This is a genomic window from Streptomyces sp. NPDC003035 (assembly GCF_042888285.1).
Classification (GTDB): Bacteria; Actinomycetota; Actinomycetes; order Streptomycetales; family Streptomycetaceae; genus Streptomyces.
Genome location: NZ_JBIAPJ010000001.1, coordinates 1 through 56,332 on the forward strand (window position 1 = coordinate 1; position 56,332 = coordinate 56,332).

Below are 56,332 nucleotides of genomic sequence, written 5' to 3' on the forward strand. Positions count from 1 at the left end.
AGGCTCCCAGTAGACGACTGGGTTGATAGGCCGGATGTGGAAGCCCAGTAATGGGTGGAGCTGACCGGTACTAATAGGCCGAGGGCTTGTCCTCAGTTGCTCGCGTCCACTGTGTTAGTTCTGAAGTAACGAACTGTGCCAATATCCGGTTCGATATCTTCATAGTGTTTCGGTGGTCATAGCGTTAGGGAAACGCCCGGTTACATTCCGAACCCGGAAGCTAAGCCTTTCAGCGCCGATGGTACTGCAGGGGGGACCCTGTGGGAGAGTAGGACGCCGCCGAACAACCCGCCCTTTTAGCTCAGTCGGTAGAGCGTCTCCATGGTAAGGAGAAGGTCAACGGTTCGATTCCGTTAAAGGGCTCAGAGAAAAGGCCCCCGCCTTATGGCGGGGGCCTTTTTGCGTTGTCGTTCGTAGGAGAAGCGAGGGTGCCTCGTCGGGCCCGGTGTCGCGGGCCCGACGAGGCGATGTCAGTCGCCGTGCCGGGGCTCGGGGATCCGCATGGCCAGGATGGCCATGTCGTCGGAGGCGGGCTCCTGGGCGAAGCGTTCGACCGCGCGCAGGATGCGGGCGGCGACCGCGCCGGCCGTGAGGCCCGTACACGTCTTGAGGACCTCGATCAGGCCGTCGTCGCCGAGCATCCGCGTGCCCTCCCGGCGTTCCGTGACGCCGTCGGTGACACAGAGCAGGACGTCGCCCGGGTCGAGCGTGATGGTCTGCTCGTACAGCTCCAGATCGTCGAGGACGCCCAGGAGCGGCTGGGGATCGGCGGCGGGCACTACCGTGCCGTCCTGGCGCAGGCGGAGCGGCAGCGGGTGGCCGGCGCAGACGACCTTGAGGATGGCCGAGCCGTCCTCCTGCGGCCACATCTCGCCGTACAACAGGGTCAGGAAGCGGCTGCGGGCGCCCTCGTCGAGGATCGCCGCGTTGAGGCGCTCCAGGACCGCCGGGCCGCCGAAGCCCTCACGGGCCAGCAGACGCAGGGCATGGCGGGCCAGGCCTGTCACGGCCGCGGCCTCCGGTCCCGTACCGCAGACGTCGCCGATGGCGAAGCCGTAGGCGTTGTCGCGGATCGGGAAGAGGTCGTAGAAGTCGCCGCCGACCTCGTTGCCCTCGCCGGCCGCGCGGTAGATGACGTCCACCTCGACGCCCGGGATGTCGGGCAGTCCGGGCGGCAGCAGGCTCCGCTGGAGGGACTGGCTGATGGCCACGCGCTCGGAGTAGAGGCGGGCGTTGTCGAGGGCGAGGGCCGCTCGGCGGGAGAGGTCCTCCGCGAGCTCCAGGATCTCCTGGCGGAAGTGGTCGTCGGACGGCTTGCCCAGGGTGAGCATGCCGATGACGCGGTTGCGGGCGACGAGCGGAAGGACGACCGTCTCTCCGCCGACGACTGCCGCGGTCGCGAGCGTGGCGTCGATCCCGGAGGACAACGGGCCGCTGGTGCCGCCCAGTTCACGCATCGAGGTGGAGAGTGCGGCCCGGTGCGCGGCCTCGGCAGGGGCCGACCAGACGCGGGCGCCCGGGGTGGGTACCGGGTCGGGCGGGGCGATGGACGAGAGCAGGGCCTTCAGTCCGTCGATGCGGTCCTCGTCCTCGTGCAGGACGTACGAGAGGTACGGGTCGGAGACCTGGTCGGCGATCGTGTAGACGGCGCACCAGGTGGCAAGGGTGGGGACCGTCATCTGGGCCATCAGGGCCAGTGTCTGGTCGCGGTCGAGGGTGCCGGCCAGGAGGTCGGAGGCCTCGACGAGGAAGCTGAGGGAGCCGCGGCGAAGGCGTTCCAGCTCGCCGAGGCGGGCCGATTCTACGGCGAGAGCGATGCGGTCGGCGGCGAACTGCAGGCGCAGGGCCTCTTCGTTCGAATAGCGGTTCGCGCTCTCGGCCGCCACACCGAGGGAGCCGGTGAGGCGGCCCTCGACCTTGAGGGGGACCGTGACCACCGAGCGCATCCCGGTGCCCTCGAGGAGGGGTACGGCGCCGGGGACGGCGGCCAGGTCCTCGTGGACGGCCGGCATCCGGGCGGAGCCGTAACGGCTGGCGCCGGTCTCGACGGGGACGCGGGCGAACCGCTGGCGGGCGGAGGGGAGGCCGGTGGTGGCTCGTACTTCGAGCTCGGTCTCGTCGTCCGTGGCGAGCAGCAGGAAGGCGGAGTCGCCGTCGAGCATGTCGCGGGCGCGTTCCACCGTGCGCTGGAGGAGGCCGTCGAGGTCTTCGGGGGCGGGGGAGCCGATGAAGACCTCGAAGGGGTCGGTGGTGCGGCTCTCGGTGCCCGCGTCGGAGACCGGTTGCCGCTGCGGGGTCTGGAGGACCGCGCGCTCGTACTCCCGTACCAGGAGGCAGACTGTGGAGGGCTCGCCCTCGGCGTCGCGGACGCGCAGGTGGGAGGCGTACACGGGGATGACGCGGCCGTCGGCGCAGCGGATGCCGTAGCTGCCTTCCCAGCGGGAGAGGCGGAGGGCCTCGACGAGGCCGGTGCCGATGCCGGGGGTGTGCGGCCAGGCAGCGAGGTCGCCGAGCGGCTTGCCGGTGACCTGCTCGGAGCCGTAACCGAAGAGTTCCTCGGCGTCCTCGTTCCAGGCGGTGATGGCGCCGCCGCGGTCGATCTGGGCGACGGCGACGCGGACGCGGCTGTCCGTGACCGGGAGGAGGGCGTCGGGGACGACCGGACCCGCGGAGCGGGTGCCGATCGTGCGCTCGGGCAGATCGAGCTGGAACCAGACACGTTTGTGGGTGGGTGTGTAGTCGACTCCCCAGCGTGTGGCGAGGGCGGCGCACAGGAGCAGACCCCGGCCGTTCTCCCGGTCGGGGTGGGCGACCGTGCGGCCGCCCTGGAGAGGGATCTCGCGTTCGGGGTAGCGGTCGGCGACCTCGACGCGGACCCCGTCCTCGCTTCGTAGGCACAGGACGTCGGCGGCCGTGCCGGCGTGGACGACCGCGTTGGTGACGAGTTCGCTGGTGAGGACCACGGCGTCGTCGACGACCTCGGCGTACCCCCACCCCTGGAGAGTGTCCCGGACGAAGGCGCGGGCGGTCGCGACGGACCGCCCGACAGGGTCGAAAGTGGCAGCCGCCCGCGCGGTGATCACAGAACTCCTCGTACGCGTATCGACGCCCGGCTCCGCCATGGTCGGTCTGCCCCTCCCGCTGTCCGGTGGTCGTCTTCGCGCCACCCCACCCCCGCCGGGCGGACCGGGGCGGTTGGACAGCCGGATGCCAGGTTACTTACCTTCGCTGTCCGGGCGGATGCCGGTCACCACTGTTTCCGTCCCCCGTCGGCGGGGACGCTATGCGAAGCTGCCGAACTGTTATCGCCATGTTCGGCAGCGGTGAAACACTGGGCAGGCTCGTGGTGACGGCCCGGGCAGTACGGTCAACCCCTTCGGGAGGGACACGGTGGAGTCTGGCACGGCGGCGCCTCGTCGCAGCGGCAGCGGCACGCGCGCGAAGGGCGGACGGTCCCGGAGTGGTGGGACGGTGCAGGTGGACGCGGCGGCCATGGAGCGGCTGCTCGCTGCCCTGGTCTCGATGAGGGACGGGAACTTCCGCAAGCGGCTGACCGTGTCGGGCGACGGCGTGATGGCGGAGATCTCCGCCGTCTTCAACGAGGTCGCCGACCGGCAGATGCATCTGACCGGCGAATTGTCGCGGGTACGGCGCATGGTGGGGCGTGAGGGCAAGCTGTCCGAGCGCCTTGAGGCGGGGGCCAGCGAGGGCGCCTGGGCGGCGGCGATCGAGGCCGCGAACGCGCTGGTCGACGACATGACGCGGCCGGTCTCCGAGGTGGGGCGGGTCCTTTCGGCGGTGGCCGAGGGCGATCTGGACCAGCGGATGGACTTGCGTTCGGACGGGCCGGACGGGGCGGCGCGGCCGCTGCGCGGGGAGTTCCTGAAGGTCGCGCGGACCGTGAACAACCTGGTCGACCAGTTGTCGGCGTTCACCGACGAAGTGACGCGGGTCGCACTGGAGGTCGGTACCGAGGGGAAGCTGGGCGGTCAGGCCCAGGTACGCGGTATGTCCGGTTCGTGGAAGGATCTGACGGATTCGGTCAACACGATGGCGTACCGGCTGACGGCGCAGGTGCGTGACATCGCTCTCGTCACGACGGCGGTCGCCAAGGGCGATCTGTCGCGGAAGGTCACGGCGCATGTGGCCGGCGAGATGCTGGAGCTGAAGAACACCGTCAACACGATGGTGGACCAGCTGTCCTCGTTCTCCTCCGAGGTGACCCGTGTCGCGCGCGAGGTGGGTACCGAGGGCGAGCTGGGAGGCCAGGCCGAGGTGGCGGGGGTCGCCGGCGTCTGGAAGGACCTCACGGATTCCGTCAACACGATGGCGGGAAATCTCACCAATCAGGTGAGGGGTATCGCCGAGGTGACCACGGCGGTCGCCAACGGCGACCTGTCGCAGAAGGTCACGGTGAGCGCGCGGGGCGAGGTCGCCCAACTCGCGGACACCATCAACCAGATGACCGAGACGCTGCGTACGTTCGCCGACGAGGTGACGCGCGTGTCGGGCGAGGTCGGCGCGCAGGGTCTGCTCGGCGGGCAGGCGCAGGTGCCGGGTGCGGCGGGTACGTGGAAGGACCTGACCGACTCGGTCAACACCGTCTTCCGCAACATCACCACGCAGGTGCGGGACATCGCGCAGGTGACGACGGCGGTCGCCAACGGTGATCTGTCGCAGAAGGTCACCGTCGATGTCGCGGGCGAGATGCTGGAGCTGAAGAACACCGTCAACACGATGGTCGACCAGCTCTCCGCGTTCGGTTCCGAGGTGACCCGGGTCGCCCGGGAGGTCGGCGTCGAGGGTCTGCTCGGCGGGCAGGCGCAGGTGCCGGGTGCGGCGGGTACGTGGAAGGACCTGACCGACTCGGTGAACACGGCGTTCCGCAACCTGACCGGTCAGGTGCGGGACATCGCGCAGGTGACGACGGCGGTCGCCAACGGTGATCTGTCGCAGAAGGTCACCGTCGATGTCGCGGGCGAGATGCTGGAGCTGAAGAACACCGTCAACACGATGGTGTCGCAGCTCTCGTCCTTCGCCGATCAGGTGACGCGGATGGCCAGGGACGTGGGTACCGAGGGCCGTCTGGGCGGTCAGGCGCGTGTCGACGGCGTCTCCGGTACGTGGAAGGAGCTCACGGACTCCGTCAACTTCATGGCCGGCAACCTGACGTCCCAGGTGCGCCAGATCGCCCAGGTGACGACGGCCGTGGCGCGCGGTGACCTGTCGCAGAAGATCGACGTGGACGCGCGCGGCGAGATCCTGGAGCTGAAGAACACCATCAACACGATGGTCGACCAGCTGTCCGCGTTCGCGGAGCAGGTGACGCGGGTGGCCCGTGAGGTGGGTACGGACGGCCGGCTCGGCGGTCAGGCGCAGGTGCCGGGCGTCGCCGGTGTGTGGCGCGATCTGACCGACTCGGTGAACGGCATGGCCGGCAACCTCACCGCCCAGGTCCGTAACATCGCGCAGGTCGCCACCGCGGTGGCGCGTGGTGACCTGTCGCAGAAGATCGACGTGGACGCGCGCGGCGAGATCCTGGAGCTGAAGAACACCCTCAACACCATGGTCGACCAGCTCTCCAGCTTCGCGGAGCAGGTGACGCGGGTGGCCCGTGAGGTGGGTACGGAGGGCATCCTCGGCGGTCAGGCCGAGGTGCAGGGTGTCTCCGGCACCTGGAAGGACCTCACCCAGTCCGTGAACTTCATGGCGAACAACCTGACCAGTCAGGTGCGCAACATCGCCGAGGTCACGACGGCGGTCGCCAAGGGTGACCTGTCGAAGAAGATCACCGTCGACGCCAAGGGCGAGATCCTGGAGCTGGTGACGACCGTCAACACGATGGTCGACCAGCTGTCCAACTTCGCGGACGAGGTGACGCGAGTCGCCCGCGAGGTGGGTACGGAGGGCATCCTGGGCGGTCAGGCGCGGGTGCGCGGGGTCACCGGCATCTGGAAGGACCTGAGCGACAACGTCAACCTGATGGCCAACAACCTGACGAGTCAGGTGCGGAACATCTCCCGGGTCTCCTCGGCGGTCGCCAACGGCGACCTGACGAAGAAGGTCACGGTCGAAGCGCGCGGCGAGGTCGCCGAGCTGGCCGATACCGTCAACACGATGGTGACGACCCTGTCGTCGTTCGCCGACGAGGTGACGCGAGTCGCCCGTGAGGTGGGTACGGAAGGCGAACTGGGCGGCCAGGCAAGGGTTCCGGGCGTCTCCGGCACCTGGAAGGACCTGACCGAGTCGGTGAACTCGATGGCGTCGAACCTCACCGGTCAGGTGCGCCAGATCGCCGCCGTCACGACCGCCATCGCCAAGGGCGATCTCACCAAGAAGATCGACATCGACGCGCGCGGTGAGATCCAGGAGCTGAAGAACACCATCAACACGATGGTCGACCAGCTGTCCTCGTTCGCCGAGGAGGTCACGCGCGTGGCCCGCGAGGTGGGTACGGAGGGCATCCTCGGCGGCCAGGCGCGGGTCCGGGACGTCGACGGCACCTGGCGGGACCTGACCGAGTCCGTGAACGAGATGGCCGGGAACCTGACGCGGCAGGTGCGCGCCATCGCGGCCGTGGCCACCGCGGTGACGCGCGGCGACCTGAATCTGAAGATCGACGGTGTGGACGCGGCGGGCGAGATCCAGGCCCTCCAGGACAACATCAACACCATGATCGCCAACCTGCGCGACACCACCCTCGCCAACGAGGAGCAGGACTGGCTCAAGGGCAACCTGGCCCGTATCTCCGGTCTGATGCAGGGCCGGCGCGATCTGGACGACGTCGCCTCGCTCATCATGAGCGAGCTGACCCCGGTCGTCTCGGCCCAGCACGGTGCCTTCTTCGTGGCGATGCCGACCGGCTCCTCGACCGGCAGCGCCGAACTGCGCGGACAGGGGGAGGGTGCGTACGAGCTGCGGATGCGCGGCAGTTACGGATACTCCGCCGGTTCCATGCCGACCTCCTTCCGCCCCGGCGAGACACTCATCGGGACGGCGGCCGAGGAGAAGCGGACGATCCAGGTCAACGTGCCGCCGGGCTATCTGAAGATCTCCTCGGGGCTCGGCGAGGCGGCCCCGGCGCATGTGATCGTGCTGCCGGTCCTCTTCGAGGGGAAGGTCCTCGGCGTGATCGAGCTGGCCTCCTTCCAGCCGTTCACCCAGATCCAGCGGGACTTCCTCAACCAGCTTGCCGAGCTGATCGCGACCACGGTCAACACCATCAGCGTCAACACCAAGACCGAGGTGCTGCTCAAGCAGTCGCAGGAGCTGACCGAGCAGCTGCGCGAGCGCTCGGCCGAGCTGGAGCACCGGCAGAAGGAGCTCCAGGGCTCCAACGCCGAGCTGGAGGAGAAGGCGGAGCTGCTGGCCCGTCAGAACCGGGACATCGAGGTGAAGAACACCGAGATCGAGGAGGCCCGGCAGGTCCTGGAGGAGCGGGCCGAACAGCTCGCGGTCTCCATGCGCTACAAGTCCGAGTTCCTGGCCAACATGTCGCACGAGCTGCGCACGCCGCTCAACTCGCTGCTGATCCTGGCCAAGCTGCTCGCCGACAACGCGGACGCCAACCTCTCGCCGAAGCAGGTCGAGTTCGCCGAGACCATCCACGGCGCCGGTTCCGACCTGCTCCAGCTGATCAACGACATCCTCGACCTGTCCAAGGTGGAGGCGGGCAAGATGGACGTCTCCCCGACCCGTATCGCGCTGGTCCAGCTCGTCGACTACGTGGAGGCGACCTTCCGGCCGCTGACCGCGGAGAAGGGGCTCGACTTCTCGGTCCGGGTCTCGCCGGAGCTGCCCGCGACGCTGCACACCGACGAGCAGCGGCTGCTCCAGGTGCTGCGCAACCTGCTGTCGAACGCGGTGAAGTTCACCGACACGGGCGCGGTGGAGCTGGTCATCCGGCCGGCCGGGACGGATGTGCCGCAGTCGATCCGCGAGCAGCTTCTGGAGGCCGGTTCGCTGTGCGATCCGGAGGCCGATCTGATCGCGTTCTCGGTGACGGACACCGGCATCGGGATCGCGGCGGGCAAGATGCGGGTGATCTTCGAGGCGTTCAAGCAGGCCGACGGGACGACCAGCCGCAAGTACGGCGGTACGGGTCTGGGGCTCTCCATCAGCCGCGAGATCGCGCGCCTGCTCGGCGGCGAGATCTACGCGGCGAGCGAGCCGGGCCGCGGCTCGACGTTCACCCTCTACCTCCCGCTGAGCCCCAGCGAGCTGCCGCCGAACGGTTACGGGCCGGGGGAGCCGGGCTCGATGGACGCGGGTCCGGAGGACGGTCAGGTCGGGGACGGTGGGCACTACGCTCCCAGCCCCATGGCGGCCGACCTGCGCTCCGGCGCGGGCGCGCTGTTCCGGCACCGGCGCAAGACGGCGCAGATGGACGCGCGGCCGGCGCTGCCGGGCCAGCCCGGCCGGGCCGGTCAGGCAGAGCAGACGGCGGCCGACGACCGGGCGGACGCCGAGCCGCGCCGTACGTTCTCCTTCAGCGGCGAGAAGGTGCTGATCGTCGACGACGACATCCGGAACGTCTTCGCGCTCACCAGCGTCCTGGAGCAGCACGGTCTGGCGGTGCTGTACGCCGAGAACGGCCGCGAGGGCATCGAGGTACTGGAGCAGCACGACGACGTGACGGTCGTTCTGATGGACATCATGATGCCCGAGATGGACGGATACGCGACGACGACCGCGATCCGGCGGATGCCGCAGTTCGCCGGGCTGCCGATCATCGCGCTCACGGCGAAGGCGATGAAGGGCGACCGGGAGAAGGCGATCGAGTCCGGAGCCTCCGACTACGTCACCAAGCCCGTCGATCCCGATCACCTGCTCTCCGTGATGGAGGAGTGGATGCGCGGAAACGAAACGGAGGGTTGTTGACGGACTGTCGCCGAAGGCGTGTGAGAGGGCGATATCCGGGGAACCTTCTGGGCTCTCACCGCGTTTTTGCTACGTGCACAGTGACATCGCGGTGACAGGGTGTGGCGACAGGCGGGGTGCGGCTACGATGACCGGCACAAGGACGGACGGCGCATGGGAGTCGTCTTCTGGGGCGGCGCCCGGTGCTTCCCCCGACTCGGCGAGTCGGGGAGAGCCGATGCCGGGGCGAGGAGGACGGGGCATGGTGCAGAAGGCCAAGATCCTCCTGGTCGATGACCGGCCGGAGAATCTGCTGGCGCTGGAGGCCATTCTCTCCGCGCTCGATCAGACGCTGGTGCGGGCATCGTCCGGGGAGGAAGCGCTCAAGGCGCTGCTGACCGACGACTTCGCGGTCATCCTGCTGGATGTCCAGATGCCCGGAATGGATGGATTCGAGACCGCGGCGCATATCAAGCGGCGGGAGCGGACCCGGGACATCCCGATCATCTTCCTCACCGCGATCAACCACGGACCGCACCACACCTTCCGTGGTTACGCGGCGGGCGCGGTCGACTACATCTCCAAGCCGTTCGACCCGTGGGTGCTGCGCGCCAAGGTCTCGGTGTTCGTCGAGCTGTACATGAAGAACTGTCAGCTGCGCGAGCAGGCCGCGCTGCTCCGGCTCCAGCTGGAGGGCGGCAGTGGGCAGGGCGGTCATGCCAGGGAGTCGGCCGGACTGCTCGCCGAGCTCTCCGCCCGCCTCGCCGCGGTCGAGGAGCAGGCCGAGGCGCTGTCCAAGCAGCTCGACGACGACTCGGCCGACGCCGCGGCCGTCGCCACCGCCGCTCATCTGGAGCGCAAGCTCACCGGGCTGCGGCGGGCCCTCGACGCCCTGGAGCCGGGCACCGGCGGCCCGTCCGTCCTCCCCTCGCAGAGCTGACGTACCGTCACTGCTCCGGTGCCGACGGTGAACGGGCGTCAGTTTCCCGCCGGGGCAGGGGCGACACGAACGGGTGAGGCCGGACGCGCACGTGTCCGACGCCGCTCACACCGGTAACCTCAGCATCATGGCCTCACGTACGTCCGGCAAGGGTTCCCAGGGCACGGCGGGCACCGCGAAGCCGCGCGCCGGCCGTACGACGGGCGCCGCGAAGAAGGCGGCGCCCGCCAAGTCGCCCGCCAAGCCCCCCGCGAAGAAGACCGCGGCCAAGAAGGCCGTGCCCGCGAAGCGCGCGCCCGCCAAGAAGACCGCGGCGAAGAAGGCCGCGGCGCCCAGGCCCGCGCCGTCCCCGACCGGCGGTGTCTACCGGCTGGCCCGCGGCCTCTGGCTCGGCCTCGCGCACGGCGTGGGAGCGATGTTCCGGGGGATAGGGCGGGGAGCGAAGGGCCTTGACCCGGCGCACCGCAAGGACGGCCTGGCGCTGCTGCTGCTCGGCGTCGCGCTGATCGTCGCCGTCGGCACCTGGTCCCATCTGCGCGGGCCCGTCGGCGACCTCGTGGAGATGCTCGTCACCGGCGCCTTCGGCCGCCTCGACCTGCTCGTGCCGCTGCTCGTCGGCGCCATCGGCATCCGGCTGATCCTCTACCCGGAGAAGCCTGAGGCCAACGGCCGGATCGTGATCGGCCTCTCCGCCCTCGTCATCGGTGTGCTCGGGCAGGTCCACATCGCCTGCGGTTCCCCGGGACGCGACGAGGGCACCGAGGCCATGCAGGACGCCGGCGGGCTCATCGGCTGGGCCGCGTCCAAGCCGCTCGTCCTCGCGATGGGCGAGGTCCTCGCCGTCCCCCTGCTGGTGCTGCTCACCGTCTTCGGGCTCCTCGTCGTCACCGCCACCCCCGTCAACGCCATCCCGCAGCGGCTGCGCGCCCTCGGCGTCAAGCTCGGCCTCGTCGAGCCCGCGTACGACCCCGAGGCCGCCGAGGAGCTGTACGAGGAGGACTGGCGCGAGGTCGTCCCACGGCCCGCCGCCCGCCCCAGGCGCGGCGCCCCCGCCGCCGGCGGCCCCGGCGACGTGTACGACGTCGACCGGGCCGAGGAAGAGGCGCTCACCCGGCGCAGCCGCCCGCGGCGCCCCTCGGGGCAGCCCGCCTTCGACCGGCCGATGGACGCGGTGGACGTCGCCGCGGCGGCCGCCGCCGCTCTGGACGGCGCCGTGCTCAACGGGATGCCGCCCTCCCCGCTGGTCGCCGACCTGACCCGGGACGTCACCGCCGAGCGGGCCGCCGCCCTGGCCGCGGCCGCCGCGGAGGCCCCCGAGGTTCCGGAGGCCCCCGCGGCCGCCCCGGTACCGACGGCCCGTGGCGAGAAGCCCGGAAGCGGCGAGAAGCCCGGACGCGTTCCCGGAGCCGTACCGGATCTGACCAAGCCCGCGCCCGAGCACACCGAGCTGCCGCCGCGCGCGGAGCAGCTGCAGCTGTCCGGGGACATCACGTACGCCCTGCCCTCGCTCGACCTGCTGGAACGTGGTGGTCCGGGCAAGACGCGCAGCGCGGCGAACGACGCCGTGGTGGAGTCGCTCACCACCGTCTTCAGTGAGTTCAAGGTCGACGCGGCCGTCACCGGCTTCACCCGCGGGCCGACGGTCACGCGGTACGAGGTCGAGCTCGGCCCGGCCGTGAAGGTCGAGAAGATCACGGCCCTGACGAAGAACATCGCGTACGCCGTGGCCTCCCCGGACGTGCGGATCATCTCGCCGATCCCCGGGAAGTCCGCGGTCGGCATCGAGATCCCGAACTCCGACCGGGAGATGGTCAACCTCGGCGACGTGCTGCGCCTGGCCGCCGCGGCCGAGGACGACCATCCGATGCTGGTCGCGCTCGGCAAGAACGTCGAGGGCGGCTACGAGATGGCCAACCTGGCGAAGATGCCGCACGTCCTGGTCGCCGGCGCCACGGGCTCCGGAAAGTCCTCGTGCATCAACTGCCTGATCACGTCGATCATGATAAGAGCGACCCCCGAGGACGTCCGGATGGTGCTCGTCGACCCCAAGCGGGTCGAGCTCACCGCGTACGAGGGCATCCCCCACCTGATCACGCCGATCATCACCAACCCGAAGCGGGCCGCCGAGGCCCTGCAGTGGGTCGTGCGCGAGATGGACCTGCGCTACGACGACCTGGCCGCCTTCGGCTTCCGACACATCGACGACTTCAACGAGGCCATCCGCAACGGCAAGGTCAAGCTCCCCGAGGGCAGCGAGCGCGAGCTCAAGACCTATCCGTACCTGCTGGTGATCGTGGACGAGCTGGCCGACCTGATGATGGTCGCGCCCCGGGACGTCGAGGACGCCATCGTCCGTATCACCCAGTTGGCCCGCGCCGCCGGCATCCATCTGGTGCTCGCCACCCAGCGGCCGTCGGTGGACGTCGTCACCGGTCTGATCAAGGCGAACGTGCCCTCACGGCTCGCCTTCGCGACCTCCTCGCTCGCCGACAGCCGCGTCATCCTCGACCAGCCCGGTGCCGAGAAGCTCATCGGAAAGGGTGACGGGCTGTTCCTTCCGATGGGGGCGAACAAGCCCGTCCGCATGCAGGGCGCCTTCGTGACGGAGGCTGAGGTCGCGGCCGTCGTCCAGCACTGCAAGGACCAGATGGCGCCGGTCTTCCGGGACGACGTCACCGTCGGCACGAAGCAGAAGAAGGAGATCGACGAGGAGATCGGCGACGACCTCGACCTGCTGTGCCAGGCCGCGGAGCTGGTCGTCTCGACCCAGTTCGGCTCCACCTCGATGCTCCAGCGCAAGCTGCGCGTCGGGTTCGCCAAGGCCGGGCGGCTGATGGACCTGATGGAGTCGCGGAACATCGTCGGGCCCAGCGAGGGGTCCAAGGCACGCGACGTGCTCGTCAAGCCGGATGAGCTGGACGGGGTACTGGCCGTCATCCGAGGGGAGTCCGCGGAGTGAACCACGGGGGAGCTTGGGCCGTCGTCCCCGGGGAAGCCGGGAGAGAACGAGACCGGGTCGAGACTCACTCGTAAGGGAACGTGGGTAACCGTTTCCCTTCGACGTACGTCAAGTTGGAGGGAGGGACGGAATGATGTCCCAGCCTCATGGCGTACAAACTGCGTCCGCCCGGTTGCCCCACCCTTTCGTACCACCCATAGACTGAACGTCCAGCAGGTGGTTACACGCTCGAAAGGCGCTCTCGTGTCCATCGGCAACTCCCCCGAATCCCCCGAAGACGACCGGAACTTCCCGGCAGACGACCGGGATTCGATCGGTCGTGCCCTCCAGCAGGCCCGGATCGCCGCCGGTCTCACCGTTGACGACGTCAGTGCCTCCACGCGAGTCCGCATCCCGATCGTTCACGCGATCGAGGAGGACGACTTCTCGCGCTGCGGCGGCGACGTCTACGCCCGCGGCCACATCCGTACGCTCGCACGCGCCGTGGGACTCGATCCCGCGTCGCTGGTCGAGCAGTACGACGCCGAGCACGGCGGACGGCCCGCGCCCACGCCCGCCGCACCCCTCTTCGAGGCGGAACGCATCCGCCCCGAGCCCCGCCGGCCCAACTGGACCGCCGCCATGGTGGCCGCGATCGTCGCCGTCGTCGGCTTCGTCGGCTTCACGATGTTCAACGGGACCGACGTGAGGACCAGCAACGGCGCCGTGGCCGAGGGCCCGGCCCCCGAGAAGAAGACCACCACTCCCACCACCAAGCCGACCAGGACCACCAAGCCGGCGCCCACCGGAAGCGCCATCGCGGCGGTTCCGAAGGACAAGGTCACGGTCAAGGTGACCGCGGTCGACGACAAGAGCTGGATCTCCGCCAAGGCGAGCGACGGCAAGCTGCTCTTCGACGGGCTCCTCCTCAAGGGCGAGTCCAAGACCTTCCAGGACGACGAGCGCGTCGATCTGATCCTCGGCAACGCCGGCCCGATCGAGCTCTACGTCAACGGCAAGAAGATCGAGGACAAGTTCGAGTCCGGTGCCGTGGAGCGGCTCTCCTACGCCAAGGGAGACCCCCAGGTCGGCTGATGTTCCCGGCGGCCGTCGCGCAGGTGAACCCTGCGCGGCGGGGGTACGGCCAGGACGAAGTAGTCTTGAGTCCATGCCCGAACGCCGTACCGTCGCCCTTGTCACTCTTGGCTGCGCCCGTAACGAGGTGGACTCGGAGGAGCTCGCAGGCCGCTTGGCAGCGGACGGCTGGGAGCTCGTCGAGAACGCCGAGGACGCGGATGTCGCCGTCGTCAACACCTGTGGATTCGTCGAGGCCGCCAAGAAGGACTCCGTCGACGCCCTCCTCGAAGCCAATGATCTGAAGGATCACGGCAAGACCCAGGCCGTCGTCGCGGTCGGCTGCATGGCCGAGCGGTACGGCAAGGAGCTCGCCGACGCCCTGCCCGAAGCCGACGGCGTCCTGGGCTTCGATGACTACTCCGACATCTCCAACCGGCTGCAGACCATCCTCAGCGGTGGCAGCGTGGAGGCCCACACCCCGCGCGACCGGCGCAAGCTGCTCCCGCTGTCGCCGGTGGAGCGGCAGCAGGCCGCCGCGGCGGTCGCCCTGCCGGGCCACGGCACCGTGGACGCCCCCGAGAACGTGCCCGCCGACCTCCCTGAGGGGCTTGCCCCGGCCTCCGGCCCGCGCGCCCCGCTGCGCCGCCGACTGGACCGCAGCCCCGTCGCCTCGGTGAAGCTCGCCTCCGGCTGCGACCGCCGCTGCTCCTTCTGCGCCATCCCGTCCTTCCGGGGCTCCTTCGTCTCGCGGCGTCCCTCCGACGTCCTGAACGAGACGCGCTGGCTCGCCGAGCAGGGTGTGAAGGAGGTCATGCTCGTCTCCGAGAACAACACCTCCTACGGCAAGGACCTGGGCGACATCCGCCTGCTGGAGAGCCTGCTGCCCGACCTCGCGGCCGTCGACGGCATCGAGCGGGTCCGGGTCAGCTACCTCCAGCCCGCCGAGATGCGGCCCGGCCTCATCGACGTCCTGACGTCGACCGAGAAGGTCGCCCCGTACTTCGACCTGTCCTTCCAGCACAGCGCCCCGGACGTCCTGCGGGCCATGCGCCGCTTCGGCGACACCGACCGCTTCCTGGAGCTCCTGGACACGATCCGGGGGAAGGCCCCGACGGCCGGCGCCCGGTCCAACTTCATCGTCGGCTTCCCCGGCGAGACCGAGGCGGACTTCGCCGAGCTGGAACGCTTCATCACCCACGCGCGGCTCGACGCCATCGGCGTCTTCGGCTACTCCGACGAGGACGGCACGGAAGCCGCCACGTACGAGCACAAGCTCGACCAGGAGGTTGTCGACGAGCGGCTCGCCCACCTCTCGCGGCTCGCCGAGGAGCTCACCGCCCAGCGTGCGGAGGAGCGGATCGGCGAGACCCTGGAAGTACTCGTCGAATCCGTCGACGAGGAGGACGGCGTGATCGGCCGTGCGGCCCACCAGGCACCCGAGACGGACGGCCAGGTCCTCATCACCACGGACCCGGCCACGATCCGTGATCTCGCGCCCGGCCGTATGGTCGTGGCGAAGGTCGTGGGAACGGAAGGCGTCGACCTGGTGGCCGAGTGTCTTTTCGAGGAGGCGGGCAGATGACCGGAGTGCCGGCATCCGCGACGGGCGGGACCGGTAGGCCCACGCCCGGCGGCAAGCTGGGCACTGCGGCCGTCAACCAGGCCGGCCTCTGGAACATCGCGAACATCCTCACCATGATCCGCCTGGTGCTCGTGCCCGGCTTCGTGGTGCTGCTGCTCCAGGACGGCGGGCACGACCCGGCCTGGCGCGCGTGGGCCTGGGCCGCGTTCGCGGTCGCCATGATCACGGACGTCTTCGACGGCCACCTGGCGCGGGCGTACAACCTGGTCACGGACTTCGGGAAGATCGCCGACCCGATCGCCGACAAGGCGATCATGGCCGCCGGGCTGATCTGTCTGTCGGCGCTCGGGGATCTGCCCTGGTGGGTGACGGCGGTGATCCTCGCGCGCGAGCTGGGCATCACGCTGATGCGGTTCTGGGTGATCCGGCACGGGGTCATTCCGGCCAGCCGCGGCGGCAAGATGAAGACGCTGGCGCAGGGGACCGCGGTCGGCATGTACGTGCTGATGCTCACCGGTCCACTCGCGACGCTGCGCTTCTGGGTGATGACGGTGGCCGTCGTGCTGACGGTCGTCACCGCTCTGGACTATGTGCGGGAGGCCATCGTCCTGCGGCGCAGGGGGCTGGCGGCGGAACGGACCGCGAAGACGGACGGCGGGCCGGGGGCCGACGGCGGGCAGGCGGCCGATGGCGGATCCGCGGGTGAGTCCGGTGGTGCGTCCGGTGGCGGCGAGGCGGGCGAGTCCGTTCCGAAGCCCGGAGGACCCGGGGCATCCGGGGCGTCCGCGAAGGGCCCGGCCGCGGGGTCGGCGCGATGAACGAAGCCGCCCGTGTACTGGAACTGCTTGCGGAGCGTGGTCACACCGTGGCCGCCGCGGAGTCCCTCACAGGCGGTCTGGTGGCCGTGGAACTCACCGCGGCACCCGGAGCATCGAAAAGCTTCCGCGGGTCCGTCACGGCGTACGCCACGGCCCTCAAGCACGAACTCCTCGACGTCGACGAGACCCTTCTGGCGGAGCGCGGCGCGGTCGATCCGGAGGTCGCGCTGCAGATGGCGGCGGGTGTGCGGCTGCGACTGGGCGCCGACTGGGGAGTCGCGACGACCGGCGTCGCCGGCCCCGAACCACAGGACGGACAGCCCGTCGGGACGGTGTACGTGGCCGTGGCGGGACCGGTCGGAGCCGGGAAAGTGGCCGCATTGCGGTTGAACGGCGGCCGTGCGGAAATCCGTAGAGAGAGTGTACGGAGCGTGCTGGAACTGCTCGTCGACGAACTCTCGGGAAATGCGCGGGCACAGGATACGGAACAGAACGGGGGGAATTGATGTTTGCAGCCCTGAGTGAACACGACATCGCTCCCCGCACGGCCGCAGCGCGAGGCGGTACGGTGGGGCGTGAAGGATGCGGCTACGCGGTCCGAGGAGGGAGCCACCGATGATTCTGCTCCGTCGCCTGCTGGGTGACGTGCTGCGTCGGCAGCGCCAGCGCCAGGGCCGTACTCTGCGCGAAGTCTCCTCGTCCGCCCGAGTTTCGCTCGGCTATCTCTCCGAGGTGGAGCGGGGGCAGAAGGAGGCTTCCTCCGAGCTGCTCTCCGCGATCTGCGACGCGCTTGACGTACGGATGTCCGAGCTCATGCGTGAAGTGAGCGACGAGCTGTCACTGGCCGAACTGGCCGAGTCGGCAGCGGCGAGCGAACCGGTGCCGACGCCGGTACGCCGTCCGATGCTCAATTCGGTGTCGGTGACGTCGGTGGCCGGTGTGCCCACCGAGCGGGTGACCATCAAGGCGCCCGCGGAAGCGGTCGACGTCGTCGCTGCCTGAACCGAAGTGGGCGAACGCCCCGGTTGGTGTCCTGTACGGGCACCGGCCGGGGCGTTCGTCGTTTTCGAGGGCTCTGGGGCGCGTCCGGCGGGGGTGTTTGAGATGTCCGATTCGGGTGATGCGTGCCATGGTGGGGAAACGTTCGACTGGTTGGAGAGCACGCATGTCCGTCGTGAAGAGTTCGCTGTCCGAAGCCGACCTGAAGACGGTCGGCAACGCACTGCAGGGCGCGTTGGTCGACCTCGTCGACCTGGCCCTTGTCGCGAAGCAGGTGCACTGGAACGTCGTGGGGCCACGCTTCCGCTCCGTCCACCTCCAGCTCGACGACGTCGTGGCCACCGCGCGTCAGCACTCGGACGTCGTGGCCGAGCGCGCCTCGGCCGTGGGCGTCAACCCGGACGGCCGAGCCGCCTCGGTGGCCTCGGGCAGCGCGATCGGTGACGTGCCGACGGGCTGGATCAAGGACGTGGACGCCGTGAAGATCATGGTGGACGCCCTCGTGGCGGTCATCGCGAGGATGCGGGAGCGGATCGAGGCCACGGACGAGCCGGATCCGGTCACCCAGGACATCATCATCGGCCTGACGGCCGACCTCGAGAAGCACGCCTGGATGTTCCAGGCCGAGAGCGCCTAGGCATGGCGCGGGTACTGCCGATACCGCAGGCACGACCGGTGCCGCCGATGCCGCGGGCGCCGCGCCCGTCGTGTGCGGTGTGCGCCGGGTCTGCCTCCGGTGCGCCCTCCCGCCGCGTCATACGCCCGGTCTAGCGTCGACCGGAGGAGGCGGCCATGGCACGGCGACGGGTTCCGCTGGTGACGCTCGCGTGGGTCGCGGGCGCGCTGGTGGTCGGCGGGCTGTGGTGGTGGGCGGTGCTGCGACTGGTGCTGGTCCCCGAGCAGTCGGGGCTGGTGGAGGGGGCGGTCGCGGCCGGTGGCTGGGGGTTGAGCCTGCTGCCGGTGCATGTGACGGCGTCCGCCTCCGCAGGTCGCCGGGCGGTCGGGGGCGTCTCGGGCGCGCGCTTCACCACGGCATCGCGACCCCGCCGTTGGGGCGGAGGATCTGACCCGTCGTGAACGACGCGGCGTCGGAGGCGAGGTGGAGGACCGCGTGCGCGATGTCCTCCGGCTCACCCACCCGGCCCAGGGGAGAGTGGCGGACCATGGCCGCTTCCGCCTGCTGCTGAGCCGCCGGATCATGACGGTCGGTCATAGGGGTGCGGATCCAGCCGGGGGCGATCGCGTTGACCCGGATGCCGTACGGTCCGACCTCGGTGGCCAGGGTTTTCGTCAGCTGTACGACGGCGGCCTTGGCGACGCTGTAGCAGAGCAGGCCCGGGCTCGCGGTGTCCATCGCGCCCGAGGCCATCGTGACGATGGAGCCGCGGGTCCCGTTCGCGATCATCGAGCGGGCCGCCTCCTGGCAGGCGTGGAGAACCCCCTTGAAGTTGACCGCGAGCACGCGGTCCAGGTCCTCGTCCCGCGTCTCCAGCACGCTGCTGGTGTGCATGATTCCGGCGACGGCCGCCATCGTGTGCAGCTCGCCGGCGCTCGCGACGGCGGCGGCGAGGGCGGCGCGGTCGGTGACATCGAGGATGTGGGTGTGCGCGGTGCCGCCCCGTTCCTCGACGAGGGCGGCGGTCCCGCGCAGGCCGGGTCCGTCGAGATCCGCGCAGTGGACGGTGGCGCCCGCCTCCGCGAGGAGCGCGGCGGTCGCGCGGCCGATCCCGCTCGCGGCGCCGGTGACGAACGCGGTGCGGCCGGTGAGGTCGTACGCCGTGAGGGCCATGAGCGGACCGTACGACCGTATCTGACGACCCGTCAATTGGGCGGGACGGGTTCTCCTGAAGGATTGTCGGAGGGGCCCTTCTGGCAGCTTGGGCACCAGTAGGAGATGCGGTCGCCGAGTTCGGCCTTGCGGATGGGAGCGCCACAGCGCAGGCAGGGGCGGTGTTCGCGGCCGTAGACGTAGAGAGAGTGCCCGGGCTGCCGGGGCGTGGTCGTGCGGCGGTCGGAGCGGTCCTTGTTCGCCTCGAGGAGGCGGTGGGCGGTGGCGACGAGCCGCTCGGGGACACCGGGCGGCAGCTGGCCGACGGGGAGCCAGGGGGTGACCGCGGCGAGGAAGGCCAGCTCCGACTTGAAGACATTGCCGATGCCCGCGAGATTCCGCTGATCCAGGAGGGCCTCGCCGAGAGGGCGGGCGGGGTCGGCGGTGAGTCTGCGGACTGCTTCCGCCGGATCCCAGTCCGGGCCGAGCAGATCCGGGCCGAGGTGGCCCACGACGCCCTGCTCGTCGGCGGTGCGGATCAGTTCGAGGACCGGGAGGCGGTAGCCCACGGCGGTCTGCTCGGCGTTGGCGAGAATCGCCCGGATCTGGTGGGTGGGGCCGCCGCGCCAGCGCTCACCGGTGGCGTACACCTGCCACGAGCCGTCCATCCGCAGATGTGAGTGGAGCGTCAGTCCGCCGTCGAACCGGGTGAGCAGGTGCTTGCCGCGCGACGTCACGTCCAGAACAGCTCGGCCGGTCAGATCGGCGGTGGCGAAGCGGGGCACCCGCAGATCCGACCGGGTCAGCACACGCCCGGCGAGCGCGGAGTGCAGGCGGCGGGCGGCCCGCCAGATGGTGTCTCCTTCGGGCATGCCTCCATGATGCGGGACCGGGTGGGGCCGCCCCCCTCACGGGCGGAGGCGGAGCCCGCGGGGAGTGGCGTGGAAGCCGGCTGCCTCCAGGGAGCGGGCGAGGGGAGAGGTGAGCGCGGCGGCACCGTTGACCCGCTCCACCGTGACCGTGCCCAGGGAGCCGGCGAGAGCGGCGGCCGCCAGCGACTCGGCCGCGGCTCTCAGCGCCGGGTCGTCCGGGTCGGAGGGCCAGGACAGCAGGGTCTTCCCGCCGCGCTCCATGTAGAGCGTCAGCTCCCCGTCGACCAGGACGACCAGCGAGCCGGCCTTGCGGCCGGGCTTGTGCCCGGCGCCGGTCGGCGGCTCGGGCCAGGGCAGCGCCGCCCCGTACGCGTTGGCGGGGTCGGCCGCCGCCAGGACCACGGCGCGCGGGCCCGCGCTCGCCTCCGCCCCACGGTCACGGGCGGTGGCCGCCGCGCGCAGCCGGTCGACGGCGCCGTCCATGGCGAACTGGGCCGCGCCCAGCCCCTCCACCACATAGCCGCGGCGCGCCTGCCCGCTGTCCTCGAAGGCCGACAGGATGCGGTACGTGGCCGAGAAGCCGCCCTCGACGCCCTCGGCGGCCACCGCGCCCCGGGTGACCACGCCGTGCCGGTCCAGGAGCGTGCGGGCGAGGGCGTGGGCGCGGTGGGTCGGCTCCGGCTCGGCGGGCGGCAGCAGCGACCAGCGGCCGCTGACGGTGGGCGGTCCGGTCCGGGAGGCGGGCCGGGCGGCCGCGGTGAGCGTGCCGTATCGGCCGCGCGGGACCGTCCGCTTGGCGCGGTGGGCCGTCGATCCGGCCGTCCGGCCCGAACCGAGGAGGGAGCGCAGCGGGGCGAGCGTGTCGTTGGTGAGCCGCCCCGACCAGGCCAGATCCCAGACCGCGTCCGCGAGTTGCGGATCGGTGGCGTCCGGGTGCGTGGTGGCCCGCACCTGGTCGGCGATCTGGCGGAAGAACAGGCCGTATCCGCCGGAGAGGGCGGTGAGCACCGACTCATGAAGGGCGGTGGTCTCGAGCGGGTGCGGGGGCGGCAGCAGCAGGGGCGCCGCGTCGGCGAGGTAGAGGGAGATCCAGCCGTCCTTGCCGGGCAGGGCGCCGGCGCCGGCCCAGACGACCTCGCCGGTCGTGGTCAGCTCGTCGAGCAGGGCGGGGGAGTAGTCCCTGACCCGGGACGGCAGGATCAGCTTCTCCAGGGCCGAGGCCGGGACCGGCGCGCCCTGCAACTGCTCCACGGCACGGGCCAGCCCGTCGATCCCCCGCAGGCCGTTGCTCCCCAGGTGCTGCCACTGCGGCAGGAACGTGGCGAGCGCGGCCGGGGGTACGGGCTCCAGTTCATGACGCAGCGCGGCCAGCGAGCGGCGGCGCAGGCGGCGCAGCACGGCGGCGTCGCACCACTCCTGGCCGATGCCCGAAGGATGGAACTCGCCCTGGACGACCCGGCCGGCCGCGGCCAGGCGCTGGAGCGCGCCGTCGGTGACGGCCGCGCCGAGACCGAAGCGGGCGGCGGCCGCCGAGGAGGTGAACGGGCCGTGCGTGCGCGCGTGGCGGGCGAGGAGATCGCCCAGCGGGTCCTTGACCGGCTCCGTGAACGCCTCGGGCACCCCGACGGGGAGGGCGGTGCCGAGGGCGTCCCGCAGGCGGCCTGCGTCCTCGATCGCCGCCCAGTGTTCCGCGCCACCGATCCGGACCCGGATGGCCCGCCGGGCGGCTCCCAGCTCGTGGGCCCAGGCGGGCTCGCCCCCGCGCTCGGTCAGCTCGGCCTCGGTGAGCGGGCCGAGAACCCGCAGCACGTCGGCGACACCCTCCACGTCCTTGATCCGGCGGTCCTCGGTGAGCCACTGGAGCTCCCGCTCCAGTTCGGTGAGCACATCCGCGTCGAGCAGCTCGCGCAGCTCCGCCTGGCCGAGCAGCTCGGCGAGGAGACGGGAGTCCAGGGAGAGCGCGGCGGCCCGCCGCTCGGCGAGCGGGGAGTCGCCCTCGTACAGGAACTGGGCGACGTAGCCGAAGAGCAGGGAGCGGGCGAAGGGGGACGGCTCGGGGGTGGTCACCTCGACCAGGCGGACGCGGCGGGACTCGATGTCGCCCATCAGCTCCTGGAGCCCGGGGACGTCGAAGACGTCCTGGAGGCATTCGCGGACGGCTTCCAGAACGATCGGGAAGGAGCCGAACTCGCTCGCCACCTGGAGCAGCTGGGAGGCGCGCTGGCGCTGCTGCCAGAGCGGGGTGCGCTTGCCAGGGTTGCGCTTGGGCAGCAGCAGGGCCCGCGCGGCGCACTCGCGGAAGCGGGCGGCGAACAGGGCCGAGCCGCCGACCTGGTCGGTGACGATCTGCCCGATCTCGCCCTTGTCGAAAAGGGCGTCCGCCGCGCCGATCGGGGCCTGGTCGGAGTCGTACGTCGTGTCGAAGTGGCGGTCCGGGCTCACCGGGTCGTCGTCGAGGAGGTCCAGGCCCATCAGGTCGGCGTCCGGCAGGCGCAGCACGATCCCGTCGTCCGCGTGCATCACCTGGGCGTCCATCCCGTACCGCTCGGCGAGCCGGGCGCCGAGGGCCAGCGCCCACGGGGCGTGCACCTGGGCCCCGAAGGGGGAGTGGATGACGACCCGCCAGTCGCCGAGCTCGTCCCGGAACCGCTCCACCAGGATCGTGCGGTCGTCCGGCACATGGCCGCAGGCCTGCCGCTGCTCGTCCAGATACGCCAGGACGTTGTCGGCGGCCCAGGCGTCCAGACCCGCGGCGACCAGCCGCAAGCGGGCGTCCTCGGCGGACAGCGAACCGACCTCGCGGAGGAAGGCACCCACCGCGCGGCCCAGTTCGAGCGGGCGGCCCAGCTGGTCACCCTTCCAGAACGGCAGCCGGCCCGGCACACCGGGAGCGGGGGAGACCAGGACCCGGTCCCGGGTGATGTCCTCGATCCGCCAGGACGTCGTGCCCAGCGTGAAGACATCGCCGACCCGGGACTCGTACACCATCTCCTCGTCCAGCTCACCGACCCGCCCACCGCCCTTCTTGGGGTCGGCGCCCGCGAGGAAGACCCCGAACAGGCCGCGGTCGGGGATCGTGCCGCCCGAGGTGACGGCGAGCCGCTGCGCGCCCGGGCGGCCGGTGACCGTCCCGGCGACGCGGTCCCAGACGACGCGCGGGCGCAGCTCGGCGAACGCGTCCGAGGGATAGAGGCCGGCCAGCATGTCCAGGACGGCCGTGAACGCGGACTCCGGCAGCGAGGCGAACGGAGCGGCCCGCCGGACCGTGGCGAGGAGGTCGTCCACCTGCCAGGTGTCCAGGGCGACCATCGCGACCAGCTGCTGCGCGAGGACGTCCAAGGGGTTCGCCGGGATGCGCAACGACTCGATGGAGCCGCTGCGCATCCGCTCGGTGACCACGGCCGCCTGGACCAGGTCGCCGCGGTACTTGGGGAACACCACGCCCGTGGAGACGGCGCCGACCTGGTGTCCGGCGCGGCCCACCCGCTGGAGACCGGAGGCGACCGAGGGGGGCGACTCGACCTGCACGACCAGGTCCACCGCGCCCATGTCGATGCCCAGTTCCAGGCTGGAGGTGGCCACCACGGCGGGCAGCCGGCCCGCCTTGAGGTCCTCCTCGACCTGCGCACGCTGCTCCTTGGAGACCGAGCCGTGGTGGGCGCGGGCGAGCAGCGCGGGCGCGCCCTGCGCGGCGCCGGACTGGGCCATGATCTCGGCGGGCGGGGCGTTGTCCGGAAGGGCCTGGCCGGTGGCACGCTCGTACGCGATCTCGTTGAGGCGGTTGCAGAGCCGCTCGGCGAGCCGACGCGAGTTGGCGAACACGATGGTGGAGCGGTGGGCCTGGACGAGATCGGCGATCCGCTCCTCGACATGGGGCCAGATCGACGGCCTGTCCCCGCCCTCCGTGGACTCGGAGGCCGGGGAGCCTCCGAGCTCGCCCATGTCCTCCACCGGGACGACCACCGACAGGTCGAACTCCTTGCCGGACGGCGGCTGGACGATCTCCACCTTGCGCTGCGGGGAGAGATAGCGGGCCACCTCGTCGACGGGGCGGACCGTCGCCGACAGGCCGATGCGGCGGGCCGGGCGGGGCAGCAGCTCGTCGAGACGCTCCAGGGACACCGCGAGATGGGCGCCGCGCTTCGTCCCGGCGACCGCGTGGACCTCGTCGAGGATGACCGTCTCGATCCCGGCGAGCGCGTCGCGCGTGGCCGAGGTCAGCATCAGGAACAGCGACTCGGGGGTGGTGATCAGGATGTCCGGCGGCTTCGTGGCCAGCGCCCGGCGCTCGGCGGGCGGGGTGTCACCGGAGCGGATGCCGACCCGGACGTCCGGCTCGGGCAGTCCCAGCCGGACCGACTCCTGGCGGATGCCGGTCAGCGGGGAGCGCAGATTGCGCTGGACGTCGACGGCGAGCGCCTTCAGCGGGGAGACGTACAGCACCCGGCAGCGCTTCTTGGGGTCCGCGGGCGGCGGGGTGGAGGCGAGCTGGTCCAGGGAGGCGAGGAAGGCGGCCAGGGTCTTGCCGGATCCGGTCGGGGCGACGACGAGCACGTCCGAGCCCGCGCCGATGGCCTGCCAGGCGCCCTCCTGCGCCGCCGTGGGCGCGTGGAAGGCCCCGGTGAACCAGCCGCGGGTCGCGGGGGAGAAGGAGTCGAGCGCAGACCTGACCATGCCACCCATCGTGCACCCCGCCACTGACAACCGCCCGGACCTGGGGAAACCACGTTCGGTGCCGGAGCGGCGGGTGAAGGAGAATGGGGGCATGGCGAGTGGGGAGCGGGCACGGTACTGGCAGTATCCCGAGCTGCCCGGCGTCGACCTGCTGCACGCCCACTACGTCCGCAAGGCCTTCGCCCGGCACACCCACGAGACCTTCGTGTTCGCCGCCATCACGGAGGGCGTCGAGGCCTTTCACCACCGCGACGAACTCGTGCACGCGGGCCCCGGGCAGATCGCCCTGGTCAACCCCGACACCTCGCACACCGGCCACGCGGGCGTCCCCGAGGGCTGGACCTACCGCACGATCTACCCGGACGCGGAGCTGATCCGGTCGATCGCCGCCGACACCATCGCGCTGCGGGGATCGGTCGGCTTCACCCAGCCCGTCGTGGACGATCCGTACGCGGCGCAGCTGGTCATCGGGGTCCACCGGGCCGCAGAGGAGGGCAACGCGCTGGCCGCCGACAGCCTGCTGCGGCTGGTCACGGCGAGGATGCTGCGCAGCCACGGGGGCCGGCTCGCGCCGCTCGCCCCGCGCTCGGCGGGCGCACGCGACGCGGCACGCGCGCGTGCCGTCCTCGAGGAGCGGATGGCCGACCCGCCGACGCTGGAGCGCCTCGCCGCCGAGCTCGGCACCAGTCCCTTCGCCCTGCTGCGTGCCTTCCGGGAGGCGTACGGGATGCCGCCGCACACCTGGCTGACCGACGCGCGCGTACGGCGGGCGCGGCGTCTCCTCGACGCGGGTACGGCACCCGCGGAGGCGGCCGTGGCCGTCGGCTTCACCGACCAGCCTCACCTCAACCGCCACTTCACCCGGAGCGTGGGCGTCCCGCCCGGGGCGTACCAGCGTTCGCGGGGCGCAAGAACGTACAAGACCGCCGGTGGCCGGGGCTCGTAACGTCCCTCGCGTGGCAGAACAGACAGCACCCCCAGTCATACCGGAGAGGACGAAGGCGGACTCGGCGGTCGTACGCGACGCGCTCGGGGTCGGGATCGCCGTCGGTCTCTCGGGCTTCGCCTTCGGAGTCACCTCCGCGGGATCCGGACTCAGCCTGCTCCAGACCTGCGCGCTCAGCCTGCTCGTCTTCACCGGCGCCTCGCAGTTCGCGCTGGTGGGGGCGCTCGCGGCGGGCGGGAACCCGTTCACGGCCGCCGCCGGCGCCTTCTTCCTGGGCACGCGCAACGCGTTCTACGGGCTGCGGCTGTCGCAGCTACTCGCCCTGCCGCGCGGTGTCAAACCCTTCGCCGCCCAGTGGGTGATCGACGAGACGACCGCGGTGGCGCTCGCACAGCCGACGCGGCGGGCCGCCCGGATCGGGTTCACGGTCACCGGGCTCACGCTCTACGTGCTGTGGAACCTCACGACGCTGCTCGGCGCCCTCGGGGCGGAGGCGCTCGGCGACACCGACGCCTGGGGCCTCGACGCGGCCGGACCGGCGGTCTTCCTGGCCCTGCTCGCCCCCATGCTGAAGACGGCGACGGAGCGGTACACCGCGGCGATCGCCGTGGTGCTCGGCCTCGGCCTGCTGCCCGTCCTGCCGGCCGGGGTCCCCGTCCTGGCGGCAGCGCTCGCCGCGCCGCTCGTGCTGTGGGTGCGGGGCCGCCGTATGGGTGAGTCCGGTGGGAACGATGAGGGGGAAGCCCGATGAGTGTCTGGATCGCGATCGGCCTCACCGCCGTCGGCTGCTACCTCGTCAAGCTGGTCGGACTCCTCGTGCCCGCGGACGCCCTGGAACGCCCCCTCGTCCAACGGCTGGCGGCCCTCCTGCCGGTCGCCCTGCTGGCGGCGCTCACCGCCCAGCAGACCTTCAGCGCCGACGGCGCCCTCACCCTGGACGCCCGCGCGGCGGGAGTCGCGGCGGCCGCCGTCGCGCTGGTCCTCCGAGCTCCCTTCCTGATCGTCGTGGCCGCGGCGGTGCTGGTCACGGCGGGGGTCAGGGCGCTGGGCGGGTGACGGGCGGGGGGTGGCCCCAGGGCCCGGAGTGGCCTGTCGGGTGAGAGCCCGGGTCAGGCGATCGGGCGGCCGTGGGCGCGCAGCGTCCTCAGCGCCTCGATGGTGACGATCGGGCGAGCCTCCAGCGCCGTACCCGGGGCCCACTGCCGCCAGGTGACCGGCCAGCCGCCGTCCTCCTGCTGGGCGGCGGCGAGGTGATCCAGCGACCGTGCCATCTCCTCGTCCGTGAACCAGCGGCGGGCCAAGGAGTCCGGCACGCGCGCGTAGTCGTAGGGAAAGTGGTGCTCGCCCGGTGCGTACCCCGATGCCACGGGGAAGTCGTCGAGCCGCTCGGGGTCCAGGACCGCCAGCCGCTGCTCCCGCACCAGGCGCCCGAGCCGGTCCGCCACCGCCTGCGCCCGCGAGCGGTCCGGGACCCCGTCGAGAAAGGCGACCGCTGCCTGGATCTCGTACGGATGTGACGTCTCCAGGGACTCGACCGCCGACCAGCAGAACTCGGTGGCGCGGAACAGCCAGGCGTGCCAGACCTGGTTCCGGTGGAGCAGCCCCACCACAGGGCCCGTGGAGAGCAGGGCGCCGGGCGGGTCGTCGACGACGGGGATGAACGGCGCCGCGGGGTAGCCGCGCAGCGACGGATGGATCGCCGGCAGGGCCCCTTCGTGCGTGGACACATCGGTGAGGTAGCGGCAGATCCGCTCGACCCTCAGCCCGCCGCAGCGGCCGATGGAGTCGAGCACCTTCAGCGCGTGCCCGGTGTGCAGCGGCTGGCTGACGGGGCCGCGCAGATCCGGTTCGAGGGCGTGACCGTAGCCTCCGTCCTCGTTGAGGTACGCGTTGAGGGCGACCTCGACGGGTTCCGCGCCGCCGCGCAGGAAGTGATAGGCGAACCGGCGCTGTTCGAGCACGCGCGCGGTGAGCCAGACGAAGTGCTCGGCGCGCGAGAGGAGCGTCGGGTGCGAAGCCGTGAGAGGAGTTCCAGCCATGGTTCGACCGTAGGCCGCGAAGGGCGCGTGACAAGGCTTAAGGGCCGGGCTGCACTCTTGGGGGCGGGATACTGGGTGCATGCGGTTGACGATTTTCTGGGAGCGGATGGCGGACCACTTCGGTGCGTCCTACGCCGAGTCCTTCGCACGGGACCATGTGATGTCGGAACTGGGCGGTCGAACGGTGCACGAGGCACTGGACGCCGGCTGGGAGGCGAAGGACGTGTGGCGGGCGGTCTGCGCGGCCGTCGACGTACCGGCCGACAAGCGCTGAGGGACGGGGCCGGGGCGGAATGTCCGCGCGGTGCGCGAGACTGGCGGGGTGGCTCCGACTGACGAAACCGACGAGAACGACGAGACCGACACGACGACCCCCGACGGGACCTCCGGCGCGACGACCTCCGATGGGCGCCGTGCCGGGACCTCCGACCAGGCCGTGACCGCAAGCGCTCCGGAGGCCGGACCGGCGGGGCGTACGGCGGGGGGCAGTGGCCCCCATGCGACCGATGCCGGCCCCGGCGCGACAGGCCCCGGTGCGGCCGGCCTTGGCGTGGCTGCCCCTGGCGCGTCCGGCCCTGGCGCGTCCGGCCCCGGCGGGACCGGCCCCGGCGGGACCGGACCGACCGCGGCCGGAACCGCGTCGGGGATGCCCCGCTGGCTGCCGCGCGCTCTGCTGCTCGCGTTCGCGCTCTACGCCTGTTTCCAGTTGGGCAGCTGGGCCTTCCACCAGCTCGTCGGTCTCCTCGTCAACATCCTCGTCGCGTTCTTCCTGGCCCTCGCCATCGAACCGGCCGTCGGGCGCATGGCCGCCCGGGGGATGCGGCGCGGCCTCGCCACGTTCCTCGTCTTCTTCACCGTCATGGTCGTCGGCGTCGGCTTCGTGGTGCTGCTCGGGTCGATGCTGGCCGGTCAGATCATCGACATGGTCGAGAACTTCCCGAAGTACCTCGACTCGCTGATCAACTGGATCAACCAGACCTTCCGCACCGAGCTGTCGCGCGTCGAGGTCCAGGACAGCCTGCTCCGCTCCGACTGGCTGCGGAAATACGTCCAGAACAGCGCCACCGGCGTCCTCGACGTCTCCGCGACCGTCCTCGGCGGCCTCTTCAAGCTGTTGACGATCTTCCTGTTCTCGTTCTACTTCGCGGCCGACGGGCCCCGGCTGCGCCGCGCCCTGTGCTCGGTCCTGCCGCCGGCCCGCCAGACCGAGGTGCTGCGTGCCTGGGAGATCGCCGTCGACAAGACCGGCGGCTACCTCTACTCCCGCGGTCTGATGGCGCTGATCTCCGGCGTCGCCCACTTCGTCCTGCTGGAGATCCTGGGCGTGCCGTACGCGCCCGCCCTCGCGGTCTGGGTCGGACTGGTCTCGCAGTTCATCCCCACCATCGGTACGTATCTGGCGGGCGCGCTGCCCATGCTGATCGCCTTCACCGAGAACCCCTGGTACGCGCTGTGGGTGCTGGCCTTCGTCGTGGTCTACCAGCAGTTCGAGAACTACGTCCTCCAGCCGAAGCTGACGTCCAAGACCGTGCACATCCACCCGGCGGTGGCCTTCGGTTCGGTGGTCGCCGGTACGGCGCTGCTCGGTGCCGTCGGCGCGCTGATCGCGATCCCGGCCGTCGCCACTCTGCAGGCGTTCCTCGGCGCCTATGTGAAGCGGTACGACGTCACCGACGACCCGCGCGTCCACGGTCACCGGCGCTATGGGGAGGCGGTGGTCGCCCGGCTCCAGAAGGCGCTGCACCAGCGAAAGGACCACGGGCAGACGCCGCCCTCGGGGGACGAGTCCCCCCGGGACGGCACCTGACTGCTGGAGCATCCGGTCGGGGCTCAGGACGAAGGCCGCGAACACCACGACCATGATCGCCGCGGCGGCCGTGATGACCTTGTCGGTCGCCGCCAGGCCCTCCCTCGCGGGTCCTTGGTGCGCTGACCGAACACGATGGCGAAGATCATCACGGGGATGAAGGCCTCGATCGGTCCGGGCCGCACCCCGGACCTCGGTGACCCGATCGGTGGATCGATCGGTGGGTCGATCGGGAGTCACAGGTACGAGGGGCGGGTCACCCGGTGCCGGAAGGTGCGCCAGGTCCACACCTGGGCGGCGACGAGGAGCGGAGTGACGCCGAGCAGCGCGGGGACGAGGAGGGTGAGGGTCGCGCCGTCCGCGGCGCGCTCGGTCAGCGGGAGGGCGGTTCCGGCGAGCAGCGGGAGCACCCCCAGGAGCACGGCTGTCAGGGCGAAGGACTGCCAGGGGCGGCCGGTCCGCCCCACCAGGAGGCGGGCGCGTTCGTAAGGGAGGCCGGTCAGCCGCAGCGTGGCGAAGCCCAGCCCGTGCGCGGCGAACAGGGCGGCCGAGGCGAGGGAGGCGAGGAGCACGGTGGGGCCGGTGGCGGTCTCGTACGGTGTGCCGACGAGGAGCGCCGCCAGCAGCGGGCCCCAGGCCAGCGCCACCGTCCAGCTGCCGCACACCACCGCCCCGTCACACACCGTGCGCCAGACGCGGCCACGGCCGCGGCCGCGCGACCACAGCCCGATGTCACGGACGATCCAGCCGGCCAAGAGAGGGAGGAGCACCGGGAACTGGCCGGTCATCAGCTCCCCCTCGAGATCGGGGAAGCAGCCGACGAGCACACCGGCCGTGGCGACCAGCCACACCTCGTTGCCCAGGAAGAAGGGGGCGAAGGAGGCGATGACGAGCCGCCGCTCGTGATCCGTGCGGCCGAGGTACGGGGTCAGCATCCCGGTCCCGATGTCCGCACCGGCGAGCACGAAGTAACCGGTGGCGAAGAAGGCGAGCAGTGCGATGGCCAGGGATTCCAGACTGAACATGATCTGTCCGCTCCTCAGTAGCTCGTAGCGGGCAGGGAGTCGGCGGTGTCCCGGTCCCCGGGCCCGTCCCTCTCGTCCTGTCCGAGACCCGCGTCGACCGGGCCCCGGCGGGCCCACCGGGCCAGCAGCCAGGCGTTGAGGACGACGAGCAGCCCGAAGAGGGTGGTGAAGACGATCAAGGAGGCGCGCATGGAGCCGGGGGAGAGGTCGGAGACCGCGTCCTCGGTCTTCAGCAGCCCGTACACCACCCAGGGCTGGCGGCCCGCCTCGCGGAAGATCCAGCCGCTGATCATCGCGACGTAGGGCAGCGGCACCGCTGCCATCAGGGTCAGGTGCCAGAGCCGGAAGCGGAAGACGACCTTCTTGAAGCAGGCCAGGATCACACCGGCGAAGGTGAGGTACATCATCAGGCCGAAGCAGATGAGCATGACCAGACCGCCCCCGCGGGTCCATGCCTCGGAGGGGACGTAGTCGCCGGGACCGAAGCGCGCGACCATGTCCGCCTGGAGCTGCGCGATTTCGGCGGTCTTCTGGCTGAACACGGCCGACTTCATGGGCTGGAGGGTGCGGAGCGCGCCGAACTGGATGCCACCGAACACAGCGGTGACCATGAGCGCCGGGAAGGACAGGAACACCCCGATCCGCAGGCTCCGGCCGAAGAACTCCCACTCGGGCGTGCGCCGGAAGAGGTGGTACGCGCTCACTCCCGCGACGAAGAAGCCGGCCGTCAGCAGCGCCCCGGCCAGGATGTGTCCGAAGGCCATCAGGGCCGAGGGATTGGTCAGCACGGCCACCGGATCGTCCAGGACCAGCTTGCCGCCCTCGGCCCGGTGTCCGACGGGGTTGTTGAGGAAGCCGTTGGAGACCAGGATCCAGTACGCGGAGAGGTACGCGGTCAGGGTGACGACCCAGATCATCGCCAGATGGACCCACCGGTTGAAGCGGTGCCAGCCGAAGATCCACAGACCGAGGAAGGTCGACTCGACGAAGAACGCGACGATCGTCTCGACCGCGAGCGACGCGCCGAAGACATTGCCCGCGTAGTGCGTCAGCCCGCTCCAGCTCATCCCGAACTGGAACTCCATGACGATGCCGGTGACGATCCCGACCGCGTAATTGATCACGTACAGCTGGCCCCAGAACCGGACCATGCGCGCGTGCAGCGGCTTCTGTCCGATCGTCGCCACCGTCTGGACGACGGCGACGACGGTCGCGAGCCCCAGGGTGAGGGCGACGAAGAGGAAGTGACCGCCCGCCGTGAGGGCGAACTGGAGCCGGGCGAGATCGAGGACGTCTGGATTCACGCTGCCAGCGTCGGCGTACGACTACCTCGGCGGCGTCGCCCGGCGGTGGTCAGTGGGCGTACCCCCGCGGTTGCGCCGCCCCACGCACGCGTACCCCAGGAGTTGCGTCCACGCGCGCGTGCCCCCTAGGGGTCGCGGTCCGGCGGTGCGGGCCGGGCGGCTTCCGGAGGGTGCCGTGTCATCCCAGCCAGCCGGGCGTGATCATCCCCGACTCGTACGCCAGGATCACCAGCTGCGCCCGGTCCCGGACGTCGAGCTTGGTCATGATCCGGCTGACATGGGTCTTCGCCGTCGCCGGCGAGAGGACGAGCCGCTGCGCGATCTCGTCGTTGGAGAGCCCCGCGCCCACCAGGCCCATCACCTCGCGCTCCCGCTCCGTGAGGGCGTTCAGGCGCGGGCCGGGATCCGGCTGCTTCGAGCGCCCGGCGAACTCCGCGATCAGCCGGCGGGTGACGGCCGGGGCGATCAGCGCGTCCCCGCGGGCCACCACCCGTACCCCGTGCAGCAGCTCCATGGGCTCGGTGTCCTTCACCAGGAAGCCGCTCGCCCCGGCGCGCAGCGCCCCGTAGACGTAGTCGTCGATGTCGAACGTGGTCAGGATGACCACCTTGACCTCTTCGAGCCGGGCGTCGGCGGTGATCCGCCGGGTGGCCTCCAGGCCGTCCAGACCCGGCATCCGGATGTCCATCAGGACCACGTCCGGACGCAGCGCGCGGGCGAGCGCGATCGCCTGCTCGCCGTCCGCGGCCTCCCCGACCACCTCGATGTCGTCCTCGTCGGCCAGGATCGAGCGGAAGCCCGCCCGGACCAGGGTCTGGTCGTCGGCGAGTACGACGCGGATCATCGGGGGTCCCCCTTGGGTGTGGCGGTCGTGGATGCCGGGGCGCCGAACGGCAGGCGGGCGTCCACCCGGAAGCCCCCGGCGGTGCTGTGGGCGGTCAGGTCGCCACCGAAGGCACGGGCGCGCTCGGCCATGCCCCGGATGCCGCTTCCCTGTGGCTGCTCCTCGGGAGCCCCCTCGCCGTCGTCCTCGATCCGCAGGCGCAGCTCGTCCGCGCGCCAGTCGAGCACGATCGTGGCGGTACGAGCGCCGGAATGCCGGGTGACATTGGTCAGCGACTCCTGCACGATCCGGTACGCGGCGAGGTCGACCGGCGGCGCCAGCGGTACGGGCGTCCCCGTCTGCTCCGTACGCACGTCGAGGCCGGTGCTCCTGGCCCGCCCCACCAGTTCACCGAGCAGGGCGAGCCCGGAGGTCGGCGAGGTCGGCGCGGCCTCGTCGGCCTGGCGCAGCACCCCGAGCGTCGCGCGGAGCTCGCGCAGCGCGTCCTTGCTGGTGGCCTTCACGGCCTCCAGCGCCTCCGCCGCGGCGGCCAGCGCGACGTCGGGTTCCGGCTTCTTGCCGAGCCGGTGCAGCACCGCGCCGGACTGGACGTTGATCAGCGAGATGGTGTGGCCGAGCACGTCGTGCAGCTCCCGGGCGATCCGCAACCGCTCCTCCGTGGCGCTCTGCCGGGCACGCGCCTCCTGCTCGCGCTCGGCCGCCAGCGCTCGCTGCTCCACCTCGTGGAGATAGGCGAGACGCGTCCGCTGGGCACGGCCCACGGCGACCAGGCTGATCAGCCAGCCGGCCAGCATCGCGAGCGAGGTGTCGTCGATCTGGCGGTGACCGGGCGCCTGACGGAGCTCGCCGAGCCCGACGGCGAGCAGCGTGACGGCGGCGAGCGCGACGGCGGCGGCGAAGCGGCCTTCCGCGGCCGTGGTGTAGAGCGCGAGCGCGAAGGCGATCATCAGGGGCCCGTCCTGCGCGGACGCGGGGTAGTAGACGGCGCAGGCGAGGAGCGTGACGACGGCGACCGTGGCGGGCGCCCGCCGACGGAAGTACAGCGCACCGCACCCGACCAGGATCAGCGCCCAGCCGACGAGCGTGCGGCCCGCGGGCTCACTCGCGTACCGCGCCGACACGAGCGTCCAGACGGCCACGACGAGCGTGACGACCAGCGCCACGGTGGCATCGGCCGCCCGCGGCGACACGCGGCCGCCACGGACGCGGAAGGGGAGGGGCATGCCAGGAAGGATAGGCGCGGGCGCGCCGGCCCGGCGTGTGGAGCCGGAGGGCTCCGGCTCAGAGGACACCTCCGGCCTCGTCGTGGAACACCCCCGGCCAGTAGCGGTAGTCGTCCTCGCCCGTCGAGGGCAGGCAGGCGACCGGGTCCACCGACGCGAGGACCTCGATCATCGTGTCGGCGAGCTGGTGGTAGAAGTCCCGGGTGAAGCCAGGCTCCTCGTCGAGCCGTTGTTCCCGGCTGAACATCCAGATCGTGAACGCCAGCGTGGACACGTCGGCGTTGACCGGAGTCGTCGCGGCGTCATCGTAGGACCGGTACGAGAGCAGGCCGGTGCGGCCGTCGATCACGACCTCGAAGTCGTGGATCAGGCTGCCCAGGCAGATGAGACGGTCCGCTTCGGCCCGTGCGTGAGGGACGGATGGGGCTCGTGCGGGGGCACGACGACGCCGGTCGCGGACATGGATCCCCCATGGTGCTGTGCCGTGATCTTTACGGTGGCCACCGTAGGCGCCGCCACCGACACACGGTCCTGTGCGGCCCGCGTGGTGCGCTTGACACCAAAATCGAACATCCATTCTCATGAGACTCCGGCCCTTGGAATCGCGGGGTTGTGGGCGAGTTATCCACAGGTCGGAGGGACGTCGGGGCCCATTGTCAGTGGCAGGGGTTAGCGTCTTTCACATGAAGCGATCGACTCAAGCAAACCGGGTGGAACCCATGGCAGGTACCGACCGCGAGAAGGCACTGGATGCCGCGCTCGCTCAGATTGAACGGCAATTCGGCAAGGGTGCCGTGATGCGCATGGGCGACCGCGTCCAGGAGCCGATCGAGGTGATCTCCACCGGTTCGACCGCCCTCGACATCGCCCTCGGCGTCGGCGGCCTGCCGCGCGGCCGTGTCGTGGAGGTCTACGGACCGGAGTCCTCCGGTAAGACGACGCTGACCCTCCACGCCGTGGCCAACGCCCAGAAGGCCGGCGGCCAGGTCGCGTTCGTGGACGCCGAGCACGCCCTCGACCCCGAGTACGCCAAGAAGCTCGGCGTCGACATCGACAACCTCATCCTGTCCCAGCCGGACAACGGTGAACAGGCCCTCGAGATCGTCGACATGCTGGTCCGCTCCGGCGCCCTCGACCTGATCGTCATCGACTCCGTCGCCGCGCTCGTCCCGCGTGCGGAGATCGAGGGCGAGATGGGCGACTCGCACGTGGGTCTCCAGGCCCGTCTGATGAGCCAGGCCCTCCGGAAGATCACCAGCGCGCTCAACCAGTCCAAGACCACCGCGATCTTCATCAACCAGCTCCGCGAGAAGATCGGCGTCATGTTCGGCTCGCCGGAGACCACGACCGGTGGCCGCGCCCTGAAGTTCTACGCCTCGGTGCGCCTCGACATCCGCCGCATCGAGACCCTCAAGGACGGCACGGAGGCGGTCGGTAACCGCACGCGCGTCAAGGTCGTCAAGAACAAGGTCGCGCCGCCGTTCAAGCAGGCCGAGTTCGACATCCTCTACGGCCAGGGCATCAGCCGCGAGGGCGGTCTGATCGACATGGGCGTGGAGCACGGCTTCGTCCGCAAGGCCGGCGCCTGGTACACGTACGAGGGCGACCAGCTCGGCCAGGGCAAGGAGAACGCCCGGAACTTCCTGAAGGACAACCCCGACCTCGCCGACGAGATCGAGAGGAAGATCAAGGAGAAGCTCGGCGTCGGGGTCCGTCCGGAGGCCGCGCCGGCCGAGCCGAGCGCGGACGCCGCGGGTGGCGCGGAGCCGGCGGCTGCGGCGGACGAGGCGGCCAAGACCGCCCCGGCGGCCAAGGCCACCAAGGCGACCAAGGCCCCGGCGGCCAAGAGCTGACCCGGTGACCGGTCGTACCGAATGCCCGGGCGACAGCCCCGACTCGTCGAGGGCCGAGAAGGAGCTGTCGCCCCAGGATCCGGCTGAGCGGGCGCGGGCGATCTGCCTGCGCCTGCTCACCGGGACCCCCCGCACGCGCAAACAGCTCGCCGACGCCCTGCGCAAGCGAGAGATCCCCGACGAGGTCGCCGAGGAGGTCCTCTCCCGCTTCGAGGACGTGGGGTTGATCGACGACGCCGCCTTCGCGGACGCCTGGGTGGAGTCCCGGCACCACGGGCGAGGACTCGCCCGCCGGGCCCTCGCCCGGGAGCTGCGGACCAAGGGCGTCGACCCCTCCCTGATCCAGGAGGCGGTGGGGCAGCTGGACTCCGAGCAGGAGGAGATCACCGCACGCGAGCTCGTCGACCGCAAGCTCCGCGCCACCCGCGGCCTCGACCGGGACCGCAGGCTGCGGCGGCTCGCGGGGATGCTCGCCCGCAAGGGGTACCCGGAGGGCATGGCCCTGCGGGTCGTCCGCCAGGCCCTGGAGGACGAGGGCGAGGACACGGAGGGCCTGGACGAGCCCTTCTAGAAGGCGGGCGCGGGAGGGGCGGGTACGGGCCTGGGGCCCGGCCCGGTGTCAGCGGCACCGACGTTGCGGCTCGCCGGCCGGCGTGCCCCTGCGACCGCGTGCCCCTCGGCCGGCCTGTTCCTGCGACCGGCCGGCCCGTTGGCCGGCCCGTCGCAAGGGGCGACTACGGCCGAGGCGTCGGCGGCAGCACCGGCAGCCCCGCCGCCTTCCACGCCTGGAAGCCGCCGATCACGTCGGTCGCGCGGTGCAGCCCCAACTGCCGCAGTGACGCCGCCGCCAGCGAGGACGCGTACCCCTCGTTGCAGAGCACGATCACCCGCAGGTCGTGGCCGGTCGCCTCCGGCGCGCGATGGCTGCCCAGCGGGTCCAGCCGCCACTCCAGTTCGTTGCGCTCCACGATCAGCGCGCCGGGGATCAACCCGTCCCGCTCGCGCAACGCCGCGTACCGGGTGTCGACCAGGAGCGCGTCACCTGCCTCGTACGCTTCCTGGGCGGCGCGGGCCTCGACCCGGTCGAGGCCGGACCTGACACGCTCCAGCAGCTCGTCGATCCCCACGGGTTCGGTCCCGTTCCGCTCGCTCGCCGCGCTCACTGCCAGTCCTCCGGACGCTCGACCTGCTCAAGACGGAGCACCGCGCCCGCCCGGCTGAATCGCCGGATCAGCGGGAGCGGCGGATAGTACGCGTGCACCGACACGGCGTGCGTGTCACGGGACTCGTTGAGCACCTCGTGCACATGGTGCTGCCCGAAGGCGCGCCCCTTGCCCGTCGGCAACCGTCGTTCCCGGTCGACTCCGTCGGCCAGTTCCAGGGTCTTCCAGCCGCCCGACGGCAGCCGTACCCTCAGCGAGTTCTCCTTCAGGGTGCCGCGCGCGGTGGTGAACGCGCCGTGCGACTCGGCGTGGTCGTGCCAGCCGGTGCCCGCCCCGGGCGGCCAGCCGATGAGCCATGCCTCGCTGCCGCCGGGTCCGTCGAGGCGTACCCACGTACGCCCCTCGGGGTCGAGCGGCAAGGAGTCGATCAGTTCGGTGTCGGCGGCGGTGCGACGGACGAAGTCCAGAAGGTCGGCCGCGGTGGGCGCGGACGAGCCGGAAGGACCGGAGGAGACAGCGGAGGGCGCGGAGACTTGCTGGGGCACGGAGGACCGTCCTGAGGGTTCGCGGAAAAGGCGCGCGACGGGTACGCCGACGTCAGCGGCGAAGGGCACGCGAGAGGGAAGGCGAATTCAGCAGGACGGGCGACACACGCAGCCCGCGTAGCGGACGAGGTCCATATGGACCCTCCGCCACAGGCGCACATCGGTGTCGATCACGCTCCGGAGTACACCATGCGCGCCTGTGCGGGTCAATTGATGTCCGCCGTGCGGTCGCCCTTCTTGGTCGCCGACTTGGGCACACCCTTGGTGCCAGGCTTGGCCACGGACCTGGACGGGGACGCGGACTTGGGCACAGTCTTGGGCACAGTCTTGGACGCGGACGCGGACGTGGCCACAGCTCTGGACGCGGGAGCCGAGGCGCCCTCGGGCGTGCTCCCGGGCCCGGACACGGGCCCCGGCGAGGACCCGGAGGCCGTGCCGCCCCGCGTCGCGTCCGCCGCCGCGTACAGCTCCTCCGGCCGTACCCCGGGGAACGAGGCGACGAGATGACCGTCCGGCCGCACCAGCAGGACCGTGTGGGCCGCTGCACCCGGGTACGCCTCCGTCACCAGCAGCTCCGCCTTCACCGGCAGCGCCCGCACCGCCTCCACGAGCCGGGGCATCACGCCCGCGCTCATCCAGTGCCTGCGGTCCCACACACCCGTCCCGGGCGCGACCAGGACCACCAGGAGCCGTCCCTGCCCGAGCCGGTCCCGGAGCCGTACGGTCGTACCGTCCGGGGCGGTCACCCGGACGTCCTCGACCGGCGCGCCCTCGTCCGTGCCCACCGCCACCTGGGACGCCCCGGCGTCCAGGGGCGCGAGGGGGGAGTGCGGATATGCGGGGGGCGCACCCAGCGGGCCGCGCCCCAGGTGACCGTCCGTCAGCAGGCTGTCGTGACCGCGCGTCCCGCCCGTGAGGTACGTCCGCAGCCCCCCGCCGCCGCGCAACACGGGCAGCGACTGGTCCGCGGCCCGCAGCCGGGAGGCAACGGCCGCCCGCCGCTCGCTCTGGTAGCTGTCGAGCAGGGTGTCCGAGGCCATGTGGTGCCAGGCGTACGCGAGCTTCCAGGCCAGGTTGTCGGCGTCCCGCAGCCCTTCGTCGAGGCCCTGGGTGCCGACCGCGCCGAGCAGATGCGCGGCATCGCCCGCGAGGAAGACCCGGTCGACCCGCCAGCGCCGGGCGAGCCGGTGGTGCAGGGTGTGGACCCCGGTGTCGATCAACTCGTACGGCGGTGTCTCCCCGCCGCACCAGCCGGCCAGCGTGTCGCGGATCTTCATGACGAGCGCGTCAGGGGTGACGAGATCGCCCCGTGGCGGCAGCAGCCAGTCGATCCGCCACACACCGTCGGGCAGCGGGCGGGCCGTGACCTCCTCACCGCCGCCCCGCCACGGCGGCTGACGATGCAACAGCGCCTCTCCGGGCCACGGGAGTTCGGTGCGCAGCGCCGCGACCGCGTGCCGCTCCACCGCCGTACGACCGGGGAAGCGGATGGCGAGCAGCTTGCGCACCGTGGAGCGGGCGCCGTCGCAGCCGACCAGATGGCTGCCGCGCCACCAGGTCCCGCCGGGGCCACGGGTGTGTGCGGTGACACCGCGCGCGTCCTGCTCGATCGTGTCCAGCCGGGCTTCGGTGACGAGCTGGACGAGCTCCTGCCCCGCGATCGCGTCGCGCAGACCGCGCGCGAGGGCGTGCTGGGGGATGTGCAGGGGCGCCGCGGGACTCTCTCCGTCACTCTCCGTACCACCGAGACCGAGACTCAGCTCGATGTGCCTCATCTGTTGCTTGCGACGCAGTGAGCGCCAGCCGACCCAGCGGACCCCCTCGTCACGGAGAGTGGCACAGCCGAGCCGCTCCACCATCGCGGCCATGTCGGCACGCAGCACGACGGTGCGGGCGGGGCGCGGTTCCTCCTTGCCGGGGCCCTCGTCGAGCACGACACTGGGGACTCCCTGCGAGGCCAGGGCAAGGGAGAGCGCGAGGCCCACGGGCCCCGCGCCGACGATGATCACCGGGTCCACGGCGCGGCTCCTGAAGGCCGTTCGGTCATGCGGGTAGCACAGCGAAGAGTGGCGCGAGCCCGGTGCGTGATCACAGAACGTATGCAACCCATTGCGGGTGCTTGCGTCAAGCGACAGGGGCAGCGGCGCGAACGCCACTGCCCCCGGATGATGTCACATACTGTCAGTTCTTCGTGATACCAGGCCCGTCGGAGCCGTCGGCCCTGTCACCGGCCGGTGCCGCGTCGTCGAGCACCCTGGGAGCCTCGGCCGGGTCGGCCGCCGCGTGCACCGCGATACCGGTCTTGGCCCGGCGGCCCCGCTTCTCGATCCAGGTCGCGAGCGCGGAGAGCGCCAGACACAGCACGATGTAGATGACGCCGAAGACGACGATCGTGGAGACGTACGGGTACTGGCCGTTGACCTGCGTGTTGGAGGCGATCAGCCGCGCCGAGTAGAGCAGTTCCGGGTACAGGATGACGAAGCCGAGTGACGTGTCCTTGAGCGTGACCACCAGCTGGCTGATGATCGTCGGCAGCATGGCGCGGACGGCCTGCGGCATCAGGACGGTCGTCATGACCTGCGTCTTGCTCATGCCCAGGGCGTACGCGGCCTCGCGCTGCCCCTTCGGCACCGAGTTCACGCCGGCGCGCAGGACCTCGGCCTGGACGCACCCGTTGTAGATCGACAGGCCGATGGCGAGGGCCCACATCGAGTAGTCGGTGAGAAAACCGACCCACACGGCGTAGATCGTGATCAGCAGCGGGATGGAACGGAAGAGCTCGATGAAGCCGGTGGCCACCACGCGGATGGGCGCGTGGTCGGAGAGCCGGGCGACGGCGAGCAGGACGCCGAGGACGAGCGAGCCGACGGCCGCGAGACCGAACGCCTTCAGGGTGGCGACGAGGGCGTCGGCGATGTTCTGCCGGATGCCCGCGTAGTTGAAGATGTCCCACATCGCGGGGGCGAGGTGCCCCTTGTCGCTCAGTCGGACGATGCTCACGGCGACGAGCACGACGATGGCGACGGTGCCCAGGACGGCGTAGATCCGGTTACGGACGCGCGCCTTGGGGCCCGGGGTGTCGTAGAGAACGCTGGCACTCATCGGGCGACCTCCATGCGGCGCTCAAGGAGACGGAAGATCCCGCTGATGGTGAAGGTGACGACGAGATACGCGGCGGCCACCCAGACGAAGATCGGGCCGATGGCGTAGCCCTCCTCGCTCATCAGCGTCTGCCAGCCGAAGAGCTCAGTCACGCTGAAGGCACCCGCGATGGCCGAGTTCTTGGTGAGCGCGATGAAGATCGAGCTCAGCGGCGGCAGTACGGTCCGGGTGGCCTGCGGCAGCACGATCATCCGCAGCGTCTGGGAAAAGGTCATGCCCAGCGAGCGGGCGGCCTCCGCCTGACCCAGCGGCACGGTGCTGATGCCGGAGCGGACCGCCTCGCAGACGAAAGAGGAGGTGTAGAAGCCGAGCGCGAGCGAGCCGAGCACGAAGGGGCTCATGCCCGGGAAGAGGATCTCCGGGACGACGAAGAAGGAGACGAGGAAGAGCAGCGTCAGCGGGGTGTTGCGCAGCAGCGTCACCCAGGCGGTGCCGAAGAAGCGCAGCGGCGGGACGGGCGAGACCCGGAAGCCGGCGACGATGATGCCGAGGACCAGCGCGATGACCGAGCTGACGGCGGTGATCGACACGGTTCCTATGAAGCCGTCGCGGAACTCCGGGAAATGGTCGAGCAGTACGTTCATGAGGTCTCCGCGTCGGCGGCCAGCGGCCTACGGACAAGGCATACGGGCAAGGCAGGGGGCGAGGCGTGCGCGCAGGGGGAGCGGCGCCCCGTACTCCCGTACGGGGCGCTCGCGTTCACGCGGGCTGTCAGTAGCGGTTGACGGCCGGCGGCGCGACGTACGCGGAGCCGGACAGACCCAGAGTTGCCTCGTAGATCTTCTTGTACGTGCCGTCCTTGATGTTCTTCTCGAGGATGTCGTTGACCTTGTCGCGCAGGACCTTGTCGCCCTTGTTCATGCCGATGCCGTAGGGCTCCTCGGTGAACGGCTTGCCGACGACCTTGAGCTTGCCGGCGTTGGCGGCGGCGTAGCCCTTGAGGATCGAGTCGTCGGTGGTGACGGCGTCGACCTGCTTGGTGAGCAGCTGCTGCACGCAGTCGGAGTACTTGCCGAGCTCGACGGTCTGCGCGCCGTACTCGGGCTTCTTGATCTCCTGCAGCGGGGTGGAGCCCGTGATGGAGCAGACCTTCTTGCCCTTCAGGGACTGCGGACCGGTGATCGCGGTCTCGTCCTTGCGGACCAGGAGGTCGGCGCCGGCCTTGTAGTACGGACCCGCGAAGCCGACCTGCGCCTTGCGCTTGTCGTTGATCGTGTACGTGCCGACGTAGTAGTCGATCTGGCCGCGCGAGATCGTCCCTTCACGCGACTTGGAGTCGACGGTCATCCACTCGATCTTGTCCTCGGTGAAGCCCAGCTCCGCCGCGATCATCTTGGCGATCTCGACATCGAAGCCGGACCGCTCCTTGGTGGCCTGGTCCTCGAAGCCGAGGTAAGGCTGGTCGGCCTTGGAGCCGATGATCAGCTTGCCGCGCTCCTTCGCCTTCTTGAAGGTGGGCGAGTCCAGGTTCACATCGGTGGCGACGATGTACTTGGGGAGCTGGGGGGCGCTCGAGTCGCCGGGCTTCACGGCGGGCTTGTCGCCGGCCGAGCCCTCCTTGCCACCACAGGCGGTCGCGGTGAGCGCGAGCACGGCGACGGCCACGGCCGCGGACTTGCGGAGCTTCATGGTGAACATCCCTTGGTTCGTGGGTTGTTGGACGCAGGGTGAATCATGCGGGCTGACCGTCGTCAGTGGTGCAGGATTTTCGAAAGGAAGTCCTTGGCCCGGTCGCTGCGCGGGTTGCTGAAGAACTCGTCCGGCGTGGCCTGCTCGACGATCTTGCCGTCCGCCATGAACACCACACGGTTGGCCGCGGAGCGCGCGAAACCCATCTCATGGGTGACGACCACCATCGTCATTCCGTCGCGCGCCAGCTGCTGCATGACCTCGAGGACCTCGTTGATCATCTCCGGGTCGAGAGCCGACGTCGGCTCGTCGAACAGCATGACCTTCGGGTCCATCGCCAACGCCCGTGCGATCGCCACGCGTTGCTGCTGACCGCCGGAGAGCTGCGCCGGGTACTTGTCCGCCTGAGTGCCGACACCCACCCGGTCGAGCAGCGCGCGGGCCTTGGTCTCTGCGGCCTTCTTCTCGGTCTTGCGGACCTTGACCTGCCCCAGCATCACGTTCTCGAGCACGGTCTTGTGCGCGAAAAGGTTGAACGACTGGAAGACCATGCCGACGTCGGCGCGCAGCCGGGCCAGCTCCTTGCCCTCCTGGGGCAGCGGCCGGTTGTCGATGGTGATGGTGCCGGAGTCGATCGTCTCCAGGCGGTTGATGGTGCGGCACAGCGTGGACTTACCGGACCCGGAGGGTCCGATGACGACCACGACCTCGCCACGGGCGATGGTCAGGTCGATGTCCTGGAGCACATGCAACGCGCCGAAGTGCTTGTTCACGTCGGACAGCACGACCAGGTCGCCCGCAGCCGCAACGGCGTCTTCCGAGCCCTTGGTCACTGACACTCCGCTCATCGGCTTCTTGCTCCGTCCTCCTCGGTTGGGGAGGACACTAAGCACGTGGTGCGACGAGCGTCATTACATCTGAGCGGAAATTGAGGATAACGATACGGCCTCAACCGGACACACTGCGTGAACGGGACGGCCGGTGGCGTACCGGGTGGATAACAGAAACCCCGGCGTAACAGAGGGACACTTGACTGTGACGCCGATGATCGGCGTTCATGCCCTGGTACACAGATAGCCATCACACGCTCACGAAGCCACCGGAGGGGGGCCATGAGACTCCTGCTCGTCGAGGACGACGACCATGTCGCCGCGGCCCTGTCCGCCGTACTGGCGAAGCACGGGTTCACGGTCACTCACGCCCGTAACGGCGAGGAGGCGCTGCAGGCGGTCCTGCCCGCCGCGCACGGGGAGCGCCCCTCCTACGGCGTGATCCTGCTCGACCTCGGCCTGCCCGACCAGGACGGGTACCAGGTCTGCGGCCGGATCCGTAAGCTCACCACCACACCCGTGATCATGGTGACCGCCCGGGCCGACGTGCGCTCCCGCATACACGGACTCAATCTCGGAGCCGACGACTACGTCGTCAAGCCGTACGACACCGGGGAGCTGCTCGCCCGGATCCATGCCGTCAGCCGGCGCACGGCCGGGGGCGAGGAGTCCGGCGCGGCAGGCGAGGAAGCCGCGCTGCGGCTCGGCTCCGTCGTCATCGAGCTGCCCACCCGCCGTGTCAGTGTCGACGGCAACGCCGTGCAGCTCACCCGCAAGGAGTTCGACCTGCTCGCGCTGCTCGCCCAGCGGCCCGGCGTGGTCTTCCGGCGGGAGCAGATCATCAGCGAGGTCTGGCGCACGAGTTGGGAGGGGACCGGCCGCACGCTCGAGGTGCATGTCGCCTCGCTGCGCTCCAAGCTGGCGATGCCCGCCCTGATCGAGACCGTGCGCGGCGTCGGCTACCGCCTGGTCGCCCCGGACGCGTAGCCGCCAGGGCCTCCACGTGCGCACGCGCCTCCTCCCGCTCCTCCTCGTCCTGATGGCCGGGGTGCTGCTCGCCCTCGGCTTCCCGCTCGCCGCCAGCCTGGCCGCGGCCGAGCAGCAGCGCGTGGTCGTCGACCGGCTCGACGACGCCGCGCGGTTCGCCGCGCTCGCCCAGTTCGTCGGCGAGTCCGATCCCGGGCTCGACGAGCGCCGCACGACGCTCCGCGGCGAACTCGCCAGCTACCACGACGTGTACGGCATCCGCACCGGCATCTTCTACCGCGACCGCCAGGCCATGGCCGCCGCGCCCGAGGACTGGACCGTCCCGTACGAGGGTGAGGGCCGCCGGGCCTTCCAGGAGGCGCTGCTCGGCCGGCGCAGCCACGACCCGCCCCAGGTCTGGCCCTGGCAGCCTAACGCCCGCCTCATCATCGCCTCGCCCGTCGTACGGGACGGTGACGTGGTCGCCGTCGTGGTCACCGACTCGCCCACCGGGCAGCTCCGTTCGCGCATCCTGCACGGCTGGCTCATCATCGCGGCGGGGGAGTCGGCGGCGATGCTGCTGGCCGTCGGCGCCGCGTTCCGGCTCACCGGCTGGGTGCTGCGGCCCGTGCGCGTGCTGGACGCCGTCACCCACGACATCGCCACCGGCCGGATGAAGTCGCGGGTGGCCGCGGCCGGCGGGCCGCCCGAACTGCGTCGCTTGGCCCGTTCGTTCAACGAGATGGCCGACAACGTCGAGGACGTCCTGGAACAGCAGCGCGCGTTCGTCGCCGACGCCTCCCACCAACTGCGCAACCCGCTCTCCGCGCTGCTGCTGCGCATCGAGCTGCTCGCCCTCGAACTGCCCGAGGGGAACGAGGAGATCGCCTCCGTCCGTACGGAGGGCAAGCGGCTCGCGCAGGTTCTCGACGACCTGCTCGACCTGGCGCTCGCCGAGCACGCCGCCGCGGATCTGCGGCTCACCGACATCGGCGCGCTGGCGGACGAGCGGATGGCCGCCTGGCGCCCGCTCGCCGAGGAGAAGGGCGTGCGGCTGAGCGGGGAGCGGCGGGCGGTGACGGCGTGGGCCGACCCGGTGGCGCTCTCCAGCGCGCTGGACGCGGTGATCGACAACGCGCTGAAGTTCACGCCGACGGGCGAGGAGGTGACGGTCACCGTGGCGGCCGGGGGCGACACCTGCACGATCGTGGTGGCGGACCACGGGCCAGGGCTGACGAGCGAGGAGCTCGAACGGGTCGGCGACCGCTTCTGGCGCAGCAATCGCCACCAGAACATCAAAGGATCGGGCCTGGGCCTGTCCATCTCCCGGGTCCTGCTGACGGCGGGGGGCGGCTCGATCACGTACGCGCCGAACGAGCCGCACGGGCTGAGGGTGACGGTCACGGTGCCGAGGACGCGGCCGCAGGGGCGGTGAGGGGGCTGGGCTGATGCCTGGCCTGTCGGCCAAGGCTGGTGCGGCTGCGGCTAGGGCTGCGATTACGGCTTCACGGAGCGGTAGTAGCGCCGGGCGCCCTCGTGCAGGGTCAGGGGCTCCGTGTAGATGGCGGTCCGCAGGTCCACCAGCTGGGCAGGGTGCACCTGACTGCCGATCCGGTCACGGCTTCTGATCACGGTGCGGGTGAAACCCTCGACGAGCGACGGATCCGCCGCGTCGGTCGTCACCAGAAGGTTGGCCACGGCCAGCGTCTCCACCCGCTGTCCGTCCTGCGCGCGGGTGTAGGCGTCCGCCGGGATGACGGCGGAGCGGTAGTGGCGGTTCGACTCGCCGACGTCGTGGAGGTTGTCGATCAGCGTCGCGTCCAGCGGAACGAGTCGTACCGGGAAGCGCTCGGACAGCGTCTGGACGGCTTTGGTGGGCAGACCGCCCGACCAGAAGAACGCGTCCAGCTGCCCCCGCTCCAGAAGGTCCGGCATGGTGTCGATGCCGGCCGAGACCGGCTCGATCTCGACATCGGGCGTGAGGCCGCCCGCCGCCAGGACCCGGTCCGCGATGAGCCGCACCCCGGAACCATCCTGGCCGACCCCGACCCGCAGCCCGCGCAGATCGGCCACCGACCGCACGGGCGAGTCCTTGCGGACGACGAGCTGCACGTAGTCGTCGTAGAGGCGGGCGCACCCGCGCAACTGCTCGAACCCCGGCTTGCGGTCCCGCTGGTACTGGGCCACGGCGTCGGACGTCGCGATGGTGAAGTCCGCCTCGCCGGAGGCGAGCCGCGCGAGGTTCTGCTGGGAGCCCTCGCTGTTCCGGAGCGTTATCGACACGTCCGGCAGATCGCGGGCGAGGGCCTGCTGCAACAGCTCGCCGTACTGCTGGTAGACGCCGGTGGGGACACCCGTACTGAACGTGACCCGGCCGCTCGGCGCCGGTGTACCGAACGGAACGAGCCACCACACGAGCAACCCGCACACCACCAGCAACGCCGCCGACACCTGGAGCAGGCGACGGCGGGCGGCACGGGAGAGCGAGGCGAGCATGGCGCGATCCTGCCAGCTCCCTCCCCACCCTGGCCAGGCCGATCACCCGGTTCCCGGGCCACGCGCGCGTGGCCCGGCGGGCGGACCGATTCGTCAGGAGCCGGTCGTGGTGAGAACGCGGGTCACAGCTCCGCCGCCTGGCTCCTCAGCCATCCGAGCAGGGCGGCGACCCGGTCGTCCTGTTCCGGCGGCTGAGGGCTGAGCAGGTGATAACCCGTGCCGTCCGCCATCAGCCCGAAAGGCGCCACCAGCTGTCCGCGCATGAGGTCGTCGTGGACGAGCGCGTACGGACCGATGGCGACACCGATCCCGGCGACGGCCGCCTGCAGTGCCAGGTAGAAGTGCTCGAAGGTCTGCTCCCCGGTGGCCTCGACCCGGTGACGCGTGAGTCGCTGCCAGTCGTTCCAGGCCCGTGGCCGGGTCTTCGTGTGCAGAATCGTCACGCCGACGACGCCGCCCTTGCCCGTCACCCGATCCGCCATGTCCGGACTGCAGACCGGCCCGATCCGTTCCAGGAAGAGCGGAGAGCGGCTCACGCCCTCCGGGACGGGAAAGTCGTCGCGGCGCAACGCGACGTCGACGGGGTCCCGGTCGAAGGAGACGGGACCGCCTCCCGCCGACAGGTGCACGTCGAGGCCGGGCACCCGGTCGGCGAGGTCCGGCAGGCGAGGGATGAGCCAGCGCATCAGCAGAGTGGGCTCGCAGGAGAGTGCGAGCGGACCGCCGCGCTCCCGGCGCGAGACCTCCCGGGCCGCGGCGTCCACCTGGTCGAGCGCGTCGCGGACGGCGGCCGCCAGGCGGCGGGCCTGCGGCGTCGGTCGAAGGGACCGCGTCCCCCGCTCGAAGAGCGTGATGCCCAGGGATTTCTCCAGGTTCTGGATCTGACGGCTGACCGCACCGTGGGTGACATGGAGCTCCTGGGCGGCCCGGGTCATGCTCGCGTGCCGCACGGTCGCCTCGAAGGGCAGCAGCGAATTCAGCGGAGGAAGATCAGGCCAGCGCATGTGTGCAATTTACTCACAGTTCCAGTGAGAAGGAATCGCTTGTCCAGCCGCTTTCCGAACGCCAGTGTTGATGTCGTCACCGGTCGGCGATCCGAGGAGGACGCAGCATGAACGTGGGGCCCCAGGCCGATCCCGTCGCGAGCATCGCGGTCCTCGCGGACGACCTCACCAGCGCGGGCGACGGCGCGGCACCCTTTCGCCGAGCCGGACACCGGGCGAAGGTGCTGCTCTCGCCCGACTCCGGGGCGGCGTTCGGCACGGCCGCGCCCGCGCTCGCGGGTGTCGTCGCCGTGGACCTCGGCAGCCGACTGCTGGACGAGCCCACGGCCGTGATCACGACCGCGCGGGCCGCCGGCGCGTTCGCGGCGGCGGACCTGCTGGTCAAGACGGTCGACTCGACGCTCCGGGGCCACGTGGCGGCCGAGGTCCGCGCCGCCCACGCCGCCTCGGGCCGACCGGCCGTCGTCGTCGCGCCCGCGTTCCCGGCCGAGGGCCGGACCACGGTCCAGGGTGTGCAGTACGTACACGGCGTACCGGTGCACGAGACGGCGTTCGCCCGGGACCCGGCCCACCCCGTGCGCTGCTCGGACCTCGCGCGGCTGCTGCCGGAGGCGGATCACCTGGAACCGGACCGGTTCGGAAAGCTGCCCGAACTGATCGAGCGGGGAGGCACCTTCGTGTGCTCGGCGGCCACGGACGCCGATCTCGACCATCTCGTCCTCTCGGTGCCTCAAACGGGCGATGTGCTCTGGGTCGGCTCCCCAGGGCTCGCCGCGGCGCTGGCGCGCCTCCACTCCCGCACGCCGGCGGCCGCGCTCCCCGGACTTCCGGGAGCGCGACGCCCGTTGGTGGTCGCCGGTAGCGCGAACCCGGCCACCCGGCGCCAGCTGAACCGACTACGGGAGAGGGTGGACGTGGCCGCGGCCGCCGTAGACGGCGACGCCGCCGCGGCCGTCCACGCCCTGCGGAGTGCCTCCGCGCCCGTGCTCGTCGTCCACACCCCCGACGGCCGCCGCACGGCCGCCTCTGACTCACTCACGGCCGATCTGGCCCACGCGGTGCGCGCGCTGGTGACGGGCGGACCGGTCGATGGACTCGTCCTCACCGGCGGAGAGACCGCCGTGGCTGTCCTCGAGGCTCTCCGCTCCGAAGGCATCGACCTGATCGACGAGCCCGAGCCCGGGGTCGCTCGCGGCATCCTGCTCGGACCGTCCCGCGTGCCCGTTCTGATCAAAGCAGGCGGCTTCGGCGACGAAGGAACCCTCGACCGGCTGTGCCGCCTCCTCATGGACGGAGGGTCTGCCGCATGAAGCCGCCGATCACTACCTCTTCAGCCGCCACGCCCCCCATCGCCGTCACCATGGGCGACCCGAGCGGCATCGGGCCCGAGATCACCGTCAAGGCGTACGCCGACCCGCGCCGCCGCCCTCCGATCGTCGTCATCGGCGACCCGGACGTCCTCGCCAGGGCCTGCCGCATCACGGGCACCGAGCTGACCGTCCGGCCGGTCGACTCCGTCGCGGAGGCGGCACACAGCGCCGGCGTCATGGACGTCCTGACCGAGGGCACGCTGCCCGAGGACCTCCCGCTGGGCGTGGTGGACGCCCGCGCCGGAGCGGCGTCCTTCCACTACGTACGCCGTGGCGTCGAGCTCGCCCTCAGCGGCGAGATCCGGGCCCTCACCACCGCACCGATCAACAAGGAGGCCCTCAGACTGGCGGGCCTGCCCTACCCGGGGCACACCGAAATCCTCGCCGAGCTCTCGGGCACGAGCGACTACGCCATGATGATGGCCAATGACGAGCTACGGATCGTCCTGGTCACCGTCCACCAGTCACTGCGTACGGCACTCGACGCGCTCACCACCACTCGCGAGCTGGAGATCATCCGGCTGACACACCGTACGCTCCGGGCCGGCGGTCGAACGGGCCTCCGCCCCCGCATCGCCGTCGCCGCCCTCAACCCCCACGCGGGGGAGAACGGGCTCTTCGGACGCGAGGACCTCGACATCATCGAACCGGCCGTCCGAGCCGCCCAGCGGGAAGGCATCGACGCCAGCGGCCCCTGGCCCGCCGACACCGTCTTCATGCGCGCCCGCGCAGGGGAGTTCGACGCCGTCGTGGCGCAGTACCACGACCAGGGGCTCATACCCGTCAAGTACCTGGGCCTGGAACACGGCGTCAACATCACCATCGGTCTGCCCTTCGTCCGGACCAGCGTCGACCACGGCACGGCCTTCGACCTCGCTGGCCAGGGCACCGCCGACCACACCAGCCTGCTCACCGCTCTGCACCAGGCCGACGACCTCGCGGGCGACGGATCCGGCGCCGCCCCGGCAGGGAGCCCGGCCGGCACCGCCGTCGCCGCCGGCCTCCGTCCCGCGCCGACCGACGTATGACCGGCACCCCTCCCGCACAGCCCGCCCGCGTTCGCCCCGAACCGACCCCCGAGGAACCCCGCCGTGGACTTCATCTTCATGCTCACCCGTGACGACCGGACCGTCACCGACTGCCTCGACGTCCTCGACGCCGTCCGGAACCTCGGCATCGGCGACATCAGCCACATCGGCTTCAAGGACGTCGGCGTCCGGCCCGCCACGCTCGCCCGCCTCCACCGGGCGATCAAGGACATGGGCGCCACCAGCTACCTCGAGGTCGTCAGCACCACCCGCGAGCAGGCCCTCGCCTCGGTGCGGTCCGCGATCGACCTGGGAGTCGACCGGCTCATGGGCGGTACCTGGATCGACGAGACACTGGCTCTCCTCACCGGCACCGGCATCGAGTACCTGCCCTTCGCGGGCGAGCCGCTCGGCCATCCCACACGTCTGGCCGGTGATCCGACGCGCATCGCCGAGGACTGCCGGCGGGCCGAGGCGGCGGGCTGCGCGGGCGTGGACCTCCTCGCCTATCGGGCCACGGACGCCGATCCGCTCGCCCTGGTCCGGGCCGCCCGGGCCGCCACCACGGGCAGGCTGGTGATCGCCGGCAGCATCACCACCGCCGACCAGATACAAGCCCTCGCGGACGCCGGAGCCGACGCCTTCACCATCGGCTCCGCCGCCTTCAGCGGCTCACTCCGCCCCGACGCGGGAACGCTCGGCGCCCAGCTCGCCGCCATCGTCGAAACCACCGCCACGACTGCGGGCTGACGGGACGCGGCGGCTCCGGACAGGGCAATGCCTGGCACCGCATACCCTTGTTCCATGACCAGCAGCGACCGGAGCCAGACAGTGGACGTCCAGCGAACCTACGAAGTGCGCACCTACGGGTGCCAGATGAACGTCCACGACTCCGAGCGGCTCTCCGGTCTGCTGGAGGACGCCGGGTACGTCCGGGCCCCTGAGGGCTCCGACGGTGACGCCGACGTCGTCGTCTTCAACACCTGCGCGGTCCGCGAGAACGCCGACAACAAGCTGTACGGCAACCTCGGCCGGCTCGCCCCCAGGAAGACCACGCGCCCGGGCATGCAGATCGCCGTCGGCGGCTGTCTCGCCCAGAAGGACCGCGAGACCATCGTCAAGAAGGCCCCCTGGGTCGACGTCGTCTTCGGCACGCACAACATCGGCAAGCTGCCGGTCCTCCTGGAGCGCGCCCGCGTCCAGGAAGAGGCCCAGATCGAGATCGCCGAGTCGCTGGAGGCCTTCCCCTCCACGCTGCCGACCCGCCGCGAGTCCGCCTACGCCGCCTGGGTCTCGATCTCCGTCGGCTGCAACAACACCTGCACCTTCTGCATCGTGCCGGCGCTGCGCGGCAAGGAGGAGGACCGCCGCCCCGGTGACATCCTCGCCGAGGTGGAGGCGCTGGTCGCCGAGGGCGTCTCGGAGATCACCCTGCTCGGCCAGAACGTCAACGCGTACGGCTCCGACCTGGGCGACCGCGAGGCCTTCTCGAAGCTGCTGCGCGCCTGCGGCGAGATCGAGGGCCTGGAGCGGGTCCGCTTCACCTCGCCGCACCCTCGCGACTTCACCGACGACGTCATCGCGGCGATGGCCGAGACGCCGAACGTGATGCCGCAGCTCCACATGCCGCTGCAGTCCGGCTCGGACACCGTCCTGAGGGCGATGCGCCGCTCGTACCGCCAGGAGCGCTTCCTCGGCATCATCGAGAAGGTGCGCGCGGCCATCCCGCACGCCGCCATCTCCACCGACATCATCGTGGGCTTCCCCGGCGAGACCGAGGAGGACTTCGAGCAGACGATGCACACGGTCCGTGAGGCACGCTTCGCCAACGCCTTCACCTTCCAGTACTCCAAGCGGCCCGGGACCCCCGCGGCCGAGATGGATGGGCAGATCCCCAAGGAGGTCGTGCAGGCGCGGTACGAGCGTCTCGTCGCCCTCCAGGAGGAGATCTCCTGGGAGGAGAACAAGAAGCAGGTGGGCAGGACGCTGGAGGTCATGGTCGCCGAGGGCGAGGGCCGCAAGGACGGCACCACGCACCGCCTCTCCGGCCGCGCCCCCGACAACCGGCTGGTCCACTTCACCAAGCCGGAGGAGGAGGTCCGCCCCGGCGATGTGGTGACTGTCGAGATCACCTACGCCGCCCCGCACCACCTGCTCGCCGAGGGACCGACGACGTCGGTACGCCGTACCCGCGCCGGCGACGCCTGGGAGAAGCGCACCGCCGCGCCCGCCACCAAGCCGGCGGGCGTCCTCCTCGGCCTGCCGAAGATCGGCGTGCCGGAGCCGCTGCCCGCAGCCTCGGCGCCGGCCTGCGGAAGCCACTGACACCAGCGGGAGCGCCCGGGACCCAGCAGTGGCGCCCGGTCCGGCGGCAGCCTGGGGCCGCCTGCGGTAGCCGCCGACACCTGCCGTGGCCCCGGGACGCCGCGAGCCGCCGGGCCCCGAGTAGCCCCCGGTCACCTGCGGTAGCGCCCGGCCCCGCGGAGCCCCGGGCCACCTGCGGTAGCCGCCGACACCTGCCGTGACCCCGGGACGCCGCGAGCCGCCGGGCCCCGAGTAGCCCCCGGTCACCTGCGATAGCGCCCGGTCCGGCGGCAGCCCGGGGCCGCCCGCGGTAGCGCCCGGTCCGGCGGCAGCCCGGGAGACCTGCGGCGGCCGCCGGACATCTGCGATAGCCCCCGAACGTCGCTGTAGCCCCGGGACTCCAGTGGTGGCGCCCGGCATCGCGGCAGCCGCGGGCGTCTTCGGTGGCCGCGGCCTTGCGGTGGCCCTCGGGCCCTTGCAGTAGCGCTCGGCCCCCGGCAAGCCTCGGCGGAGCGGCGGCTGTCCACCGGGCCACGCCGGTGCCCTTCCGTGCTCCATGGCCGGGAGCGGAGGGTGTCGCAGTAGGCTGCGGATCATGCTTGTCGCCGCAGCTGTGTGTCCCTGTCCTCCCCTGCTCGTGCCCGAGGTGGCGGCCGGGGCCGCCGGTGAGCTCGACCGAGCCCGCACGGCCTGTTCCGACGCCCTCGCGCTGCTCGCCGCCTCCCGGCCCGACCGGCTCTACGTCGTCGGTCCGGCGGACGAGACCGCGGGCGGACAGTTCGCCGCCGGTTCGATGGGCGGCTTCGCCGGCTTCGGCGTCGACCTGTCCGTACGGCTCGGCGACGGGCCGGCCGGAGAGCGGCCGCTGCCCGCCTCCCTCGCCGTCGCAGCCTGGCTCCTCGAGCGCACCGACTGGGCCGGCGCGCCGGTCGTGGGGCTCGGCGTCGGAGAGTCGCTGGACACCGCGAGGTGTGTCTCCACCGGACGGGAACTGGCCGCCGCGGCGGATCGTGTCGCGCTCCTTGTGATGGGCGACGGCAGCGCATGCCGGACGCTCAAGGCCCCGGGCTACCTGGACGAGCGCGCCGCCGCCTTCGACGCGGAGGCAGCCCGTGCGCTGGGCGCCGCCGACCTGGACGCCCTCCTCGCGCTGGACCCGAACCTCGCGTCCGAGCTGAAGGCGGCCGGCCGGGCCCCCTGGCAGGTCCTCGCGGGCGCCGCCGAGGGCGCGGGCCTCGAGGGCAGGCTGCTGTACGAGGACGCGCCGTACGGCGTCGGCTACTTCGTGGCCGCATGGTCGTAGCGCGCTTCCCGGAACGCGAACGACGAACAGCGAACGACTAACGGCGAACGCGAACGGCGGACGGCCGCGGAGCAGAGCGCTCTGCGGCCGTCCGCCGTGCGGAGGGGCTGTCGGGTGACGCCGGGCGTCAGCCGGCCGGCGGCGGCGGCGTCGGGCCTTCGCCCTTGGGGCCGTCGTCCTTGTGGGCGATCCGGTCAAGCGCGTCCTTGGCCTTGCCGGTGCCGGACTCGATCTTGGCGCTGTACTTGCCCTTGGTCTTCTCGTCGACCAGCCTCGCGGCCTTCTCCAGGCCGTGGTCGATCTTCTGCTCGTGCTGCTGCGCGAGATCCGAGACCTTCTCCTTGGCAGGGGCGAGCTTGGCCTTCAGTGAATCCAGGAGACCCATGGGTCACCATCCCTCCGGTGAGTCCGTATTGCCGTGCTCTGTCGCCAGGAGCTACTTCCGGGCGCCTTCACCGGCCTCGTTGTCCGCGGCCGCCTCGGCCGACTGCTGCTTCGGGATCTCGACCGCCTCGACCGCCTCGACCGCGGACTCGACCACCTCGACACCCTCGGGCGTCTCCGCGCTCCCGCCGACCCCGGCGGCACCTTCCGCGCCTTCGGGCTCGGAGTCCCCGGCCTGGCGAGAAGCGGCCTCGGTCTCCTCCGCCGACTCCGTCAGAGCGACGGCCTGGGCCTCCTCCGTCGACGCCTCGGCAGCTTCCTTACCCTTGCGGCGAAAAATTGCAAAAACGCCCATTACCACTCCATAGCGTACTCGTGTGGGAGAAGTCCCGCGGCGCCCGGGGCGCCCCATTGCGCCACCCGGCGCAGCCGATACGGAAACCGGCGGTCGGAACCTCGCAACTGGCAACGAACCCGGTTGCGGCCCGTCACGTCGCTCGTTCGGGGACCCGCCAGGAGGTTTGCGAGACTGGGGCGGTGAGAAGTGCAGCTCCCGCCCCGCGGGTCATCGCCGTCGTCGGTCCCACAGCGGCCGGAAAGTCCGATCTGGGTGTATTCCTGGCCCAGCAGCTCGGCGGCGAGGTCGTCAACGCCGACTCGATGCAGCTCTACCGAGGGATGGATATCGGTACCGCCAAGCTGACGCTCGAGGAGCGCGGCGGCATCCCCCACCACCTCCTCGACATCTGGGACGTGACGGAGGCCGCCAGCGTCGCCGAGTACCAGCGCCTCGCGCGCGCCGAGATCGACCGGCTGCTCGCCGCGGGCCGGACGCCCGTCCTGGTCGGCGGCTCCGGCCTGTACGTACGCGGCGCCATCGACGCCCTCGAGTTCCCGGGCACCGACCCGGCCGTACGGGCTCGCCTGGAGGCGGAGCTGGAGGAGCGGGGCTCCGGCGCGCTGCACCTCCGCCTCGCCGCGGCCGACCCCGAGGCCGCGCGCGCGATCCTGCCGAGCAACGGCCGCCGCATCGTCCGGGCCCTCGAAGTCATCGAGATCACCGGCAAGCCCTTCACGGCCAACCTGCCCGGGCCGGACTCCGTCTACGACACCGTGCAGATCGGCGTGGACGTGGAGCGCCCCGAGCTCGACGAACGGATCACCGCGCGCGTGGACCGGATGTGGGAGGCCGGGCTCGTGGCGGAGGTGCGCACGCTGGAGGCGCAGGGGTTGCGGGAGGGGCGCACGGCCGCCCGCGCGCTCGGCTATCAGCAGGTACTCGCGGCGCTCGCGGGGGAGTGCACCGAGGACGAGGCGCGCGCCGAGACTGTACGCGCCACCAAGCGCTTCGCGCGCCGCCAGGACTCGTGGTTCCGGCGCGACCCGCGGGTTCACTGGCTCAGCGGAGCGGCGGAACACCGCGGGGAACTCCCTGGTGAGGCGCTGGCGTTGGTCGAACGAGCGGTTACAGCCTGATCACGTGATGGCATCGGGACGCCACGCCCGTCATTCCAGCGGTCCTTGGCGTGCCATCATCGAGCATCGATCGACGCAGTGGAGTCCGAGTGGGAGGGCGCGTGGCGATGGAGGCCGGCCCTCGCAACAGAGAACAGCAGGACGCGGTCCGCGGCGAAGCCGCGGCTGAGACGCCCGGATTGAGCCCGGACGGTCCGGACGACGCCGAAGGCACGTCCGTCGAGATCGACGCCGACGAGGTCGAGGTCGAGCTGCGGCCGCAGCGCCGGCTGCGGATCTGGCAGCTCGCGCCCATCGTGGGACTCGCCGCCGTCGGCTCGCTGATGTTCGCCTTCCCCCTCGCCTTCGGTTCCGGCGAGGGCGGCGCCGTCGTCGCCATGCTGGGCCTGCTGATCAGCTCCTGCGCGGCCGGCTGGGGCATGATGGCCGCCCGCAAGGTGGGTCACACCTGGCCGGGCCTCCCGGCCCGCGGCTCCGGTGAGCGGCCGAACTGGCGCGTGATCGCCCTGTACGTGTTCTTCAGCGCGCTCCTCGTCGTCCTGGCCGTCTGGCGCGTGGCCCGCCTCCGCTGACCCCGGCCGCTCATGGCGCTCCGGACGCGCCCGGCACGCCACCCGCGCCGTGGGCCGTCGAGGGCCCTGTCCGACCCGACCCGTACAGTTGATCCCGTGACCACCACGCAGATCTCGCCGCTCGCATTCCTCAAGGGCCACGGGACCGAGAACGACTTCGTGATCGTCCCCGACGCCGACAACGCCGTCGCCCTCTCCCCCGCGGCCGTCGCACGCCTGTGCGACCGGCGGGCCGGAATCGGCGGCGACGGTCTGCTGCACGTGGTCCGCAGCGCCGCCCACCCCGAGGCCCGGGACATGGCCGACGAGGCGGAGTGGTTCATGGACTACCGCAACGCGGACGGCTCGGTCGCCGAGATGTGCGGCAACGGAGTCCGCGTCTTCGCCCGCTACCTCCAGCACGCCGGACACGTCACCGCCGGTGAGGTCGCCGTCGCCACCCGCGGCGGGGTCAAGCGGGTCCACCTCGACAAGGACGGCTCCGTCACCGTCTCCATGGGCCGCGCAGTGCTCCCCGAGGACGGCGTCACCG

The 56,332-nt window shown here is 71.3% G+C and carries 48 protein-coding genes, 1 tRNA gene, 2 rRNA genes and 2 pseudogenes (1 of these 53 cut by a window edge); 30 read left to right on the top strand and 23 right to left on the bottom strand.

Annotated features, from left to right (window positions below):
* The 3 genes from ACFYV5_RS00005 to ACFYV5_RS00015 all read left to right on the top strand — a co-directional run.
* A 23S ribosomal RNA gene (locus ACFYV5_RS00005) occupies nt 1–94 on the top strand; the annotation flags it as partial.
* A gap of 74 nt (nt 95–168) precedes the next feature.
* Nucleotides 169–285 (top strand): 5S ribosomal RNA (rrf, locus tag ACFYV5_RS00010).
* 5 nt (nt 286–290) lie between these two features.
* Nucleotides 291–363: transfer RNA gene (locus tag ACFYV5_RS00015), tRNA-Thr, on the top strand.
* Nucleotides 364–470: 107 nt separating this feature from the next.
* Here ACFYV5_RS00015 and ACFYV5_RS00020 read toward each other — a convergent pair.
* Entirely contained in the window at nt 471–3,122 is a 2,652-nt protein-coding gene (locus ACFYV5_RS00020) for a SpoIIE family protein phosphatase (RefSeq protein WP_389162415.1), read from the bottom strand.
* 370 nt (nt 3,123–3,492) lie between these two features.
* Between ACFYV5_RS00020 and ACFYV5_RS00025 the strand changes: the two genes are divergently transcribed.
* From ACFYV5_RS00025 to ACFYV5_RS00070, 10 genes are all read left to right on the top strand, one after another.
* The gene (locus ACFYV5_RS00025) at nt 3,493–8,880 is read left to right on the top strand and encodes a HAMP domain-containing protein (RefSeq protein WP_389164975.1); all 5,388 of its coding nucleotides are present in this window, start codon (nt 3,493–3,495) and stop codon (nt 8,878–8,880) included.
* A gap of 241 nt (nt 8,881–9,121) precedes the next feature.
* The gene (locus ACFYV5_RS00030; RefSeq protein WP_355106001.1) at nt 9,122–9,799 is read left to right on the top strand and encodes a response regulator; all 678 of its coding nucleotides are present in this window, start codon (nt 9,122–9,124) and stop codon (nt 9,797–9,799) included.
* A gap of 127 nt (nt 9,800–9,926) precedes the next feature.
* Nucleotides 9,927–12,758 carry a DNA translocase FtsK gene (locus tag ACFYV5_RS00035; RefSeq protein ID WP_389162419.1) on the top strand — a complete coding sequence of 944 codons (2,832 nt, stop codon included), beginning with the start codon at nt 9,927–9,929 and terminating at the stop codon, nt 12,756–12,758.
* A 243-nt stretch (nt 12,759–13,001) separates the two neighbouring features.
* A complete protein-coding gene (locus ACFYV5_RS00040; RefSeq protein ID WP_355106005.1) occupies nt 13,002–13,832 on the top strand; it encodes a helix-turn-helix domain-containing protein in 831 nt (276 codons plus the stop codon).
* Nucleotides 13,833–13,905: 73 nt separating this feature from the next.
* The gene (gene rimO / locus ACFYV5_RS00045; RefSeq protein ID WP_355106007.1) at nt 13,906–15,396 is read left to right on the top strand and encodes a 30S ribosomal protein S12 methylthiotransferase RimO; all 1,491 of its coding nucleotides are present in this window, start codon (nt 13,906–13,908) and stop codon (nt 15,394–15,396) included.
* Nucleotides 15,393–16,214 (top strand): CDP-diacylglycerol--glycerol-3-phosphate 3-phosphatidyltransferase, encoded by an 822-nt coding sequence (gene pgsA, locus ACFYV5_RS00050; protein WP_389162423.1) that lies wholly within the window; start codon nt 15,393–15,395, stop codon nt 16,212–16,214. The genes rimO and pgsA overlap by 4 nt, the downstream gene beginning before the upstream one ends.
* On the top strand, nt 16,211–16,720 hold the full coding sequence (locus ACFYV5_RS00055) for a CinA family protein (protein ID WP_355106011.1): 510 nt from the start codon (nt 16,211–16,213) through the stop codon (nt 16,718–16,720). The genes pgsA and ACFYV5_RS00055 overlap by 4 nt, the downstream gene beginning before the upstream one ends.
* Nucleotides 16,721–16,829: 109 nt before the next feature.
* Nucleotides 16,830–17,216 carry a helix-turn-helix domain-containing protein gene (locus ACFYV5_RS00060; protein WP_030694284.1) on the top strand — a complete coding sequence of 129 codons (387 nt, stop codon included), beginning with the start codon at nt 16,830–16,832 and terminating at the stop codon, nt 17,214–17,216.
* A 163-nt stretch (nt 17,217–17,379) separates the two neighbouring features.
* Nucleotides 17,380–17,850: a DNA starvation/stationary phase protection protein gene (locus ACFYV5_RS00065; protein ID WP_355106013.1), complete on the top strand. Its 471-nt coding sequence runs from the start codon at nt 17,380–17,382 to the stop codon at nt 17,848–17,850.
* A 155-nt stretch (nt 17,851–18,005) separates the two neighbouring features.
* On the top strand, nt 18,006–18,290 hold the full coding sequence (locus tag ACFYV5_RS00070; protein WP_389162427.1) for a hypothetical protein: 285 nt from the start codon (nt 18,006–18,008) through the stop codon (nt 18,288–18,290).
* Here ACFYV5_RS00070 and ACFYV5_RS00075 read toward each other — a convergent pair.
* Genes ACFYV5_RS00075 through ACFYV5_RS00085 form a run of 3 tightly spaced genes read right to left on the bottom strand, consistent with a single transcriptional unit; the run spans nt 18,238 to nt 24,527 of the window.
* Nucleotides 18,238–19,002 carry an SDR family NAD(P)-dependent oxidoreductase gene (locus tag ACFYV5_RS00075; RefSeq protein WP_389162429.1) on the bottom strand — a complete coding sequence of 255 codons (765 nt, stop codon included), beginning with the start codon at nt 19,000–19,002 and terminating at the stop codon, nt 18,238–18,240. The genes ACFYV5_RS00070 and ACFYV5_RS00075 overlap by 53 nt on opposite strands.
* 32 nt (nt 19,003–19,034) lie before the next feature.
* Nucleotides 19,035–19,853, bottom strand: a complete 819-nt coding sequence (locus ACFYV5_RS00080) for an Fpg/Nei family DNA glycosylase (RefSeq protein ID WP_389162432.1) — start codon at nt 19,851–19,853, stop codon at nt 19,035–19,037.
* A 36-nt stretch (nt 19,854–19,889) separates the two neighbouring features.
* Nucleotides 19,890–24,527, bottom strand: coding sequence for an ATP-dependent helicase (locus tag ACFYV5_RS00085; protein WP_389162436.1), 4,638 nt, complete (start codon nt 24,525–24,527; stop codon nt 19,890–19,892).
* A gap of 91 nt (nt 24,528–24,618) precedes the next feature.
* Here ACFYV5_RS00085 and ACFYV5_RS00090 point away from each other — a divergent pair, with 91 nt between their 5' ends.
* Genes ACFYV5_RS00090 through ACFYV5_RS00100 form a run of 3 tightly spaced genes read left to right on the top strand, consistent with a single transcriptional unit; the run spans nt 24,619 to nt 26,529 of the window.
* Nucleotides 24,619–25,473, top strand: a complete 855-nt coding sequence (locus ACFYV5_RS00090; RefSeq protein WP_355106023.1) for an AraC family transcriptional regulator — start codon at nt 24,619–24,621, stop codon at nt 25,471–25,473.
* 10 nt (nt 25,474–25,483) lie between these two features.
* Nucleotides 25,484–26,224: an AzlC family ABC transporter permease gene (locus ACFYV5_RS00095; RefSeq protein WP_389162440.1), complete on the top strand. Its 741-nt coding sequence runs from the start codon at nt 25,484–25,486 to the stop codon at nt 26,222–26,224.
* The gene (locus ACFYV5_RS00100; protein ID WP_355106027.1) at nt 26,221–26,529 is read left to right on the top strand and encodes an AzlD domain-containing protein; all 309 of its coding nucleotides are present in this window, start codon (nt 26,221–26,223) and stop codon (nt 26,527–26,529) included. The genes ACFYV5_RS00095 and ACFYV5_RS00100 overlap by 4 nt, the downstream gene beginning before the upstream one ends.
* A 53-nt stretch (nt 26,530–26,582) precedes the next feature.
* Here ACFYV5_RS00100 and ACFYV5_RS00105 read toward each other — a convergent pair whose 3' ends face one another.
* Nucleotides 26,583–27,512, bottom strand: a complete 930-nt coding sequence (locus ACFYV5_RS00105; protein ID WP_355106029.1) for a hypothetical protein — start codon at nt 27,510–27,512, stop codon at nt 26,583–26,585.
* A 79-nt stretch (nt 27,513–27,591) separates the two neighbouring features.
* Here ACFYV5_RS00105 and ACFYV5_RS00110 point away from each other — a divergent pair, with 79 nt between their 5' ends.
* Nucleotides 27,592–27,786: a DUF3046 domain-containing protein gene (locus ACFYV5_RS00110; protein WP_355106031.1), complete on the top strand. Its 195-nt coding sequence runs from the start codon at nt 27,592–27,594 to the stop codon at nt 27,784–27,786.
* A gap of 372 nt (nt 27,787–28,158) precedes the next feature.
* The gene (locus ACFYV5_RS00115; RefSeq protein ID WP_355106033.1) at nt 28,159–29,319 is read left to right on the top strand and encodes an AI-2E family transporter; all 1,161 of its coding nucleotides are present in this window, start codon (nt 28,159–28,161) and stop codon (nt 29,317–29,319) included.
* On the opposite strand, the pseudogene ACFYV5_RS00120 reads toward ACFYV5_RS00115, so the two are convergent.
* The 6 genes and pseudogenes from ACFYV5_RS00120 to ACFYV5_RS00145 all read right to left on the bottom strand — a co-directional run.
* A pseudogene (locus ACFYV5_RS00120) lies at nt 29,314–29,507 on the bottom strand (hypothetical protein); the annotation flags it as partial. The gene ACFYV5_RS00115 and the pseudogene ACFYV5_RS00120 overlap by 6 nt on opposite strands.
* Nucleotides 29,508–29,555: 48 nt before the next feature.
* The gene (locus ACFYV5_RS00125; RefSeq protein ID WP_389162445.1) at nt 29,556–30,344 is read right to left on the bottom strand and encodes a cytochrome d ubiquinol oxidase subunit II; all 789 of its coding nucleotides are present in this window, start codon (nt 30,342–30,344) and stop codon (nt 29,556–29,558) included.
* Between the two features lie 14 nt (nt 30,345–30,358).
* The gene (locus ACFYV5_RS00130) at nt 30,359–31,648 is read right to left on the bottom strand and encodes a cytochrome ubiquinol oxidase subunit I (protein ID WP_389162448.1); all 1,290 of its coding nucleotides are present in this window, start codon (nt 31,646–31,648) and stop codon (nt 30,359–30,361) included.
* 178 nt (nt 31,649–31,826) lie between these two features.
* Entirely contained in the window at nt 31,827–32,492 is a 666-nt protein-coding gene (locus tag ACFYV5_RS00135; RefSeq protein WP_355106039.1) for a response regulator transcription factor, read from the bottom strand.
* On the bottom strand, nt 32,489–33,715 hold the full coding sequence (locus ACFYV5_RS00140; RefSeq protein ID WP_389162452.1) for a sensor histidine kinase: 1,227 nt from the start codon (nt 33,713–33,715) through the stop codon (nt 32,489–32,491). Before ACFYV5_RS00140 ends, ACFYV5_RS00135 begins: the two co-directional genes overlap by 4 nt.
* A gap of 58 nt (nt 33,716–33,773) precedes the next feature.
* The gene (locus ACFYV5_RS00145) at nt 33,774–34,298 is read right to left on the bottom strand and encodes an SUKH-4 family immunity protein (protein WP_389162455.1); all 525 of its coding nucleotides are present in this window, start codon (nt 34,296–34,298) and stop codon (nt 33,774–33,776) included.
* A 136-nt stretch (nt 34,299–34,434) separates the two neighbouring features.
* Here ACFYV5_RS00145 and recA point away from each other — a divergent pair, with 136 nt between their 5' ends.
* On the top strand, nt 34,435–35,568 hold the full coding sequence (recA, locus tag ACFYV5_RS00150; RefSeq protein ID WP_389162458.1) for a recombinase RecA: 1,134 nt from the start codon (nt 34,435–34,437) through the stop codon (nt 35,566–35,568).
* Nucleotides 35,456–36,139, top strand: a pseudogene (gene recX, locus ACFYV5_RS00155) (recombination regulator RecX); the annotation flags it as partial. The gene recA and the pseudogene recX, both read left to right, overlap by 113 nt.
* Nucleotides 36,140–36,302: 163 nt before the next feature.
* Here the strand turns inward: recX and ACFYV5_RS00160 are convergent.
* The 8 genes from ACFYV5_RS00160 to ACFYV5_RS00195 form a co-directional block, all read right to left on the bottom strand.
* Nucleotides 36,303–36,731 (bottom strand): rhodanese-like domain-containing protein, encoded by a 429-nt coding sequence (locus tag ACFYV5_RS00160; RefSeq protein ID WP_389162460.1) that lies wholly within the window; start codon nt 36,729–36,731, stop codon nt 36,303–36,305.
* Nucleotides 36,728–37,276, bottom strand: coding sequence for a cysteine dioxygenase (locus ACFYV5_RS00165; protein WP_389162463.1), 549 nt, complete (start codon nt 37,274–37,276; stop codon nt 36,728–36,730). Before ACFYV5_RS00165 ends, ACFYV5_RS00160 begins: the two co-directional genes overlap by 4 nt.
* An 87-nt stretch (nt 37,277–37,363) precedes the next feature.
* Entirely contained in the window at nt 37,364–37,450 is an 87-nt protein-coding gene (locus tag ACFYV5_RS00170) for a putative leader peptide (RefSeq protein WP_353962576.1), read from the bottom strand.
* A 32-nt stretch (nt 37,451–37,482) separates the two neighbouring features.
* Nucleotides 37,483–39,294, bottom strand: a complete 1,812-nt coding sequence (locus ACFYV5_RS00175) for an FAD-dependent monooxygenase (protein WP_389162466.1) — start codon at nt 39,292–39,294, stop codon at nt 37,483–37,485.
* Between the two features lie 163 nt (nt 39,295–39,457).
* Entirely contained in the window at nt 39,458–40,378 is a 921-nt protein-coding gene (locus tag ACFYV5_RS00180; RefSeq protein WP_389162469.1) for an amino acid ABC transporter permease, read from the bottom strand.
* On the bottom strand, nt 40,375–41,022 hold the full coding sequence (locus ACFYV5_RS00185; RefSeq protein ID WP_355106057.1) for an amino acid ABC transporter permease: 648 nt from the start codon (nt 41,020–41,022) through the stop codon (nt 40,375–40,377). The genes ACFYV5_RS00180 and ACFYV5_RS00185 overlap by 4 nt, the downstream gene beginning before the upstream one ends.
* Before the next feature lie 127 nt (nt 41,023–41,149).
* On the bottom strand, nt 41,150–42,067 hold the full coding sequence (locus tag ACFYV5_RS00190; RefSeq protein ID WP_355106059.1) for a glutamate ABC transporter substrate-binding protein: 918 nt from the start codon (nt 42,065–42,067) through the stop codon (nt 41,150–41,152).
* Between the two features lie 62 nt (nt 42,068–42,129).
* Complete coding sequence (locus ACFYV5_RS00195; RefSeq protein WP_355106061.1) at nt 42,130–42,915, bottom strand: amino acid ABC transporter ATP-binding protein; 786 nt, start codon at nt 42,913–42,915, stop codon at nt 42,130–42,132.
* 264 nt (nt 42,916–43,179) lie between these two features.
* Here ACFYV5_RS00195 and ACFYV5_RS00200 point away from each other — a divergent pair, with 264 nt between their 5' ends.
* A complete protein-coding gene (locus tag ACFYV5_RS00200) occupies nt 43,180–43,884 on the top strand; it encodes a response regulator transcription factor (RefSeq protein ID WP_355106063.1) in 705 nt (234 codons plus the stop codon).
* Between the two features lie 16 nt (nt 43,885–43,900).
* The gene (locus tag ACFYV5_RS00205) at nt 43,901–45,298 is read left to right on the top strand and encodes a HAMP domain-containing sensor histidine kinase (RefSeq protein WP_355106065.1); all 1,398 of its coding nucleotides are present in this window, start codon (nt 43,901–43,903) and stop codon (nt 45,296–45,298) included.
* 62 nt (nt 45,299–45,360) lie between these two features.
* On the opposite strand, the gene ACFYV5_RS00210 is transcribed toward ACFYV5_RS00205, so the two are convergent.
* Nucleotides 45,361–46,359, bottom strand: a complete 999-nt coding sequence (locus tag ACFYV5_RS00210; protein WP_355106073.1) for a TAXI family TRAP transporter solute-binding subunit — start codon at nt 46,357–46,359, stop codon at nt 45,361–45,363.
* Between the two features lie 122 nt (nt 46,360–46,481).
* Nucleotides 46,482–47,363 (bottom strand): LysR substrate-binding domain-containing protein, encoded by an 882-nt coding sequence (locus ACFYV5_RS00215; RefSeq protein ID WP_389162476.1) that lies wholly within the window; start codon nt 47,361–47,363, stop codon nt 46,482–46,484.
* 107 nt (nt 47,364–47,470) lie between these two features.
* On the opposite strand from ACFYV5_RS00215, the gene ACFYV5_RS00220 reads away from it, so the two are divergent.
* The 5 genes from ACFYV5_RS00220 to ACFYV5_RS00240 all read left to right on the top strand — a co-directional run bounded on the left by ACFYV5_RS00220 (nt 47,471) and on the right by ACFYV5_RS00240 (nt 53,368).
* Nucleotides 47,471–48,673, top strand: a complete 1,203-nt coding sequence (locus tag ACFYV5_RS00220; protein ID WP_389162479.1) for a four-carbon acid sugar kinase family protein — start codon at nt 47,471–47,473, stop codon at nt 48,671–48,673.
* Nucleotides 48,670–49,761, top strand: coding sequence for a 4-hydroxythreonine-4-phosphate dehydrogenase PdxA (gene pdxA, locus ACFYV5_RS00225; RefSeq protein WP_389162482.1), 1,092 nt, complete (start codon nt 48,670–48,672; stop codon nt 49,759–49,761). Before ACFYV5_RS00220 ends, pdxA begins: the two co-directional genes overlap by 4 nt.
* A gap of 63 nt (nt 49,762–49,824) precedes the next feature.
* Nucleotides 49,825–50,511 (top strand): HisA/HisF-related TIM barrel protein, encoded by a 687-nt coding sequence (locus ACFYV5_RS00230; protein ID WP_389162485.1) that lies wholly within the window; start codon nt 49,825–49,827, stop codon nt 50,509–50,511.
* Nucleotides 50,512–50,565: 54 nt separating this feature from the next.
* The gene (gene miaB, locus ACFYV5_RS00235; protein WP_355106082.1) at nt 50,566–52,086 is read left to right on the top strand and encodes a tRNA (N6-isopentenyl adenosine(37)-C2)-methylthiotransferase MiaB; all 1,521 of its coding nucleotides are present in this window, start codon (nt 50,566–50,568) and stop codon (nt 52,084–52,086) included.
* 574 nt (nt 52,087–52,660) lie between these two features.
* Nucleotides 52,661–53,368, top strand: a complete 708-nt coding sequence (locus ACFYV5_RS00240; protein ID WP_389162489.1) for a class III extradiol dioxygenase subunit B-like domain-containing protein — start codon at nt 52,661–52,663, stop codon at nt 53,366–53,368.
* A 127-nt stretch (nt 53,369–53,495) separates the two neighbouring features.
* On the opposite strand, the gene ACFYV5_RS00245 is transcribed toward ACFYV5_RS00240, so the two are convergent.
* Nucleotides 53,496–53,753, bottom strand: coding sequence for an antitoxin (locus ACFYV5_RS00245; protein ID WP_355106086.1), 258 nt, complete (start codon nt 53,751–53,753; stop codon nt 53,496–53,498).
* A gap of 51 nt (nt 53,754–53,804) precedes the next feature.
* Nucleotides 53,805–54,107, bottom strand: a complete 303-nt coding sequence (locus ACFYV5_RS00250) for a hypothetical protein (protein ID WP_389162492.1) — start codon at nt 54,105–54,107, stop codon at nt 53,805–53,807.
* Nucleotides 54,108–54,289: 182 nt separating this feature from the next.
* Here ACFYV5_RS00250 and miaA point away from each other — a divergent pair, with 182 nt between their 5' ends.
* The 3 genes from miaA to dapF form a co-directional block, all read left to right on the top strand.
* Nucleotides 54,290–55,228, top strand: coding sequence for a tRNA (adenosine(37)-N6)-dimethylallyltransferase MiaA (gene miaA, locus ACFYV5_RS00255; protein ID WP_355106090.1), 939 nt, complete (start codon nt 54,290–54,292; stop codon nt 55,226–55,228).
* A 107-nt stretch (nt 55,229–55,335) separates the two neighbouring features.
* Nucleotides 55,336–55,800 (top strand): hypothetical protein, encoded by a 465-nt coding sequence (locus ACFYV5_RS00260; RefSeq protein WP_355107192.1) that lies wholly within the window; start codon nt 55,336–55,338, stop codon nt 55,798–55,800.
* Nucleotides 55,801–55,896: 96 nt separating this feature from the next.
* Nucleotides 55,897–56,332 carry the start of a diaminopimelate epimerase gene (gene dapF / locus ACFYV5_RS00265; protein WP_389162496.1) on the top strand. Its footprint extends 461 nt past the window's final position, so only the first 436 of its 897 coding nucleotides appear in the window; the start codon lies at nt 55,897–55,899; its stop codon lies beyond the right edge, outside the window.

What these genes read in the sequence shown, in the direction of transcription:
- ACFYV5_RS00085 (WP_389162436.1), bottom strand. Translation starts at nt 24,527, where the DNA reads ATGGTCAGGTCTGCGCTCGACTCCTTCTCCCCCGCGACCCGCGGCTGG.
- ACFYV5_RS00245 (WP_355106086.1), bottom strand. Translation starts at nt 53,753, where the DNA reads ATGGGTCTCCTGGATTCACTGAAGGCCAAGCTCGCCCCTGCCAAGGAG.
- recA (WP_389162458.1), top strand. Translation starts at nt 34,435, where the DNA reads ATGGCAGGTACCGACCGCGAGAAGGCACTGGATGCCGCGCTCGCTCAG.
- ACFYV5_RS00200 (WP_355106063.1), top strand. Translation starts at nt 43,180, where the DNA reads ATGAGACTCCTGCTCGTCGAGGACGACGACCATGTCGCCGCGGCCCTG.
- ACFYV5_RS00125 (WP_389162445.1), bottom strand. Translation starts at nt 30,344, where the DNA reads ATGTTCAGTCTGGAATCCCTGGCCATCGCACTGCTCGCCTTCTTCGCC.
- ACFYV5_RS00115 (WP_355106033.1), top strand. Translation starts at nt 28,159, where the DNA reads ATGCCCCGCTGGCTGCCGCGCGCTCTGCTGCTCGCGTTCGCGCTCTAC.
- ACFYV5_RS00070 (WP_389162427.1), top strand. Translation starts at nt 18,006, where the DNA reads ATGGCACGGCGACGGGTTCCGCTGGTGACGCTCGCGTGGGTCGCGGGC.
- ACFYV5_RS00185 (WP_355106057.1), bottom strand. Translation starts at nt 41,022, where the DNA reads ATGAACGTACTGCTCGACCATTTCCCGGAGTTCCGCGACGGCTTCATA.
- ACFYV5_RS00080 (WP_389162432.1), bottom strand. Translation starts at nt 19,853, where the DNA reads ATGCCCGAAGGAGACACCATCTGGCGGGCCGCCCGCCGCCTGCACTCC.
- ACFYV5_RS00055 (WP_355106011.1), top strand. Translation starts at nt 16,211, where the DNA reads ATGAACGAAGCCGCCCGTGTACTGGAACTGCTTGCGGAGCGTGGTCAC.
- ACFYV5_RS00075 (WP_389162429.1), bottom strand. Translation starts at nt 19,002, where the DNA reads ATGGCCCTCACGGCGTACGACCTCACCGGCCGCACCGCGTTCGTCACC.
- ACFYV5_RS00215 (WP_389162476.1), bottom strand. Translation starts at nt 47,363, where the DNA reads ATGCGCTGGCCTGATCTTCCTCCGCTGAATTCGCTGCTGCCCTTCGAG.
- pgsA (WP_389162423.1), top strand. Translation starts at nt 15,393, where the DNA reads ATGACCGGAGTGCCGGCATCCGCGACGGGCGGGACCGGTAGGCCCACG.
- ACFYV5_RS00145 (WP_389162455.1), bottom strand. Translation starts at nt 34,298, where the DNA reads ATGAGAATGGATGTTCGATTTTGGTGTCAAGCGCACCACGCGGGCCGC.
- ACFYV5_RS00135 (WP_355106039.1), bottom strand. Translation starts at nt 32,492, where the DNA reads ATGATCCGCGTCGTACTCGCCGACGACCAGACCCTGGTCCGGGCGGGC.
- ACFYV5_RS00020 (WP_389162415.1), bottom strand. Translation starts at nt 3,122, where the DNA reads ATGGCGGAGCCGGGCGTCGATACGCGTACGAGGAGTTCTGTGATCACC.
- ACFYV5_RS00065 (WP_355106013.1), top strand. Translation starts at nt 17,380, where the DNA reads ATGTCCGTCGTGAAGAGTTCGCTGTCCGAAGCCGACCTGAAGACGGTC.
- ACFYV5_RS00030 (WP_355106001.1), top strand. Translation starts at nt 9,122, where the DNA reads ATGGTGCAGAAGGCCAAGATCCTCCTGGTCGATGACCGGCCGGAGAAT.
- ACFYV5_RS00060 (WP_030694284.1), top strand. Translation starts at nt 16,830, where the DNA reads ATGATTCTGCTCCGTCGCCTGCTGGGTGACGTGCTGCGTCGGCAGCGC.
- miaB (WP_355106082.1), top strand. Translation starts at nt 50,566, where the DNA reads ATGACCAGCAGCGACCGGAGCCAGACAGTGGACGTCCAGCGAACCTAC.
- ACFYV5_RS00180 (WP_389162469.1), bottom strand. Translation starts at nt 40,378, where the DNA reads ATGAGTGCCAGCGTTCTCTACGACACCCCGGGCCCCAAGGCGCGCGTC.
- ACFYV5_RS00250 (WP_389162492.1), bottom strand. Translation starts at nt 54,107, where the DNA reads ATGGGCGTTTTTGCAATTTTTCGCCGCAAGGGTAAGGAAGCTGCCGAG.
- pdxA (WP_389162482.1), top strand. Translation starts at nt 48,670, where the DNA reads ATGAAGCCGCCGATCACTACCTCTTCAGCCGCCACGCCCCCCATCGCC.
- ACFYV5_RS00195 (WP_355106061.1), bottom strand. Translation starts at nt 42,915, where the DNA reads ATGAGCGGAGTGTCAGTGACCAAGGGCTCGGAAGACGCCGTTGCGGCT.
- ACFYV5_RS00035 (WP_389162419.1), top strand. Translation starts at nt 9,927, where the DNA reads ATGGCCTCACGTACGTCCGGCAAGGGTTCCCAGGGCACGGCGGGCACC.
- ACFYV5_RS00260 (WP_355107192.1), top strand. Translation starts at nt 55,336, where the DNA reads ATGGAGGCCGGCCCTCGCAACAGAGAACAGCAGGACGCGGTCCGCGGC.
- ACFYV5_RS00140 (WP_389162452.1), bottom strand. Translation starts at nt 33,715, where the DNA reads ATGCCCCTCCCCTTCCGCGTCCGTGGCGGCCGCGTGTCGCCGCGGGCG.
- rimO (WP_355106007.1), top strand. Translation starts at nt 13,906, where the DNA reads ATGCCCGAACGCCGTACCGTCGCCCTTGTCACTCTTGGCTGCGCCCGT.
- ACFYV5_RS00105 (WP_355106029.1), bottom strand. Translation starts at nt 27,512, where the DNA reads ATGGCTGGAACTCCTCTCACGGCTTCGCACCCGACGCTCCTCTCGCGC.
- ACFYV5_RS00240 (WP_389162489.1), top strand. Translation starts at nt 52,661, where the DNA reads ATGCTTGTCGCCGCAGCTGTGTGTCCCTGTCCTCCCCTGCTCGTGCCC.
- ACFYV5_RS00110 (WP_355106031.1), top strand. Translation starts at nt 27,592, where the DNA reads ATGCGGTTGACGATTTTCTGGGAGCGGATGGCGGACCACTTCGGTGCG.
- ACFYV5_RS00190 (WP_355106059.1), bottom strand. Translation starts at nt 42,067, where the DNA reads ATGAAGCTCCGCAAGTCCGCGGCCGTGGCCGTCGCCGTGCTCGCGCTC.
- ACFYV5_RS00210 (WP_355106073.1), bottom strand. Translation starts at nt 46,359, where the DNA reads ATGCTCGCCTCGCTCTCCCGTGCCGCCCGCCGTCGCCTGCTCCAGGTG.
- ACFYV5_RS00100 (WP_355106027.1), top strand. Translation starts at nt 26,221, where the DNA reads ATGAGTGTCTGGATCGCGATCGGCCTCACCGCCGTCGGCTGCTACCTC.
- ACFYV5_RS00220 (WP_389162479.1), top strand. Translation starts at nt 47,471, where the DNA reads ATGAACGTGGGGCCCCAGGCCGATCCCGTCGCGAGCATCGCGGTCCTC.
- ACFYV5_RS00025 (WP_389164975.1), top strand. Translation starts at nt 3,493, where the DNA reads ATGGAGCGGCTGCTCGCTGCCCTGGTCTCGATGAGGGACGGGAACTTC.
- ACFYV5_RS00090 (WP_355106023.1), top strand. Translation starts at nt 24,619, where the DNA reads ATGGCGAGTGGGGAGCGGGCACGGTACTGGCAGTATCCCGAGCTGCCC.